Below are 56480 nucleotides of genomic sequence, written 5' to 3'. Positions count from 1 at the left end.
ATGCAGGCCGTGCTGGGCCGCGTCGCCGAACGTGTCGCCGCGCTGACCCTGTGCGAAGAACCCCCGTATCGCCCGAACGTGGTGGTACGCGGCATGTCCCGACTGCTGGTGGAGGTCCGATCCCGATGAGCATCCCAACCGCTGCCGATCCGGCCCTCGATCCGTTCGATCCCGGTATCCACGCCGACCCGTATCCGGCGTACCGGCGGCTGCGCGACGCGGGAGCCCTGCTGCCGTACGAATTCGGTGACGTGCCCGTCACACTCGTCACCCGCTACGAGGAATGCGCGGCCGTGCTCACCGGATCCGATTGGGGCCACGGCTATTCCGCCGGTATCAGCCCGTTCCGCGATGCCACCGCCGCCATTCCGGGCTCGTTCGTGCGGATGGATCCGCCCGATCACGGCCGCTACCGCAAGCTGGTCGCGAAGGCGTTCACCCCCAAGACGATCGCCGAACTGACCCCGCTCGCGGGCCGCGTCGTCGACGATCTGGTGTCGCGGGCGCTGGAGCGCGGCGGGCTCGACATCCTCGACGATCTCGCGGTGCCGCTGGCGGTGGCGATGATCCCGGTGCGCCTGCTCGGCGCGGATCCGAACCGCGGCGCGGACTTCCGCAGCTGGCAGCTGGCCATCGCCCGCGGCACCGACCCGGACTGGCTGCTGCCCGCCGGGGACGTGGCCGAGCGCGCCGAGGCGGCCGGCGCCTGCATGGCCTACTTCGGCGAACTGGTCGCCCGGAAACGGGCCGAGCCGACCGAGGACCTCCTCGGCCAGCTCATCGCCGCCGGCGCCGACGGCGACCGGCTCAGCGAGGCCGAGATCATCGGCCTGTCGCTGCTGCTGCTCGTGGCCGGGATGGAGACCTCGATCAACCTGATCGGCAACGGGATCCACGCGCTGCTGCGCAATCCGGATCAATGGGAACTGCTGCGCGAGCGCCCCGAGCTGATCGCCCCCGCGCTGGAGGAGATGCTGCGCTACGACGCGCCGACCCAGTTCACCATCCGGGTGGCGCTGGCCGATACCGAGCTGGGCGGCAAGCAGTTCCGCCGCGGCGACGGTGTCGTGGTGCTCACCGGCTCGGCCGGTCGCGACGAGCGGGTGTTCACCGACGCCGACACCTTCGATGTGACCCGGTACGCCGGAAACCGGCCCGCGCGTAAGCATCTCGGCTTCAGCCTCGGCATCCACTTCTGCGTCGGCGCACCGCTGGCGCGACTCGAGGCGGAGACCGCGATCCGCACCCTGCTGGACCGGGCCCCTCGGCCGGTGCTCGAGAGCGACACGGCCGCCTACCGTCCCAGCCTCATCCACCGCAGCCTCGCGGCACTGCCGGTGGCCCTGTGAGCGGCGACCGGCATGCGGTCGTGCTCGGCGCCGGTGTCGCCGGTCTGCTGGCGGCACGGGTTCTGTCCGAACGCTTCTCGCGGGTCACCATCCTGGAACGCGACACCCTCGACGGCGCGGAACCGCGCCGCGGGGTGCCGCAGGCGCGGCACATCCACGGCCTGCTCGACCGCGGCCGGACCGACATCGAGCAGCTGATACCCACGTTCACCGCCGACATGGCCGGCCGGGGCGCCACGATCTCGGAGGTACTCGTCGGAACCCGCTGGTACGCGGGCGGTTTGCGCGTGGCGCCGACCCCGACCGGGCTCACCTCGGTCCTCGCCACCCGCCCGTTGCTGGAATCGGTGCTGCGCGAACACGTCCTGGCCCGCCCCGGCGTGCGATTGCGGGAACGCACCGTCGCCCGCGGGCCGGTCGGCGACGCCCGGCGGGTGACCGCCGTCGACGTCGACGGCGAGAACCGCACGGTAACAGCGGATCTCGTGGTCGACGCGACCGGCCGCGCCTCCCGCGCCACGGAATGGCTGCTCGATCTCGGTGTGCGGCCACCGCACGAGGAGCGCCGCGAGGTCGACCTCGGGTACACCTCCCGGTTGTATCGGCACCGCCCCGGCCAGCTGGGCGGGCACGGCGCCGTGGTCGTCTCGACCGGTACGGACGGCCGTGGCGGCGGCGCGATCCGGGTCGAGGGCGACCGCTGGCAGGTCACCCTCGCCGGCATGCTCGGCGACCACCCGCCGACCGACCCACACGGTTTCGCGCGGTTCGCCGCGAGCCTGCCGACCCCCGACCTGTACGACATCGTCTCCGCCGGTGAACCCTTGGACGAACCGACGCCGTACCGCTTCCGCAGTGCGGTGCGCCGCCGATTCGATCGCCTCACCGCCCCGGCCGGGTTCCTGGTGCTCGGCGACGCCCTGTGCAGTTTCAATCCCCTGTACGCCCAGGGCATGACGGTCGCCGCCCAGCAGGCGCTGATCCTGCGCGACTGCCTGGACGCCGACGACGCCGCCCTGCCCTCCCGCTTCTACGCCGCGGCCACCGAATGCCTCACGCCCGCCTGGCAACTGGCCTCCGCCGCCGACCTCGCGCACCCCGGCATCACCGGAACCCGCACGCTCCGTTCCAGATTGACCAACGCCTATCTGGCCCGCACCCACCGCGCCGCGCATGTCGACCCGAGAGTGGCCCGCACCCTCCTGCGCGTGGTCAACCTCGTCGAACCGTCGGCGGCGCTGGCGCATCCGCGGACGGCGTATCGAATTGCGCAGCGCGGCGAACTGTTTCCGTCGCCGGCGTCGCGGCAACCGGCGCGGCGCTGACCGGCGAGCCGGGGATACCCGCGGAGCGTGTGGTCAGCGGAATTCGTCGCGATGGTCCTCGGCCCATCGCGCGAACGTCTGGGCGGGACGGCCGGTGAGGTCGGCGATGATCGTCGAGGTTCGCGCCGGTGCGGTCGTTCCGGCCTGCCAGGCGGCGAGGATCGCCTCGACTCCGCTGGGCGGCATGGTTTTCCCCAGTTCGATGCGCGCCCGGTCGGCTCCGATCACCTCGAGGTCGATCTCGCGGCCGATCGCCGCGCCGATGTGCCGGATCTGCTGCCGGACGGTTAGCGACTCGGGGCCGTAGACGTGGTGGATACGGTGGTGATGGCCCGGCTCGGTCAGTGCGGTCACCGCCAGGGCCGCGAGGTCCTTCTCGTGGATGGGCGCGGTCTGCGTGTCCGGGTACGGAACTCGGACGCGGCCCTCGTCGCGGATCGGCTGCCGCCACCACCACAGGGTGTTGGTCGCGAACATTCCGGGGCGGATGAATGTCCAAGCGAGGCCGGACTTCTCGATGGCGGTTTCGACGGCGAGGTGTTCCCGGGCGATCGGATTGTGCTCGGCGCCGGGTTTGCCGATAGCGGCCGACGACAGCAGTACCACGTGCCGCACGCCCGCGGATTCGGCCGCCGCCACGAATCCGTCGATGCCGGTGGGCTTGGCGTAGAGGAATACTCGCTCCGCGCCGTCGAGCGCCGCGGGCAGGGTTCCGGGCCGCTCCAGATCGGCGGCGACGATATCCGTACCCGGCGGAAATCCCGCCGGATCGGGTGTCCGGCTCGTCGCGCGAATCTTGGCGCCCCTCGCGCTCAGCCCCGCCGCGACATGGCGGCCGACATTTCCCCGGGCTCCGAAAACAACTGTGACCATGGCCGCAGCGTAAGGGTACGAGCTTTCTGCTGGTAAGTACCTACCCCGAGGTAAGCTCCGCACGTGGTGGTAGGTTCGCAGTCCGGCGATGCCGCGTGGCAGGGCATGAGTGACGCATTCAACAGCGCGTGCCCGGCCCGGGAAGTGCTGGAGCACATCACCGGTCGCTGGGGCATCCTGATCCTGGCCGCGCTGGGCGCGGGGCCGCTGCGATTCGCGGAACTGCGCGCGACGATCGGCGGGATCAGCGAGAAGATGCTGTCACAGACGCTGCGCACCCTGGTCCGGGACGGATTCGTCGCGCGCACGGTCGAACCCGCCACGCCGCCACGGGTCAGCTACGACCTCACCCCCCTCGGCCGGGGGCTGACCGAGTCGATGCGGCCGTTCCTGGACTGGATTCGGCAACACACCTCCCACGTGGTCACTTCTCAGCGGCGATACGACCGACAGCATCGCTGAGTGCGCGGCGGATGCCGTAACCATGTGCGCGCGGCGGTCGGTCGGCCGGGACGGCCGGAGAGATCGCCGTCGTCGCCGACCGCAGGCGTTGAGCCGGTTCCGTCCGGTGGGAGCGACACTGGATGCCGGCGAGGGCTAGACAGGAGTCGCAGGCATTGTGGTCGGCCGGAGATGGTCGACGGCTCAGTCGGGTGTGCGGATATCGGTGGCGGTGGAGGGTTGCGACCGTGGGGCGGCGGGTAGGAGTTCGGTGACGAGTTCCTCGACGAGAGTGCGGATCCGGTCGCGGATGGCCCGGACGGTGGTGATGTCCTGTCCGGCGGGGTCGTCGAGTGTCCAGTCGCGGTAGTCGATTCCGGGGAAATACGGGCAGGTGTCGCCGCAGCCCATGGTGATGACGACGGTGGAGGTGGAGACGGTCTCGCCGGTGAGGGTTTTCGGGGTCGCGGTGGTGATGTCGATGCCGACTTCGCGCATGGCTTCGACGGCGACGGGGTTGATCCGGTCGGCGGGTTCGGTGCCGGCGGAGCGGACCTCGACGCGGTCGCCGGCGATCGCGGTGAGGAAGCCTTGGGCCATCTGGGAGCGGCCGGCGTTGTGGACACAGACGAACAGCACGCTGGGGTTCGTGAGAGTCATTGCAGTGCAGAACCTTTCAGTCGACGATGGCCGGTCCGGAGACGGTGATCCCGTCGGGGGCGGCCGGGGGTGCGGGATAGCAGACGGCGGTGAGTGCGAGCCCGGCCAGGCCGCCGAGCAGTTGGGCGATGATGAACGCGGCTGCGGAGGCGGGGGCGATGCCGGCGAAGGTGTCGGTGAAGATCCGGCCGATGGTGACGGCGGGGTTGGCGAAGCTGGTGGAGCTGGTGAACCAGTAGGCGGCGCCGATCCAGGCCGGGACGGCGGCCGGTGCGAGGGTGGTGCGGCCGGTGCGCGACAACGCGCCGATGAGCGCGACAAGTCCTGCGGTGGCGACGATTTCGCTTAGCAGGTGCCCGCCCGTGACGCGATGGTGGGCCGAGATCTGCCCGGCGGGCTGATCGAACATGACGTTGGCGGTGACCGCGCCCAGGACCGCGCCGATCGTCTGCGCGCTGATGTAGGCGGCGGTGTCCGTGCCGGTGCGGCCGGTGCCACGGGTGGCCAGCCAGTCCGCCAGCGAGACAACAGGGTTGAAGTGGGCGCCGGAGACCGGCCCGAACAGCAGGATCACCACGGCCAGGCCGAGGACGGTGGCGGTGGAGTTCTCCAGCAGTTGCAGACCGGTCTGCCCGGGCGACAGTTGTTGTGCGGCGATGCCGGATCCGGCCACGACCGCGACCAGCACCGCGGTGCCGGTCGCTTCGGCGGCCAGGCGGCGCGCCAGGGCGGGGGTGACGGTCATGCCGGGGTCGTGGTGGCCTGCGCGGCGGTGGTGCAGCAGGCCGCGTCGCTGCCGCAGCAGGCCGGAACCGCTTCGGGGCCGGTCAGCGGGTTCGGGGTGGTGCCGAAGGTGCCGCTGTCGGCGAGGACGGTGTAGACCTCCCAGCGTTCGGTGTCCGGGCCGGTGACCCAGACCTTGTCCTGGGTGGCGAAACAGCAGGTGGTGGCCATTTCCTCCTCGGTGAACAGGGCGGCGTCGGACAGGCGGGCGATCTCGGCGTGGACCTGTTGCGAGGTGGCGACCTCGACGCCGAGGTGGTTGAGGGTGCCGCCGTGGCCGGGGTTCTCCAGCAGCACCAGCTTCAGCGGGGGTTCGGTGATCGCGAAGTTCGCGTAACCGGGCTTGCGCTTGGCTGGCAGCGTGCCGAACAGGGTGGTGTAGAAGGTGATCGCCCGGTCGAGGTCGTCGACGTTTAGGGCGAGCTGGACGCGGGACATGGCCGGACCTCCATGGTTGTGGACATATGTCGAAGAAGTCGACGGGCCGAGTCTGCTCACCTTTTCGACATATGTCAATACCGCGGGTAGGGTGGTAGCCATGCCCAAGGCGCTGCCCGTGATCGACATGTCCGCTCCCGTCTGTTGCGCGCCGGTCGCGGCGGCGCCGGTGAGCGACGAGGCGGCGCTCGAGGTGGCGCTGCGGTTGAAGGCGTTGGCGGATCCGGTGCGGGTGAAGCTGGTGTCGCTGCTGCTCACCAGTCCGTCGGGCGCGGAGAACAGCGGTGATCTCGCGGCGGCGGTCGGGGTGTCGGAATCGACTGTGTCCCATCACCTCACGCAGTTGCGCAAGGCCGGGCTGGTGGATTCCGAGCGGCACGGCATGAACATGCTCCACCGTGGTCGCCGGGACGCGCTCGCGGCGTTGTGCCGGGTCCTGGACCCCGACTGCTGCTGACGTCGGCGTCCTCCGCGGCCTGGCGCCGGGTCACTCGGCGGCTGCGGCGCGAATTCTGTTGTGCGCGTCGGTGATCGCGTTCGTGACGATCGTGTCCGCCGTGGTGCGCACGACCGCGGTTGTGCCGGTCCCGGCGAGGAGCGGGCAGATGATCGAGCAGTAGACGAGCTGATTGTGCAGGACACCGGTGAGGAGACCGCCGGGCGGCACCGGCGAGACATCCTGTGCGACGGTCGGTTCGGGCCGGGACGCGGGTACCGGGATCGCCGATGCGGTGGGTGTTGCGGCGATGCCCGCGACGGCGATCCCGGTCAGTGCGACGCCGGCGTGCAGGAAGTTCGGTATCCGCATGGTGGCCCCTCGTATCGGTGGTGAATACGCAGGTCACGAATTCCGGCGCCGGCTGGTTCGATCTCGGTCGGTGTGGGAGCGAACCGGATTCACGGTCCGCTCAGTGGGAATCGGGTTCAGGGCTCCGGGGTGGTGTCGGTCGGCGCGGCCTCGGGCACGGTGCCGGTCGGCTCGGCCTCGGTGGCGGTGCCGGTCGGCTCGGCCTCGGTGGCGGGCTCGGGCACCGGTGCCGGAGCCGGGTGGGCGGTGAGGAATTCGTCGACGATGCGGACATGGTCGCTGTGGGTGGTGCGGGCGGCGCCGACCAGCCGGCCGTACGCGACGGGGCCGATCAGCTGGGCGACGGCGGCGGGGACGTTGTCGCTGCCGAGTACCGCGCGGCCCTCCTCGGTCGCGAACAGTTCCTCGAACGGCTGACGGTAGTGGTAGTTCAGGCCCATGCGGAACATGGCGGCCTTGGTCATCTCCGCGGGGGCCTCGGCGGGGGCGCCGGCCGCGATCCAGGTCAGGGCCACCTTGCTCAGCGGCGCCGTCTGGATGACCGCCGCGTGCCGCTCGACCAGTTCGATGAGCTTGTCGCGCAACGACCCTTCGCCCGGTGCGGGCACAGCGGGCAGGAGCACGCGCTGCAGCGCGGCCGTTCCCGCCACGACGCCCTTGCCGAGATATTTGTACATCGTGTTCTTCGCGGCCGTTTTCTGCTGGCCGTACACGTAGACGGCGAGGGGCTTGAGGCCGCCCGACTTGATCAGTGTCACCAGCGCGCGCAACTGCTCCGCGCGCGTGGGTGGCTGCTGCGGGGTCTCCGCCTGCGGGGCGTCTTCGGTGATCCCAGTCGTCATCAGGGTCCTTCCTCCGGAAAGTCTGCTGTTGCCGCACCAGCGGGAACGCTGCTGTCGATCTTACGGGGCACGGCACATCATCCTTCCCGCTGCGCGGCGCGCTCCAGGCCGTCGAGGATCAATTCCAGGCCGAAGTCGAACTCGTCGGCGTAGTCGTAGCCCGGCAGCATCACCCGTTGCATCGCGAACTCGACCAGATACGGGTATTCGTCCGGCTGGAACTGGTCCATGAAACCGGTCATGGCCTCGTCCAGGTTGCGGGGCGTGAACGGCAGTGCGGCTTCCTCCAGCGCGAATCCGTAGATGTAGCAGTCCAGCAGGGAGTAGGCGTGGCCGGCCAGGACGAGCGGGAAACCGTTGCGGCGCAACACTCCGAGGACCGCGTCGTGATGGCGCAGGGTGGCCGGGCCCGGATGTGCGCGCGACTCCATGAACGGGGTGGCCCACGGGTGCCGGCGCAGCACGGCGCGGGCCGAGTGCGCTCGCCGCCGCAATGCGGACCGCCAATCGGTGTCCCGCGGCGGCAGTTCGATCTCGCCGAAGACGACATCGATGATGCCGTCGATGATGGCCTCCTTGTTCGCGACGTGGTGATACAGCGACATCGGTTTGACCCCGAGCCGCCCGGCGAGCGAGCGCATGGTCAGGCCCTCGATGCCGGCCTCGTCGGCGATGGCGATCGCCTCGCCGAGCACCCGATCCCGGGACAGCGGTGCGCGCTCGGCGTTGCTCATTCTGGCCTCTCGTCCGGAAATCGTCGTTGACATCTACCCGGGCCACTGTACCTTACTAAGTAAGGCGTACTTAGTAAGGCTGGAGGCCCGGAATGGGATCTACAGGACAATCGGAACGGAACGAGAAGATGCGGGCGATCGTGCAGAACGGCTACGGCTCGGCGGACGTACTGCGGATGACCGAGATCGACCGGCCCGCGATCGCGAGCGGCGAGGTGCTCGTGCGGGTCGCGGCCGCCGGAGTGGACCGGGGGGTCTGGCATCTGATGACCGGGAAGCCGTATGCGGCCAGGCTCGCCCTCGGGATGCCCCGGGATCGGGTCGCCGGGATGGATGTCGCGGGCACGGTCGCCGCCGTCGGTGCGGAGGTGACCAGGTTCGCCGTCGGTGACGAGGTGTTCGGTGTCGGCCGTGGGTCTTTCGCCGAGTACACGGCGGCGGCGGAGGGCAAACTCGCGCACAAGCCGGCGGGGCTGGGGTTCGCGCAGGCCGGGGTCGTCGCGGTCTCCGGGGTCACGGCCCTGCGGGCCGTGCGTACCGCCGGCCGGGCCGAGCCCGGGCAGCACGTGCTGGTGATCGGTGCGTCCGGCGGAGTGGGTTCGTACGCGGTGCAATTGGCGAAGGGCGCCGGCGCGCGGGTTACCGGCGTGTGCGGCACGGCCAAGGCCGACCTGGTCCGGTCGCTCGGGGCCGACGACGTGATCGACTATACGACAACCGATTTCGCCGACCGCGGAGTGCGTTACGACCTGATCGTGGACATCGGCGGGCTCAGCCGCTTCGCCCGGCTGCGCCGGGCGCTCACCCCGCGCGGGACGCTCGTCATCGTCGGTGGCGAGGGTGGCGGGCAGATCCTCGGTGCGGGCCGCACAGTCCACGCGCTCGCGCTGTCACCGTTCGTGCGGCAGCGGCTGACCGCGATCATCGCCGTGCCCGGCCGTGCCGATCTGGAAACGCTTCGCGGACTGCTGGATTCGGGGGAGCTCACCCCGGCGGTCGGCGCCACCTACCCGCTGGCGGAGGCCCCGGCTGCCGTGCGACTGCTCGAAAGCGGGCAGGCTCGCGGCAAGATCGCGCTCACCGTCGGCTGATTCGCCGATCCGGTCACATGGTCGCGTTCACGTCGCAGGTGCGGTCTCCGGCCGGAAGGACTCCGGCGCCGAGATAGGTGTTGACGGTGCCGTTGAGGCAGGCGCTCAGATCGGTGCGAAATGTCATGTGGATGCGGATGTTTCGCAGGGTGACCAGGCGGGATCCGGACAGGGCGCGATGGAGTGCCAGGGCGTGCGGATAGGGCGTGCGCGGATCGCCGGTCGACTGCACGAGCAGGACGGGAACCGAATTGCGCACGCGGGTGGGGGTTTCCACCGGACGGGGCCAGAAGGCGCAGGGCTGAATGTTGTTGGCCATCGCCCCGAAGATCGGCTGGGTGGTGCGGGCGGCTTCGATGTTGTGCCAGTACCACTCCGGCTCCGCCGGTGCGGGGGCGTCGGCGCAGGCGATCTGCGCCAGTGCCGAATTCTCGCCGGTACGCAACGCTTCCAGTACCGCGGCGAGCCGGGGTGTGCGGGCCGTCGCTGGCGGCCGGCCCGCATCGTCGGCGACCTCACGGACGAGGTCGGCCAGCGCCGCGTTCGATCGGAAGTTGCTCAGATAGTTGTGCAGGATGAACGGCAGCCAATGGTCGTCGATCAGGAAATCGTCGATGACGATCGGCTGCCGTCCGGCGGTGCGGAGCAGGTCCTCGACCGTGGTCCGCACCTGCGCCGGTGTCGCGCCGAAGTGGTAGACGTCGTCTCGCGAAGCCGCCCATCCGGCCCAGTCGTCCAGGGCCGCTTCGTCGGCCGGGCCCCAGTCCTGAACCATGGCCTCCCAGTACCGATCCGGGTCGATCGAGCTGTCGAACACCATCCGGTCGCTGCGCGCCGGAAACATCTGGGTGTAGACCGCTCCCAGATACGTGCCGTAGGAGACTCCGTAATAGTTGAGCGTCCGTTCCCCCAGCGCGCCGCGGACCACATCCATGTCGCGGGCGGTGTTGCGGGTGGTGAGCTGCCGGAGCACGGCCGGGTCGCCGGTGTTCAGGCAGGTGACGGCCATACCGGCCGACTCGACGGTGTCGTGCCGGAAACCCGACGGGCCGTGGCCGGACGACCGGATCATCTCGCCGACCGGCCAGCCGCACCGCCCGCCGCGGTCCGATCGCCCGACGCCGCGCGGGTCCATGCCGATCAGGTCGTAGCGGGCGAGCACCTCGGGGGTGAGCACATCACCGATCAGCCCGACGCTGTCCAGCCCCTCCGCACCGGGCCCACCCGGATTGGACACCAGCACGCCGCGCCGCTGCGCCGAATTGCCCGCTGTGATGCGGGAAATGGCCACCGTCATGGTGCGGTCGTGCGGCTTCGTGTAGTCCAGTGGCACCAGCACATCCGCGCATTCGGCGCCCGCGGCATCCAAATCGTCGATACCGCAGGGCTTCCACGCCAGCCGCTGGTGATGGAACCGCGCCAGCCCGCTCGGATCCGCGTCCGACCCCGCACCGGTCACCAGCACCGCCCCGGTGGCGACCACCACCGCCAGCCGAAAAAGGTTTACCAACAACGCCATTCGCCTCACCGGCATTTCGGACCTCCCACGTCCGTGCACGGTATCCGATCGCCGGTGCGGGGAACAGGGCCAGTCGCGCCGCCCGACCGGACGCAGATCTCGCCGTCCTCCGGCACATCGAGTTCGCGATAGATCTCGAGTGCCTGTTCGGAGTGCCGGCGTGCCTCCTGGGGCCGGCCGAGCGACCGCTGAGCTCTCGCGATGCCCGTGAGTGCGCGGGCCCGCTCATGGCGGTGCCCGATGGACCGTGCGACGATCACGGCGTCGGTGTGGCAGTTCAGTGCCTTGGTGTATTCGCCGATGGCGTGGAGCGTTTCGCCGAGGCCGTTGGCCGCCTCGGCTGCCAGCCCCAGATTCTCGGTGCGCTGCGCGAGCGCACCGGCTTCGCGGTGGCGGTCCGCCGCCTCCACATATCTGCCCTGGCGGGTGAGGATTTCACCGAGACGAGTCAGCGCGATCCCCTCGATCGCGTGATGACCGGCTCGGAGTGCCACGACGAGAGCCTGCCTGCAGTAGGTCGTGGCCTGTCCGTAGCGCCCCTGACGCATGCGGATATCGCCGAGGCCGACCAGCACCGCCGCATCGATGACGCGAAATCCGATGTCGCGCAGCAACTCCAGCGCTTCCGCCTGGAACGCCGCAGCCTCGGTGTAGCGGCCCGATCGCGTGTACACCGTGCCGAGGTTGTTCAGTGCCACCGCCTCACCGATCCGGAAGCCGACGTCCTTGCTGATCGCGGTCCGTATACTTCCCGCGCCCTGGTGCAGTCGCGAATCCGCCAGGCCGGCACTGCCCGATGCGGACAGCTGTTCGCGTGCTCGGCGACAGGCGCTCAATGCGGCACGGCTACAGTCCCGCGACTGTGCGTAATCACCTCTCCTGGCATGGATCGCCGCCATCGTGTTCAGCGCGTAGGTCTCACCGCGCGCATCGCCGCGCAGACGCGCGGCATCCAGCGCGGGACCGAGAATGCTCGAGACCTCGGCGTGTAGAGCCCCGTTGTACAGGTCGCGGTTCAGGGACTGCACATAATCGATCGCATAGCCGTGGTGCCCGTGCCGGGCGGCATGGATGGCCAAGCGCACGATATTGTCCTGCTCGGCTGCCAACCAGGACGCCGCCGACTCGGCATCGCGAAAATCCGGGGTGGGCGTACCGACCGAATCGGCCGACGGGCGAAAGTCCTCCGCGCCCACATGGATCGTGTCGACGGCGCTGGATATCGTGTGGCGGAAGTAGTCGAGCAATCGCTGCAACGACGATTGCCGGTCGGATTCCGGAATCCGCTCGGCCTGCTCACCGGCGTAGATGCGCAACAGATCGTGCATACCGTATCGATCGTGCGGTCCGCGCTGTTCCACCAGATGCGCACGGCGCAACGCCGATACGGCCCTTCGGGCACGCGGCAGGTCGAGATCGGCCATCGCGGCCGCGATGTACGGATCGAAATCGTGTCCCGGCCATGAACCGAGCAGCCGGAAGATCGCGATGGTATCGGTGTCGAGATGACCGAGTGACCACGAGAAGACCGACCGGACATCGGTTCTCGGATCGGCTCCGGCCTCGAGATGGTCGAGTGGGTTTCCCCGTGCGAACTCGGCGGCGACCGCGGTCAAGTCGGCGGCCGGCCGGCCCGCGAGGTGTTCGGCCAGGATTCGAAGCGTCAACGGCAGTCGGGCACAACGATCGATCAGCTCGAGGACGGCATCGCGTTCGGTATCGACCCGATCGTCGAGGAGCGCCCGTAGCAGTGACACCGCGTCCGCCACCGGCATCGCCTCGAGTTCGATCCGCTTCGCGCCGTGCCTGGCCACGAGACCGGCCAGCGATTCCCGGCTCGTCACGATCACCAGGCACGAGGCCGTACCGGGCAACAGCGGCCGGACATGCTCGACCGAGCGAGCGTTGTCCAGCAGGACGACCATGCGCCGATCGGTGAGCACGGTGCGATAGCGGGCGGCGCGTTCGGCCTCGTCGCTCGGGATCTCGTCGGGATGAACACCGAGACTGCGTAGCAGGACCGCGAGCGCCTCGGCCGGTGATATCCGGTCCTGCGGGTCGTAGCCCTGGAGATCGATGTATATCTGGCCGTCGGGGAAACGCCGGCTGTTGGCCTGTGCCCAATGAACGGCCAGCGCGGTCTTGCCGGCGCCCGCCGCTCCCACGATCGCCACCACCGTCGGGCCGGTGCCCGATCCGGTCGACCACGAGTCGAGTGTCCGCAACTGGATTTGCCTGCCGGTGAAGTCGGTGATGTCGGCGGGCAACTCGCGTGGCGTCACCACCGGGACCGTGTTGCGTACGGCCCACCGGTGTGCCGCCCGGCTCTCCGACGCCGCGAACCACGCCTCACCCCAAGCTCGTTGCTGATCGGCGGACGCACCGAGCGCGATGACGATCCGATCGAGAATGTCGGCCGACGGAAAGTGTCTGCCGCTCAGATAACTGGCCAGTGTCGACCGAGGAATGTCGGGGAGCTTTCTGCGCAGGTCGTCCACGCTCACCCGAATCCGCCCGGTTCCGTAGGCTGCCTTCATCCGGAGCAACTCCAGCTCACCGACCAGGCTCGCCGGATCGGTGACCCGACGCGGATCCGGGGCGCCGAGATCCTGCTGCCCGGCAGATCCCGGTTCGTGGTTCATGATTCGCGTCCCGCTCCTCCGGAAACCACAGCATTCGAGCGGGTACGACGACGCTTCGGACCGGCGAAGTGCGGTGGCGGATATCTCAGTTCAGGTTATCCGCCGCCGCGGGTCCACTCACAGCGCACGTGGTAGACCTCACGTTGTCGTCACGCCGGAATCGCACTGGCGCACACGGCGACTCGCACCGTGGTGCGAAACTGCCGTCACTCCTCCGGATCGAGGCCGGTGAAAGGTGCGACAGCAGTCACCCCGGCGACGGCGCCCGCCCCGCCGCCGGCCGCTGCCCCGGCGAAGCGGATCAGTGCCCGCCCGGGAAGCGCCGATCCGGCAGCGTGTTCCGTCCCCGCCTTCGAGACCAGGCGGCTTATTCCGGCGATCGCCCGGCCACCGAAGAAATCACCGGCCGCTCCGGCCGCCGCACCGGCCACCAACCCCAAACCCATCTCACGCCGATCGAAATCACCCCGCTCGCGATCGCCGTGGGCCATCTGCATCGCATCTGCTGCGACCGGAATGAGCGCGCCCTGTGCGGCACCGAGCGTCACGCCCCGGAACAGGATCGACTTCCCCAACCGGGCTGCGGCGGCACGAGCACCGTCGGTACCCAGCTTCTCGATCAGATCCCGCACCGCCGCCCGCACTGTCAACCGCGTCGCGGCGATCTGCGCGGCACCCTGCGCTTCGCCGACGCCGGGGCGCGAAGGCGTCCACGGCCAACTGGGCCACCAGGGCGACCATCGAACCGATGATCACGTACTTCGTGTACTCCGTGGCCAGGGCGTTCTCGAGCAGCTGCGCACCGAGGCCGGCACAGGCGTCGGCGGCCGCGCGCAGGTCGCCGTCCAGATCGATTCCGTGTGCCGCCAGGGCCGCGCCGGTCGCCCCCGAGATCGCCGCCAGTGCCCTCGCCGGTGCCGCGCCGGTCGATTCGGCCACCCGGGTGGTCGCCGTACCCAATTCGATCCACGCATGCCCGACCCGCCGCATCGCATCTTCGTCACCCTGTGGCCAGGGACCCGCCACCGCGGTGACCACCCAGGACGGAATTTCGGGCGGAATCGTCAGTGTCATGCGGCAATTCGCCGGCCGGAAGAGGTGATATCAGCTCACCCGTTTTTCTCCGGCCGATATCCGCCGGTATTCGCCACAGTGGAATCGGGCTGGAGTGATTGTGTGTACTGCAACCGGATCAGGCAAGCGGTGACGGCTGCCACGAAGGTCGAGGACCACGGTGATTCCTCTGGTGCGAGATAGCGGGACATTCATCACCACTCCCTTTCCCGATCGATTCGAAGCAGCATCGATTGCATACTCGGGTCCGAGTAGTGAACCGGATTATTGTGGTACGGCGTCGCCGATCCTGGACAGATCTGAACAAGGCTGGACAGCGGTCCGACGCATTCCTCGGTGGTATGCGCGGATCCTCGCGCGTGTGTCCCGGATCACGATTCAATTCGCTGAAATGCGAAGAATCGACCACCGCCCGATAATTCGGTGGTGCGAATGAAATTCGGGACGTTGCGGCCCACCGCGCGCAAGGTGTGGGTTTTTCTCCATGTCGGATTCTCGGTGGGCTGGCTCGGTGTCTCGATGACGATGCTCGTGCTGGCGAGTGTCGGGGCGCGGGCCCGTGACCCTGCCCTGCGGCACTACGCCTACGAGTTCATGCATGTGCTGGACATGGCCATCGTGATTCCGGTGGCGCTGTTGACGCTGATCACCGGGCTGGTGGTCTCACTCGGCACCAAATGGGGGCTGGTCCGGCACTGGTGGGTGCTGGCCAAGCTCGGCATCGCGCTCGCTATCCCGATCTATTCTATTGTGCAGCAACGCTTCTGGCTCGAAGAAGCGGTGCGGTCTAGCGTCGGCGGGCATGCGGCCGGACTGTCGCGCAACGACGTCGTACTGTGGGCGTGCGCGGTGATCTACACCCTGCTGCTGTGGGTCGCCACCGCAGTGTCGACCGTCAAGCCGTGGGGGCGGACCCGCTGGGCTCCGGCACCGCCGCCGCGCCGCGCCGCGGCCGTGCGCTGAGGCTCGTGCACCGGCATCCGCGGATCCGCGGCCGGGTTTCAGGTGGCGGTGCGGCCGCCGTCGACGGGGATGACGGCGCCCTGGATGAAGGCGGCGTGCTCGCCGGCGAGAAAGGCGATGGTTTCGGCGATTTCGGTGGCGTCGGCGACGCGGCGGGCCGGGGCCTGCGCCGCGAGCGCGGCCAGGCGATCGGGACCGTAGTGCGCGAGGGTGCCCTCGGTGCGGGTCGGGCCCGGGGCGACGGCGTTGACCCGGACACCGCGCGGACCGTATTCGGCGGCCCAGGATTTGGTGAGCAGTTCCAGCGCGGCCTTGCTGGACGCGTAGACCGCCGAACCGAAGGTGCCGAACGACGCGACCATCGAACTCACGTTGACGATGACCCCGCCACCGCGTTCGGCCATCCCGGGTGCGAGGGCGCCGACCAGGAAGAACGGGATCTTCACATTGATGGTGTAGCAGGCGTCGAAGTCCGCCTCGGCGATCGTGGCGGTGGCGCCGAACACCGCGATGGCGGCGTTGTTGACCAGAATGTCGACCGGGCCCGCGACTTCGGCTGCGGCGGTGGCGAGTACGCGTGCGTCGTCGGCGGTGGCCAGCGCGGCGGGCAGGAAATCCGCGATACCGCCCGCCGCGCGGATCCGAGCCGCGACCTGCGCGCCGCGGGCGATGTCGCGGCCGGTCACGACGACGTGCGCGCCGCGTTCAGCAAGCAGTACCGCTGTGGCACTACCGATTCCACTTGTCGCCCCGGTCACCAGAGCGACCTTCCCCCGTATCGGCACGGGCCCATCCTAGTGGTTCGGTCCCGGCCACGTCGGCGATCTCGGTGGTCGCCGGATCACCCTCGGGGTTCCGGGCCGAATGCGCTGTGCGCGAGCCCTTGCGGCTCAGTCGTGAGGCGGCGGGCCGGATTTCGGGCCGGGCCGGGCAGCGGAGGTTCCGCTGCTCGTCGAATCCGGTTGCGATGCTTCGCGATCCGAATGCGCGATCAGCCGTGTCGTGCGACGTCGGCGCACAGGATGCTGGGCCAGCGGGCGAGATCGGCCGGGGTGTGCGCCACTTCGAGGGTCGCGGCCGGCAGCAGGTCCACCAGGGTCTCGGCGGTCGACACCGGGTGGGACGGGTCGTCGATCCAGGCCAGGACCGTGGTCGGCACGTCGATCGCGGCGATCGCCTCGGGGGCGGGCAGGTCGCTCAGTGCCGCACCGCGGAACAGGGCGGGCAGCAGATGTTCGGCGACGTCGGGGCCGGTTTCCGGGGTTCCGGCGGTGGCCGGTGGGCGGGGCGCGGTGAGATCGGCCTTCAGGAAGGCGGCCAGTCCCTGTTCCTCGATCATCCGGGCGTTCGCGCGGTAGATGCCGGCCTTCGCGGCGCGGGTGTGCCAGGCGGTCGCGGGTACCAGCAGGGTGAGGCCGGCGAAGCGGCCGGGGTCGAGGACGGCCGCGTGCAGCAGGGTTCCGGTGCCCATCGAGGGACCGACGCCGTGCACCTGTTCGCCGGGGAACCAGTGGTCGAGCAGTTGCAGCAGGTCCTCGGCCAGAACCGGCCACCGATAGTCCTCGGGGACGGCGCGGCCGGTCGACTGTCCGTGGCCGCGCGCGTCGTAGCGCAGCAGCCGGGTGCCGCTGAGTCCGCGGCCCAGATCCAGGTCCATCAGGCGGTCACGGTGCCGGCTGGAGGTGAGGCCGTGGAGCTGGACGACGGGGTGGCCGCCCTCGTCGCTCAGTTCCACGTCGAGATCGGCGCCGGAGACGCGGAAGGTCGGCACGGTGGCTCCAGGGTGCTGGCAGGACGGCGGGCGCGGGGGAAGCCTAGGATACCGTCATGCGGCTGACCAACGTCGCGCACCTGCGCCTGCCGTTCGGCCGCCTGCTGGGCTTCGATGTCACGGCGGGCCCGCCGGGCCGATCGCTTCCCGTGTCCTTCGACCAGCGGCGTCATGTCGGCGCCGGTGATCGAGCGGGATCGTGGATGGCGTTGTCCTTCAAGCTTTCCGCGCCGGTGCCGCTCGACGAACTCGCGACCGCGTGGCTGGCGGTGATCGAACGGCACGGCACGCTGCGGACGGTCTTCGTGCCGGGCGAGGACGGTGAGCCCCGGCTGCACGAGGTCGATATCGTCCCCGGCGGCTGGGTCGAACACGAGATCGCCGCGGGCCAGGCGGTCAACGACGCGCTGCGCGGCGTGCTCGACCGCGCCTGCTCACCGTACGGTCGTCCGTCGCACCGGCTGTGTGTGCTCGAGACCGCGGTGGGGCCGACCGTGGTCATCGCCGCCGACCATTCGCACGTCGACATGTGGTCGATGCTGGTGATCGCGCGTGACCTGCTCGCCGCGCTGGCCGCGGTGCAGAAGGGCGGCAAACCGGCGTTGCCGCCCGCGCCCCCGTTCGCGGACCACACCCGCGCGCTGCGGGACCGGCAGGCGGCGCCCGAAGAGGTGCACCGCCGCTGGGCGGAGGTGCTGGCGGGCAGCGGCGATGTGATGCCGCGGTTCCCGTTGTCGCTGGGCGAGGCCACGTTGCAGGAGGAACGCGTGGAGGTGCGCGACGTCCTCGATGTCGACGACAGCGCGGCGTTCTCGGCGCAGGCCCGCGACGACGGCGTCTCGACCCTGGCCCTGGTGGTCGGGGCGATGACCGAGGTGACCCGCGAACTGGCCGGCACCGCGCTGCGAGCCGTGTTCCCGGTGCACAGCCGGTACGACCCCACCTGGCACGATTCGGTGGGGTGGTTCATCACCAATTCGGTGCTCGAGTCGGCCGACTCCGATCCCCGGGCCAGCGCCGAGGCGGTGAAGGAAGCCGTCCGGATGGGCTCCTGGCCGCTGGCGGACATCCTGCGCCCGTGGGGCGAAATGCCCGAGGCGCCGGGCATGTTCGCGATCTCGTGGCTGGACCTGCGCCGGCTGCCGGTACGGGTCGACGCGACCGGATTGGAGGCGCAGTACGTCGGCGCGACGATCCGGACCGACGGCGTGATGCTCTGGTTCATCCTCGACGAGGCCGGGCTGCACCTGCGCTGCCGGTACCCCGACACTCCCGAGGCGCGGCGGCATGTCGGCGCCTGGCTGGACACGCTGATCGCCCGGCTGCGGTCGCGCGCGCGGGCCTCGGTCGGCGGACTGCTCCGGCTCGGCGACCGGACCTATCGGGTGCAGCGCGCGGAGCGGGCCGACGTGCCGGCGCTGGTCGAACTGCTTTCCGACGACGAGATCGGCCGTGCCCGTGAAGGTTTCGACATCGCCTCCTACGAGGAGGCGTACGACGCCGTCACCCGGGACGCCTCGCACTATCTGGCCGTGGTCCGCGACGAGGGCGACCGGATCGTCGGCACCATGCAGCTCACCATCATTCCGGGACTGTCGCGCGGCGGCGCCACCCGCCTCCAGATCGAGGGCGTCCGGGTCGCCGCCGCGGAACGCTCGCGCGGCATCGGAACCGCGATGCTCGAATGGGCGCACGATCACGGCAGGCACCGCGGCGCGACCCTCGCGCAGGTCACCACGGACCGGGTCCGCGAACGGGCGCACGCCTTCTACGCGCGGCTGGGGTACGAGAACAGTCACGTCGGGCTGAAGCGGGCGCTCTGACGAATTCCGTTGCCCCGGACCATGTGCCGGCCGGCCGCGGCGGACGATCGAGGGCCGCGGGCGTTGTGGCACAGGCGGATCAGGCGCGCTGGCAGGTGGGGCAGAGGCCGTGGAGCGTGAGGCCCGCGGTGTCGGGCAGGGCGAATCGGCTGCCGCTGCGGGCCGCGGCCAGGGCGGCGCTGAGGTCCGCCGCCGGAACTTCGTCGATCGCACCGCATCCGGTGCACACCGCGTGATGATGGGGTGTGTCGGTGAGCCCGTAACTCGCGACCCGTTCGTCGACGACCAGCGCGTGCAGCACGGTGGCGTCGACCAGTGTCGAGACGGTGCGGTAGACGGTGGTCAGATCCACCTCGTGACCGGCCGCGCTCACTTCGTCCCGAATCTGGGCGACGGTCAGATGGCCGCGGTCGCGCGCTGATTCGAGCGCCGACAGCACCACCAGACGCGGTACGGTGCAACGCAATCCGTGACCACGCAGCAGTTGTCGCGCATACCGCTGTCCCGCCGGTTCGGGATGGAGATCGTGGTCGGCCCGTGCCATGGCCCCAGTCTGCCGCCGCATCCGGTGCGCACGCCACTTCGGGCTCGGCGGATCCCGGTGCCGGGCGGCTTCGCGGCGGGCGAGTGCTCGGCGCTTCTTGCGAATGAGTTGCAAGAAAGGGTGGTGTGGCTCTACCGTCGAAGCACCCGGTTTCGTGCAGAGGGGTTCGTCATGGCGTCACTTGCGCAGCAGCGCAAACCGTTTCGATCATTGTCCGATCGGCTGTCGCTCACCCGGACCGAATGGCTGCGGCTGGCCGCGGTGGCCGTGGGGATCATCGGGTTGCATGTGCTGGGCTGGGTGACGCTGGTCGCGTTCGTGGCCCCGCATCATGTCGGCCTCGGTGACCGGACCCTCGGCATCGGGGTCGGGCTGACCGCCTACACCCTGGGGTTGCGGCACGCCTTCGACGCCGACCACATCGCGGCGATCGACAACACCACCCGCAAATTGATGAACGACGGTCAGCGGCCGCTGTCGGTCGGATTCTTCTTCTCCCTGGGACATTCGACCGTCGTGTTCGCGCTGGCGTTGCTGCTGTCGCTGGGGGTGCGCGCGCTGGCCGGCCCGGTCGAGGACGATTCGTCGGCGTTGCATCGCTACACCGGGTTGATCGGCACGACCGTGTCGGGCACGTTCCTGTATGTCATCGCGATCCTGAACATCATCGTGCTCGTGAACGTGGTCCGGGTGTTCCGGCGGATGCGGACCGGCGGATACGACGAGGCCGAGCTGGAAAGGCAACTGGCCCAACGAGGTCTGTTCAATCGATTGCTGGCGCCGGTGCTGCGGGTGATCACCCGGCCCTGGCAGATGTATCCGGTCGGGGTGTTGTTCGGGCTCGGCTTCGACACCGCGACCGAGGTCGCGCTGCTGGTGCTCGCGGGTACGAGCGCCGCGGGGGGTCTGCCGTGGTACGCGATCCTGTGCCTGCCCGTCCTGTTCGCGGCCGGGATGAGCCTGCTGGACACGATCGATGGCAGTTTCATGAATTTCGCCTACGGCTGGGCGTTCGCGAAACCGGTGCGCAAGGTGTTCTACAACATCACGATCACCGCCCTGTCGGTGGCGGTCGCGCTGATCGTCGGCACGATCGAATTACTCGGACTGCTGGCGGACCGGTTCGGATGGTCCGGCGGGCTCTGGGATCGGCTCGCCGGACTGGACCTCAACCTCGTCGGTTATCTGATCGTCGGCTTGTTCGTCCTCACCTGGGTGATCGCACTGGCGACCTGGCGGTACGGGCGGATCGAGCAGCGCTGGACCGCCGCACCAGAGGCCGGCGAGTAGATCATCGCCCGGCGGCGGCGCTCATGGCCGGCGGTGGCCGCTCGTCGAGGCCGGTGTTCTCGTGGGCGATCAGGCCCATTCGAATTCGGAACAGCTGATCCGGGATTCGCACGTCCAGTCCGGTCAGCTGCTGGATCCTGGACAGGCGATAATCGAGCGTGTTCACGTGGATCGTGAGATCGGTTGCGGTCCTTCGCCTGTCGAGATTGTTGTGGACATGCCGGCGCAGCGTCTCCAGCAGATGGGGTACCGGGATGATGGGTGCGACGATCGCCGCGAGATGGTCCCGTTCGGTTCCGGGTTGGGAGAGCAGATGCTCGATCGCTAGGTCGTCGAGGCGGTACAGGCCCGGCGGCAGTCCGCGCCGCCGGGCGAGCGTGACCAGTTCGTGCGCGTGATCCGCGGTTCTGCGCAAGTCGGATTTCGCTCCCTGCAACACGACCAGGTGAACCTCTCGATCCAGGGTGCGGAAGAAGTCGTCCGCGGCGGCCGTGGTGTCGCCGGCGGGCAGCTGCGCGGTCGGAACGAGCAGGGTAGCGCCGCGCGGGCCCGCGACGACCAGCACATCGGGATATCTCACGGCGAGATCGTTGTGGCGGCCGGACCACCAGCGCCTGATCTCGGCGCGATCCTCCAATGGTTGCGTGAACGCCGCCGCGAATACCCAGTATTTCTCGGCGATCGTTATTCCGTTCGATCGGGCCAGGATCGTCGGATCCCGTCCCGAGAGAAGTGCCGCGGCCACCGCGTGCACCGCCCGATCCGGCCGGTCGCCCACGCGGGCGAGTTCCCGCAGATATGACCTGGATACGGCCGTGGTGGCCGACAGCAGTGCCTCGAAGAGGAATCGCATGATCTCGCGATCCGCTGGACTGCCGCTTTCCTGCGCCAATTCGTCGAGCAGAATTCGCATGCCCTTGTGCAGGCAACCGGTGAGGAAAGCGAGTGGGACGTCGTTGTGGGCGCACCGCGCGGCGTACTGCTCCAACTCGATCAGTATCTCGCCGCCGCCACGCCTGCCCATCAGCGCACTGGCGAGTTTCAGGCACGTATTCGTGGTGGAGACGATCTCGCCGTATCGGGCGCCCCGCGCGATCGTCTCGTCGACCATGAGCCGGTCCGCGATCGCGTAGGCCAGCGCGGTCAGGTTTTCGGCGATGAATGTACTGCGGTGGAGGGGGCGTGACGGATTGGTCGGCGTAATCAACCTCTGGACCTTTCCCTGGGTGGCTACGACACCTCGTGAACCATCGTCGAGTAACCAGGTTACACCCCGCGGGACCGTCGGCGGCCGCGCGAGCGCCGCCGAGGCCGACCTCACCGGTACGCGCGACAGGCCGCCCGGAGGTAGCCGGGCGGCCTGTCGGTCGCTGTGACCTTGTGCCTCAGAAGAATCGGACGGGTGGCACCCTCGGGTGGCCACCCCTCATGCGGCCGCTTCGGCGGCGGTTACGGGCGCGCGGTGGCCGAGCAGGCGCGGGGCCTGCCAGGCGAAGCCGACGCCGATGACCACCCACAGGATCAGCTGGGCGGCAAAGGAATACAGCCGGAAGTGGTACAGGTCGTCGGCCGGGAAACCCGGGTAGACGATCGTGCCCGACGGATCCTTCAGCGGTTGTGGTGTCTCGCTGTCGAAGTCGCCGAAAGCCGACTCGTTCGACGAGAGGTGCCCCAGCGAGGGGAGGAACAGCATGACCACTCCCGTCACCACGGCGTACGATACGGCCACGGCGAGGGAGGCGGTCCAATTGCCCAGCCGGGCAGCCAGTCTGCGGCCCAGGTAGGTGGCCGCCAGCAGCGCCACGACACTGATCACGATCATGGCCAGGTACAGCGCGGTGCGGGCCTCGATGGTGTCGGCATGCCCGATCGATGGCGGGTTGGCCGGATACTTCAGGAACGGCACGGCGTACAAGGCCAGGAACATTCCGCCGGACACCAGTAGTGCCAGATTGCGTGCGGTGATCTTGCCGGCCCGGCGGATGGCCAGGTAGTAGACCACGGCGAACAGGGCGCCCATCGCCGCGCCGAACAGGATCATGCCGAAGGGCAGGCCCAGGTTCTGTTGCTGGCCGCGGGTGAAGATCTCCGGTCCCATGTCTCCCATGGGTTTTCCGGCCACCTTGTCCAGGGTCATCTGGGCGTCGTCGCGGCCGGATTCGTAGTCGATGGCCCGATCGATGAGGGGCTCGACCATGATCCGGGCGAAGACGAACGCGAGTAATCCGCCGAGTGCGCCCAGCAGGACGCCTCGGCCGATGATGCTTTTCTCCATATCGGTTGCCCGTCTCCCGCGACTAGTGGCAGGGGAAACCGAGGAAGTGCCGGCCGTCGTGCACGAACTCGTGTACGTGCATATCGCTGCCGAAGATCGAGACGGCACCCTGATCGATGCCGACGAAATAGAGGACCAGCAGGGCCAGCAACGTGGTGCCGATCAGCCATACCGGTGTCGGGATGGAGAAGGATACGGCGCCGAGGCCGGAGCGGGGAGCGTAGGACGTAGCCACTGATGACTCCTTTGAGCGGGGGATTTCGCGTCCCCATGGGCGGTCGAACAGACGACGCGGCGGGTCTGACTCGCACCCGCCTGACCGGGATGCTCACAGTGGCGCGACCGCTCCGGGATTGCACCGGATTCCACACGTATCGTCCGAATCACGATACGAGTGATCGGCGGAAACGGTCAATCCCGGCACCCGGAGCCGTCCACCTGATGGGACGCACCGAACCGGACGCTCGTGGGTCCCACTCGGCAAGGGGATCCACGAGCGCGGTCGTCAGAACTGCCGCACGGCCGCCGCGGCCGCGACCAGATTGCGCAGTGACGCGCTCACCTCGGCGGTGCCGCGGGTCTTCAGACCGCAGTCCGGGTTGACCCACAAGCGCTGGGCCGGAACGGCTTTCAGGGCCTGCCGGAGCGAGGCGGTGATCTCGTCCACGCTCGGCACGCGCGGCGAGTGGATGTCGTAGACGCCCGGGCCGACCCCGAGATCGAATCCGATCGCGTTGAGGTCGTCGAGCACCTCCATGTGCGAGCGGGCCGCCTCGATCGAGGTGACGTCGGCGTCGAGTTCCGCGATGGCGCCGATGATCTCACCGAATTCCGAGTAGCACAGGTGGGTGTGCACCTGGGTGGCGTCCGCGACACCCGAGGTGGCCAGCCGGAACGCCGCGACCGCCCATGCCAGGTAGTCGGGTTGATCGGCGTGGCGCAGCGGCAGCAACTCCCGCAGCGCCGGCTCGTCCACCTGAATGATCGCCGTGCCGGACGCCTCGAGATCGACGGTCTCGTCCCGGATCGCCAGCGCGATCTGCCGCGCGGTGTCGGCCGGTGGCTGGTCGTCGCGGACGAAGGACCAGGCCAGGATCGTGACCGGGCCGGTCAGCATGCCCTTCACCGGTTTCGGTGTCAGCGACTGCGCGTACGAGATCCAGTCCACGGTCATCGGCGCGGGCCGGACGACGTCGCCGAACAGGATCGGCGGCCGCACGCAGCGCGAGCCGTAGGACTGCACCCAGCCCCAGGCCGTGGCGGCGAAGCCGTCCAGTTGCTCGGCGAAGTACTGCACCATGTCGTTGCGCTCCGGCTCGCCGTGCACGAGCACGTCGAGCCCGATCTCCTCTTGCAGCGCAACGACTTCCGCTATCTCGGCGCGCATCCGCCGGGCGTACTCGGCCGCGTCGATCTCGCCGCGCGCCCGTGCCGCGCGGGCCAGCCGGATCCGGCCGGTCTGCGGATAGGAGCCGATGGTGGTGGTCGGCAGCAGCGGCAGGCCCAGGCGGTCCTGCTGCAGGGTGCGCCGTTCCTCGGCGGGCGCCCGGCCGGTGTCGCCGGCGTCGAGGGCGGCGAGCCGGTCGCGCACGTCCGCGACGCGCAACCGGGCGTCGGCGTGGCGGTCGCGCACCGCGGTCCGCGCCACCTCGAGTTGCTGGGCGACACCGTCCTGCCCCTCGTGCAGGGCGGTGGCCAGCCACCGGACCTCGTCGATCTTCTCGTCACCGAAGGCCAGCCAGGACTTCAGCCGGTCCTCGAGTCCGGTCTCCGAGGTCAGACTGTAGGGCACGTGCAGCAGCGAGCACGAACTCGACACGGCGACTCGCACACCCGCGTCGCGCAGCTCGGTGAGCCGGGCCAGCGCCGGATCGGGATCGATGCGCCACACGTTGCGGCCGTCGACGATGCCCGCGACCAGCAGGGTGCCGGTCAGCGATCGCGCGGCCCGCAGGTCGGCATCGCCGCCGGCCACGAAGTCGACCGCGACGGCTTCGACGCCGGTCCCCGCCAGCAGCGGCAGCGTGGCGCCGAGCCGGCCGAAGTAGGTGGCGACAAGGATCGACGGCCGCGCGGTCGTAGCCGCCAGGATGCGGTACACCGTCTCCACGGCGGCCAGTTCGGCCGGGGACAGATCGGTGACCAGCGACGGTTCGTCCAGCTGCACCCACTGCGCGCCGGCCTCGGCCAGCTGCGCCAGCAACTGCCCGTACAGCGGGATCAGGTCGCCCACCCGGTCCAGCGGGTCGCTGTCGTCGGTGGTTTTGGCGAGTTTCAGGAATGTGACCGGGCCGACGATGACCGGCCGGGCGGGCACCCCGAGGTCGAGCGCCTCACGCAGTTCGGCCAGTGGCTTCTCCGGGTGCAGTGCGAAGCGGGTGCCGGCGGCGATCTCCGGCACGATGTAGTGGTAGTTGGTGTCGAACCATTTTGTCATCTCCAGTGGCGCAACGGTTTCGGTGCCGCGCGCCGCCGCGAAGTAGCGGTCCAGCCGGTCGTCGATGTCCAGTACCCGCTGCGGCAGGGCGCCGAGCAGCACCGCGGTGTCCAGCATGTGGTCGTAGTAGGAGAAGGTGCCCACCGGCACCGAATCCAGGCCCGCGTCGCGCATCGACGTCAGCTGCGCGGTCCGCAGCGCGGCGGAGACCCGGTGCAACTCGGCCGCGTCCACGCGGCCGGCCCAGTACGATTCGACGGCCCGCTTGAGCTCGCGGCGAGGACCGATGCGCGGCGCCCCGAGCACCGTCGCGGTGAAAGTTGTCTCAGCGTTCGGCACTGTTGTGCTCCATCGTCAGCAGGGAAGACCGCCACCCATCGAGCGCACACTGGAACCGCGCCGCGGCGCTGCCACGGCTTTTCCTACCGGCCGTCGCTTCCCGGGCTGTGCGCCCAGTGCTCATGACGGCTGTCGTTCCCGTTCACCGCTGCGGGACAGTCCCGGATTCTCACCGGGTTCCCTCTCACCTCCGCGGGACACGAATTCGTCACCGGAGGCTTCGACGCCGCGCGGTGGGTTCGGGGCTCCTCAGCTCCACCACGGGCGAACCAGCTGCACCGACCAGCATACGAGACGCGACCGCAGCCCGGCGCAGGGGACGATCGGCCTGGGAAGCGGCGCACAGCCGGATGGCCGTATCCGACCTGCCCGTCGTCCGGTGGGCGCGGCGTGAGTTTTCTACAGCTTTCGGATTCCGTCGAGTACGGCTCGCAGTGTGGTCAGGTCGTGGGTGCCGGCGCCGGGGCGGTCGGGCGCCCGGAAGTTCAGGTGACCGTCGCCGATCAGATCAGCCACGAGAATCTTGGTCACCGCCAACGGAAGTCGCAGTATCGCCGACACCTCGGCCACGGATTGCGGTGTCGTGCACAGGCGGAGTATCTCCGGGTATTCCGGTTCCGGCCGTCGTAGCGGCGTCGGCGACGACTTCGTCATCACCACTGTCAGCATGTCCAATTCGCGGCCGGCGCCGAGCGTGCGGCCGCGGGTGACGGTGTACGGGCGGACCAGGGGACCGGCCTGGTCGTCGAACCACGGTTCACCGAAGCGGGGCATGGTCTGTGGCCGTCATCGTGGCCGCCGGCCGGCCTGCTGTGCGAGGGAGGGGAATTCGCCGCTGGCGGGCGGGTCGGGAATCCGGGTGAACCGGTCCGGCAGATGGTCGACGTGGCTGTCGGCGGCGGCGAGAAGTGACGCCGGGATCAGCACGATGGCCCGGACTCCGCCGTAGTCGGATTCGGCCAGCCGGACGGAGATGCCGTGCCGGCCGGCCAGCTGGGCGACCACGAACAACCCGAGCCGGGAATCCTCCGACAGCGTTCCCACGCCGAAATCCGGTGGATCGCTGAGCATCACGTTCGCGCGGTCCATGTCCGCGGGTTGCATGCCCATGCCCTGATCGGAGATCTCGACCACGATTCCCCTGCCGACGACCGTGCCGGTGACGGCGACGCGTGATTCCGGCGGGGAGAAGGCCGTGGCGTTGTCGACGAGTTCCGCCAGGAGGTGGATGAGGTCGGCCACCACGGCGCCGATCACGTGCGATTCCGGCATCTTGGCGGCCTGGACCCGGGCGTAGTCCAGGGTTTCGCCGATCGCGCTGCGCACCAGCTCCACCAGCGGTACCGGTCGCCGCCACTGCCGTCCGGGCTGCCCGCCGCCGAGGATGATCAGGTTCTCGGCGTTGCGCCGTTCGCGGGTCGCCAGGTGGTCCATCCGGAACAGGGTGTCCAGCATGGCCGGATCCTCCTGCCGGGACTCGGCTTCGTCGAGGATCTCGAGGAGCCGGTGCACCACGATCTGGCTGCGGTGCGCGATGTTCAGAAACACCGCGCGCACGCCTTCGCGGGTACGGGTCTCGGTGACCGCCGCATCGATCGCGGCATTGTGCGCCTGAGTGAACGCGCGCGCGACCTGCCCGACCTCGTCGGTGCCGAAATCCAGTGTCGCGGACAGCGTCGCGGTGTTCAGTTGCTCGCCGGCGGCGAGTCGCCGGGTGACGTTGGGCAGTTGCTCCTCCGCCAACGCCAGCGTCTGGGTCCGGAGCAGTTGCAGCCGTCCGATGAGCCGGTTCGCCAGCAACAGCGCGATCACGAAGGCCAGTACCGCGATCGCCAACGCGCCGCCGCCGGCCAGTGCCGCGTTGTTCGAGGTCCGGTTCACCGCCTCCAGCGCGGCCCGGTTGCTCTGTACGCTGCCCGCCTTCCACACCTCGAGCATCCGCTTGCCGATGTCGGCGCCCGCCGCGTGCCAATCCGCCACGGAGATCGGGGGAGGCGGTACCACACCGGATTTCGACGTCCGGAGGTGAAGTGCGTAGTCCTCCATGGTCGCGAGTTGCTGCCAGGCGGGCGAAGCGATGATCGTCTTGACGACGCCGGCGTCGGGTTGCGCCATTTGGCTTGCGAGACGCGGCAATTCGGTGCGGTAGAAGCCGATCTGGTCGCGGTAGTCGGCCAGTAGTGCGGGAGAGAGGGTTTCGCCGTTCAGGACGACACCGGTCAGCGCGATACTGCGCGACAGGCTCTCGACCGCCATGAGGACTCGCAGGCTGGTCACCATCTGGAGGCTGGTCGCGGTGTCGGGCGCGTCCTTCACCACCGCCTCGCTACTGGTGATGATGCCGTCGAGAACCTGGTTGAAGATGCCGTACACATTGTCGATCGGCAGCGCGCCGGCGTCGATGGCGCCGCGGAGTTGCGGCAGCGAATCGGTCAGCTGATTGAAACCGTCGGAGGCGTAGTTGTGCTTGCCGTACGCATTGGCGTTCGCCATCTGCTGGACCGGCGCCACCGCGCGCAGCGCCTGATCCACGTTCGTCCGGGCCTGCGCGAGGGCGACCGGATCCGGTAATCCGGTTTCGTGCCACAGGGATTGCATGCGTTCCTGCTCGAAGGAGTCCACGAGCGGAGCGCCCATTCCGGTGGTGCTCGACAGCACCGTCAGCCAGTCGTGCGCGTTCCGGCTCTCCACGTACAGGTATCCGGCCGTGCCGGCGCCGATGCCGAGCAGCGCCACGCTGGGCACGAACGCGATGACGAGTATGCGGGTACGGACACCTATGCGCGCCTTGAACATCGGCATACAGTAGCCCTCGCGGTATGCCTTTGCGATGATACCGACGAGTAGGTTGGCGAGATCACTGACCGTACGGTATGCGGATATCGCATCCAGCCATGCGGAAGACGCATATCGGGGTGGGTCGCGCGCTCCCGGGGCGACAATCAGGCGGATCGCCGACCGTTCCGGTGGTGTGGCCGTGCGCGGAACTCGGTGGCGGACCGGATATTTCAGACGGGATACCAGGTGCAACGAGTCAGATTGTCCAGCGTTCGTACTCGCATCCTCGCGATCGCGTTCGCTCCCAGCCTCGCGCTCTTCGGTATCGGCGCCGGTTACACCGTCTATCTGAGCGGCGAGGCCGGGCATGCCGAGGATTATTCGCGGAGCATGGCGGACAGCCTCTCCTACAGCGAGAACCTGATCGGGACGGTCGAGCAGGAACGCCTGTTGTCCATGTGGCAGTTGTCCGGGCAGGACGGGAATCCGAAAGCGCTGGCCGAGACCCGAGCGCGCTTGGACAAAGCGTTGGCGGCCTTCGATACCGGCAGTGGCAAGAGTATGCAGAAGATCGGTGGTGAGCTCCAGGCGAAGCAGGCCGAGGCGTTCAACAACCTCATCCATACCCAGCTACCGGCGCTGCGGCTCGGGATCGATGCCGGCGCCGTGCAGATCTCCGACGTGTACGCGTTCTATACGGGCCTGCTCGCCGGTATCGACAACGGCGGCAGCAAGGTCGTGGGGCAGAACGCCCCGACCATCGCCACCGCGCTCAACGACATGATCTCCCTCAAGCTGGTCCAGACGATCGAGGCGAACTCCCGCGGGAGCGCCCTGGCCGTGGTGGCGGCCGGCGGCAGCCTGCCGCCGGCGCTGATCGACGAGTTCCGCAACGCCATCGGCCTTTACCACGCGCTGCTGAAGCAGTTGGTCAACGACCTCGACGGGCCCGACGCGAAGCTGGTGCAGGACCTGCTCGACAGCCCCGTGCTGGCGCAGGTGAGCACGATGGAGGAAGCCCTGCTGCACCCGGCTCCGGCGAAAGCCGGTGCCCCGGAGGCGCTTCCGATGCGCATCGAGGACTGGCGGGTCGCGGCGAACACCGTGAGCGAGAAACTGTTCGCGCTGAAATTGCAGCATGATTCGCGCTCCAGCCTGTCGGCCGCGGATTTGGCGCATGAGCGGTCGCGGGCGGTGTTGGTCAGTGGTGGTAGTGCGATCGCGTTGGCGGTGGTGGCGTTCGCGATTGCGGTGTTGCTGGCGAATCGGATTATTCGGCGGTTGCGGCGGTTGCGTTCGGAGACTTTGGCTTTGGCGGAGGTGAAGTTGCCGGAGACGATGCGCAAGATCGATGCGGGTGAGCAGGTGGATCCGGCGGCGGAGGCGGCGGCGCTGGATTTCGGTGACGACGAGATCGGTGAGGTGGCGCAGGCGTTCAATCGTGCGCATACCGCGGCGGTGTCGGCGGCTATCACGGAGGCGCGGACTCGGGAGGGTGTGCGGTCGGTGTTCTTGAATATCGCGCATCGGAGTCAGATCGTGGTGGCGCGGCAGTTGGAGTTGCTGGATCAGGCGGAGTCGAAGCAGGAGGATCCGGCGTTGCTGGACACCTTCTTCCGTCTGGATCATTTGGCTACTCGGGAGCGCCGGAACGCGGAGAATCTGATCATTCTCGGTGGTGGTAAGCCGGGGCGGCAGTGGCGGCGTCCGGTGCCGTTGATGGAGTTGGTGCGGTCCGCGGTGGCGGAGACTCTGGATTATGCGCGGGTGAACACGCATCGGTTGCCGCGGGTGTTCGTGCTGGGCAATGTGGTCGCGGACCTGATGCATCTGCTGGCGGAGTTGGTGGACAACGCGACGGCGTTCTCGCCACCGCAGTCGCGGGTGGATGTGACGGGTAACAGTGTGGGTAAGGGTGTGGTCGTCGAGGTCAGTGATCAGGGGATGGGGATGCCGCCTGATGAGCTGGAGCGGGTCAACGAGATGTTGCGTAACCCACCGGATTTCGGTCTGGCCACGCTGTCGGCGGATTCTCGTCTGGGTTTGTTCGTGGTGGCGCAGTTGGCGACCCGGCACGGGATCTCGGTGCGGCTGACCGATTCCGATTACGGGGGTATCCGGGCGATTGTGCTGATTCCGGTGGAGTTGATCACCACGGATGCTCCGGTGGTTGATCATCTGCGTGATCGGGTTCCGGTGCGGCCGTCGCCGGCGCCGGCGGCGGTGACCGGCTCGTACCCACTGCCGTCCCTCGAAACATCGAGTGCCGCAGAGGAATTCGTGCCTCCGGGTCGAAGGCTCTCCGATCCCACCACGGCGCCGTTCGAGGAGCCGGGTGCGGACTCGGCCGCCGCCGCGCCGGGCATCGGATCGTACCGTGGCGCGCCGATGGGACCGCGCGGCAACGCCTATCGTCGGAGGTCGTTCGATTCGGCGATGGACGAACACAGCTCGCAGGCCCCCGAACCGGCCGATACCGGATCGTTCCGTGCGGCACAGCAATTCGAGCCCGACGACCGATTTCGGCGTTCGGCGACAGAGTCCTTCCCCGCCGCCGCCGGGCGGCCGTCGTTGCCGCGCCGTCGCCGTCAGGCCAATCTGGCGCCCGAATTGATGAACGACCCCACCGCAGCGGCCGAGGATCCGGCCGCCCTGTCGGCGCGTTCCGCCGACCAGGCGAGGGATCTGATGTCCGCCATCGAGCGCGGAACCCGGCGGGGCCGGCAGCCGGGCTCGCAGGCCTACCCGGCGGCCTCCGACCCGCCGCCGCCGAACGGGCAGGGTGGTGAGGATGACTTCTTCCACCGGCGGTGAGACGCACCCCGATCGGTTGCGGTTCGACGAAAACGTGCCGCCGGCAACGCCTTACGCGGTGATCCGGGGGCACACCGTCGCCACCGGGCCCGGACTGGACATGCTGACATTCGTGGTGACGGTGGAGTCCGGGCCCCGGTTGCGCCACTCCGGACCGGAGTACGCGGACATCCTCCGGCTGTGCCGCGTTCCGCAGTCGGTGGCCGAGGTGTCGGCGCGACTGCGACTTCCGCTGGCGCTCACCAAGTTCCTGGTCGGCGATCTCATCGGCGACGGTTACCTCGATTGCCGCGCCCCCGCGCACACCGAGGTGGGGCCGGTGGATCTGCGGATGTTGCGAGCGGTTCTCGGCGGCATCCGCCGACTGTGATCGCCGTATCCGGTTGCCGGGATTCACACGCGCAGAACGTCTTCGCCGAGTGAGTAGGCCGACGGCCAGCGGCCGTCCCGGACCGCGCTGTGCACGGCCCGGGTCAGCAATTGTGCGACATGGTGTGCGGCAGGCCGGTTTTCGCCGGTCGGCGATGTCATCAGGACGAGGCGCCGGGTGATCGCCGGATCGCGCAGCGGGGCAGCGCTGAGGCGCCCGGTCGCGAGATCGTCCGCGACCGCGATCAGTGGCAGTATCGTCCACCCCACACCGGCTGTCACCAGCTGTCGCAGGACGTGGTTCGAGCTGGTGGCGGCCACGATTCGCGGGCGACTGCCGGCCAGGCCGGCCCGGTCGAGCGAGGACCGCAGGGCGGTGCCGCGCGGCAGCAGCACGAGTGGATTGCCGGCGACCTCGCGCAATGAGACCGGCGATCGGGGGAGCAGCCCGGCATGTGCGGGGGCGACGGCCCACAGTGGTTCGGAGACCAGCGGATCGACCCGTAGCGCGGCGCTCCCGGACATCTCGGTGGTGAGGCAGACGTCCAGATGACCGCTCTCGGCATTGCGGTGCAGCCATCGGGCATCACCGGTGATCATCCGCAGGTCCACCGCGGGTCCGTGCCGGTGGAGGGCCGTAATCACGGTGACGCCGACGACTTCGGCCACGCTGTCGAGCAGCCCGACGGTGACGATCTCGGTCGGCTTGCCGGGCAGCGGGGTGATTTCCAGCCGGGCGCGGCCGAGTTCGTCCAGGGCGCGCCGGCTGCGGTCCACCATGATCGCCCCGGCCTGGGTCAGGACCATGCCACCGGAGGTGCGGTCGAACAGCGCGACGCCGAGTTCCTGCTCGAGGGCCTGGATCTGCCGGGTCACCGAGGACTGGGTCAGGTGCAGGGATTCGGCGGCGCGAGTGACGCTGCCCGCCTCGGCGACCGCGAGAAACGCGGTGAGTTGTTTGGTGTCCATGCCGACCAGTCGTGCTCCTCCGGACCGGCGTCCGTATCCGGGTGGGCCGCGACCTCCGATCCGGACAAATTTGTCCGGATGCACTATAGCTCGTCGTCGGGCGCTCTGCCAGAGCGTCAGAACCCGCCGAGACCTGCCCGCAGCAGACGCCACAATCGCTGCGCCACGCCCGCCCGGTCCGGCGTATCGCTCAGGGACAGATAGGCGGCCATCATGTCCAACCCCAATTGCAGGTCTTCGACGGCGATGTCGGCCCGGATCGCGCCGGTTGCCTTGGCCTGCACCAGTTTCGAATCGAGCACCACCGTCATGCGATCCACCATCGCCGCGAAGCGCACATCCGGGGCAGTCGGTTGCATGATCACGAAAAAGGCCTTGGACGAGACCAATTGGTCGATCATGGTCTGGATCAGGTCGTCGAAGGTGGTGTCCGGCCGGGCTACCAGTTCCTCCAGAGACCGGAGATTCTCCTCGAATACGGCCATGCCCAGGCTCTGCCGGTCCGGGAAATGCCGATAGAGGACGGCCTGCCCGACCCCGGCCCGCCGGGCCACCCAGCTGATCGGCGCGTGGACGCCGAACTCGGCGAAGACCTCGCGAGCCGCCGTGATGAGTGCGGCGCGATTGCCCGCCGCGCCGCCCGGCCCGCGATTCGGCTTCCCAGCCTTCTGCCCCGGTTGTGCCATGGCGGCCACGGTATCAAGTGAGCAACTGTCCGATTTGGGAGAATCGGGACACGTCGCCGCGAGGTGCCGATTCGGTGCCGTGTCCTCCGTACCCTGGCGGTGTGGAACCGGTCGGGAATCTCGTCAGCAGCGCCTTGGTCTTCGGGTTCGGCATCGCGATGCTGCTCATCGCGTTCGGCATCGTGCGGGAGACTCTGGAACGCATATCGCTTCGGCTGCAAGGACACCGGGCGACCGGCGTCGTCGTGTCGGTCGCCGAGGAGAAGGACTCCGACGGCCACCCCGAATACCGCCCCACCGTCGACTTCGTCGCCCGGACCGGCGAACGCAAGGTCGCCCCGCTGGCCTATCCGGTGCGTACCCGGCCTCGGACCGGCGGCCGCATCGCGGTGCTGTACCGGCCCGGCGACCTCGGTCACGTCGTCCCCACCGGCATCGGACGCGGAATCCTGCACATGATCTTCTTCCCGATTCTCGTGGTGTCGGGCCTGGCGGCCATGGGCATTTCCGTCATCATGCTGCTCGGTCTCGACAATGTGCCGCTCTGGCACGGCCACGTCCTCCACACCGGCCGGACGGAGTGACCGAAGGGGCCCCGAGCGCGGTCGCTATCCGCGGGACAGCAGCGCGAGCAGCAGTTCCGCGCGGACGCGGGCGAGACCGAGATCGCACGCGATGATGGATTGGATCGTCGCGACGCGGTTTCGCATCGTGTGGCGGTGCACTCCGAGTTCGGCTGCCGCGGACTCCCACTGCCCGTTGGCTTCCAGGAAAGCGCGCAGCGATCGGAGCAGGTCTGTTCCGTGGCTGTCGTCGTGCTCGACCAATGGTTCCAGCACCGCTGTGGCGATGGTGTCGAGGACGTCCCGGCTGGCTTCGGTACTCAGCAGCGTCGTGCCCGTCATGCTGCCGAACTCGAGTGGCGCGTCACCGGGGCCGGCGGCCGCGGCGGCCAGCGTGGCGGCTTCGACGGCGCCGGGCAACCGGGCGAGGGTCTGCGCGCCGCTGAGGCCGATCCGTACCGACGGCCGGATCGGCGCGCTGATCCGGTCCGACAAACGATGCGCGAACTGTACGGCGGCCCGCGCCGGTAGCACCGCTGTCGTGCGCCGCCCCACGGTCGAGGTGAACTGGGGGCAGTCGGCGTCGTCGAACGCGTCCCGTATCTCTTGTTGCAGCGCAGTCATTTCCGCGTCCGTCGTGCAGGTCACGACCATCGCGCGGATCCGGCCGTCGGCGTCGGCCGCGGCGGCGAGGTGGGTTCGGTCGGTCGAACCCGGTCCGGCGCTCAATGCCAGGCCGAGGGCCTGGCTGTTGAGGGCACGCTGAATGGACTCGAGCCGGGCGGTTTTCGCGAAGTCCAGGGCGAGCAGTGAACCGGCATGTCCGAGGAGGATGCGGCCGACACTGCTCAGCGGTGTCGCGGTGACGGCGACGAGTCGGCCGTAGCGTTTGCGCTCGACGGCGATCTGCTGCCAGGTCACCGTCTCGCCCAGCGGATCGGTCGACACACCGCTGTCGGCGGAATCGACCTCGGCGGGGAGTTCGACGGTGGATTCGGGGCGGCCGGTGGCGGAGTGGGCGTGCACGATCGCACCGGTCCGATCGAGCATGATGATTCGGCCGTCGAGCGCGGCGGCCAGCTCGCGGACAACCGCCGGTGCGCCTTCCGTGACGACAGCCCGGGTCATGCGAGGCTGGGCATCGGAGGCACGCAGCGCTTCCTCGTATCGCAGTTCCGCCGATCGTTGCGAGACGCGCCGGATGATCGCGGCGAACGGTGTGGGTAACGGGACCTCGACCAGTGGGAAGCCGATCCGGTCGGCGATTCGGATCAGGTCCGCGGGTATCTCCGGATGGGACAGCCCGATGCCGAACCCGAGTCCGGCCACACCGCAGGCTTGCAGTCCATGAAGGTAAGCGGTGCGGTCCCGGCGTGAGTTCGGTAGCCGCAGGCCGGTCGTGAGCACCAGCTCGCCGCCCGACAGCCAGGGGAACGGGTCGCGGAGTTCGGTGGTCAGGACCAGCTCGATCGCACGATCCACGCCTTCCGCACCGCTTCTGAGCCGCAACGCCAGTTCGGATTGCGCCAGCACCCAGCGCAGTGGCACCGCGGCGCTCCCGGTCGGCGCTGGACGAAATGGCGATTTCATGTCGCCGAATTGTACAGAACGGCGCTGTTCCCGGGCCGTTCGGCGGGACAGACTGTGGTGTATCGAACTCGAGAGGAGCCAACGATGATCGACTCGGCCTCGCGGCTGCCGCAGCAGCGTTCCCTGGTCACCGCCCTGCCGGGACCGCGGTCGCGGGCGTTGACCGCCCGCCGGACAGCCGTGGTGGCCGCGGGCGTCGGCTCGTCGGTGCCGGTGTACGCCGCGGATGCCGACGGCGGGGTCATCGTCGATGTCGACGGCAATTCGCTGATCGACCTCGGTTCGGGCATCGCGGTGACGGGGGTCGGCGCCTCCCACCCGGCGGTGTCCGCCGCGATCGGCGCACAGGCCGCACGGTTCACCCACACCTGCTTCATGGTGACGCCCTATGAAGGGTATATCGCTGTCGCGGAACAGCTTTCGGCATTGACACCCGGTGGCCACGACAAGCGCACCGCCCTGTTCAACTCCGGTGCCGAGGCCGTGGAGAACGCCGTCAAGGTGGCTCGGCTGGCGACCGGTCGCAGCGCGGTCGTGGCATTCGACCACGCGTATCACGGCCGGACCAATCTCACGATGGCGCTCACGGCCAAATCTCTGCCGTACAAGGCGCATTTCGGGCCCTTCGCACCCGAGATCTATCGGATGCCGATGTCCTATCCGTATCGGGATCCCGCCGGAATGTCCGGCGAGCAGGCCGCGGCGCGGGCCGTCGAGCAGATCGAACGCCGGATCGGCGCCGATTCCGTGGCGGCGGTGGTCATCGAGCCGATCCAGGGGGAGGGTGGCTTCATCGTTCCCGCGCCGGGATTCCTTCCGGCGCTTGCCGACTGGGCCTCGGCACACGGGGTGGTATTCATCGCCGACGAGGTGCAGACCGGATTCGCCCGCACCGGCGACTGGTTCGCCAGCGCACACGAGGGTGTCGTCCCCGACATCGTCGCCATGGCCAAGGGGATCGCGGGCGGAATGCCGTTGGCCGCCATCACCGGCCGCGCGGAACTGCTCGACGCGGTGCACGCCGGCGGGCTCGGCGGCACCTACGGCGGTAATCCGGTCGCGTGCGCCGCGGCGCTGAGCACGCTGGAGGTGATGCGGACCGAGGATCTGTGCGCACGGGCGCGCCGGATCGAGGAGATCGCGCTGGCGCGGCTGTCGGCATGGGCCGGCGAGCTGGACGTGGTCGGCGATGTCCGCGGCCGTGGCGCGATGCTGGCCGTCGAGCTGGTTCGCCCCGGCAGCACCACACCGCATCCGGAATTGACGAAAGCGGTTGCCGCCGAGGCGCTTTCGCATGGCGTCCTCGTGCTGACCTGTGGCAGCTACGGCAATGTGATCCGCCTGCTCCCGCCGCTGGTGATCGGCGACGAATTGCTGGCCGACGGCCTGGATGTGCTCGAGCACGCTCTGCGAACCCACGGTCGCTGAGCTCTCGCGGTGTGAAGGAGAACGAGATGTCCGACCTGACCGTCCTGTCGACCGATGTGCCCACGGGACTGTGGCTGGCGGGTGAACAGGTACCCGCGCGCGCGGCCTTCGCTGTCCACAATCCGGCGACGGGCGAGGTGCTGGCCGACGTCGCGGACGCCGGTCCCGCCGACGGCCTTCGCGCGCTGGACGCGGCGGTGCGGACGCAGCCGGGCTGGGCGGCCACGCCCGCGCGCGATCGTGCTGAAATCCTGCGCAGGGCATGGGAATTGATCATCGCGGCGCGGGACGATTTCGCGTTGTTGATGACCCTCGAGATGGGCAAGCCGCTGGCCGAGTCCCACAGTGAGGTCACCTACGGCGCGGAGTTCCTGCGGTGGTTCGCCGAGGAGGCCGTCCGGGTGGACGGCCGCTATCTGCGTTCGCCCTCGGGACAGGGCCGGATTCTGGTCACGAAACAACCGGTCGGGCCCACCCTGGCGATCACGCCGTGGAACTTCCCGCTCGCCATGGGCACTCGCAAGGTGGCGCCCGCGCTGGCCGCCGGCTGCACGATCGTGGTCAAGCCCGCACCGGAGACGCCGCTGACGATGCTGCTGCTCGGCCGGGTGCTGGCCGACGCGGGCCTGCCGGCGGGTGTGCTGTCGGTCCTGCCGACCTCGGACGCGGCGGGATTGACCGAACCGCTCCTGAGCGATCGCCGGCTGCGGAAGCTCACGTTCACCGGATCGACGAAGGTCGGAAAACTGTTGCAGGCCAAGGCTGCCGAGGGCGTACTGCGCACCTCGCTGGAACTCGGTGGCAACGCGCCGTTCGTCGTATTCGACGACGCCGACATCGATGCCGCCGTCGCCGGCGCGATGCTCGCGAAGATGCGCAATATCGGCGAGGCCTGCACGGCCGCCAACCGCTTCCATGTCGACAACAGCATTCGCGCGGAATTCACCGCGCGACTGACGGATGCGATGAAAGCGCTGACGGTGGGGCCGGGGGACGAACCCGGGGTGCAGGTCGGTCCGCTGATCAGCGAGAAGCAGCGCGCCACGGTCGCGGAATTGGTCGACGACGCTGTCGGCAAGGGTGCGGTCGTGACCACCGGTGGCGCGCGAACCGGCGACCTCGGCTACTACTACGAGCCGACCGTGCTCGCCGATGTGCCCGCGGATGCTCGTATCCTCCGCGAGGAGATCTTCGGTCCGGTGGCGGCGATCATCGGATTCGACGGGGAACAGGAAGGGATCGCCGCGGCCAACGACACCGAATACGGTTTGGCGGCTTATGTTTACACCAACGGCCTGGAGCGGGCGTTGCGGGTGGCGGAGCAACTGGAGTCGGGGATGGTCGGTGTCAACCGTGGCGTGATCTCCGATGTCGCAGCACCTTTCGGCGGTGTCAAGGAATCGGGGCTGGGCCGGGAAGGCGGACTCGAAGGTATCGAGGAGTACCTGGAGACCAAGTACATCGCCCTGCCGTGAACCGGGCATCGACCGACTGTCGAAAACGCCCGGCGGACAGCCCGATCGGCCGGTGGCGAGAGCGGTCGTCCCGATCCGGATCGTGTGGCGCGGATTCTCGTCGTGAGAAGCGATTCGGTCGTCGCCGACGGATTCGTCCTGGTCGGATCGGCGCGGTGAGATGTGCGCCGGTGCCGGCGAGAACAGGGTCTCGCAGATTCGGCGAACGGTGTTGACCCTGGTGAGGGGGCCGCGCCAGGGTTGGCCCATGACGGTTGTCGACGACGCGCTGGACCTGTTCAGCGCCGATGGTGTGCAGGATCCGTACCCGGTCTACGAGCGGTTGCGGGCCGCCGGGCCGGTGTCGCGTCTGGGCGGTTCGTCGTTTCACGCGGTGTGCGGCTGGGACGCTGTGGTGGAAGCGGTCGGGCGAACCGCGGATTTCTCCTCGAATCTCACGGCGGCCATGGTGTTCCACGACGGCACGCTGTCGGAGCAGCCGATGATCCCGCTCGGCGCGGCCGCTCAGGTACTGGCGACCGCGGACGATCCGGCGCATCTGGCGCACCGCAAGATCCTGCTGCCGCACCTGTCCGCTCGCCGCACCGGCGAACTGCGCGACTTCGCCGCCGCTACCGCGGAGCGGTTGTGGGATCAGGGGATTCGGGACGGACGGATCGAGTGGATGAGCGCGGTCGCCGACCGGTTGCCGATGATGGTGGTGGCCGAACTGCTCGGCGTGCCCACCGGTGACGTCGATCGGCTGATCCGCTGGGGATATGCCAGCGCCGGGGTGCTCAACGCCATCGTCACCCCGGACGAGCTCGCCGCGTCCGGTACCGCGGCGCTGGAACTGAGCGGTTACGTCGCCGGGCAACTGGACGAGTCCACCGCGGACGCCGGGCTGCTCGCCGATCTGGCGGCGCGATGCGCCGGTGGTGAGTTGGACCGGCTCACCGCACTGGCCATGATGGTCACCTTGTTCAGTGCGGCCGGGGAATCCACCGCGTCACTGCTCGGCAGCGCGGTCCGAATTCTCACCCAGTTGCCCGACATCCAGCGGCAGGTGCGCGATGATCGGAGCCTGCTGGGCCCGTTCGTCGAGGAGACGCTGCGCTTCGAGCCGCCCTTCCGCGGCCACTACCGGCATGTCCTGGCCGACACCACGCTCGCGGGCACCGCGCTGTCCGCGGGGTCGCACCTGCTGCTGTTGTGGGGCGCCGCCAATCGCGACCCGGCCGAATTCGCCGCGCCGCACGAGTTTCGCCTCGATCGACCGGCGGCCAGGAATCATCTCGCGTTCGGCCGCGGCACGCATTTCTGCGTCGGCGCCTCGCTGGCGCGGATGGAAGCCCTGGCCGTACTCGACATGCTCTTGGACCGGACGACCTGGATCGAGGCCACGGCCGTCGGGCCGTGGTTGCCCAGCATCCTGGTTCGACGGGTGCGGTACCTGCAGCTGAGCGTCGGCTAATCCGCGGAATCCGGTGGGCGGGCGAAGACCGGCCCGAGGAACTCCCGCACCATCCGATACTCGAGTTCGGGGTCGGGCACCGGCCAGCACCACAGCGCCAGCACCGCGCGCACCAGCCACTGGGCCGCGGCCGGATCCGGCCGGTCGGCGCCGATCATCTCGGCCGCCAACCCTTCCACCATCGGCGACCCGGTCAACCATCCGCTGTGCCCGTTCTGCAACCCGTTCATCATGATCGGACCGAGCGGATCGGAGCGGATCCGCCGCAGCGCCTCCACCACCGCGGTGACCACCCGTTCGCGGCCGTCGAGGCCACGGATGCTGTCGCGGACGACATCGACCACGCGCGCCGCGAACATAGCGAGCACGGCCTCGCGGATCACGGCTTTACCGCCCGCATGCCGGTAGATCGTGGCCGGTGAGCAGTGGATCTTCGCCGCCAGGGCGTCGATGGTGAACCGGTGGTACCCGTCCCGGGCGATCAATTCCGCTGCGGCCGTGTAGATCCGCTCGGATGCCTCGGCACGGCGATTCCGTCCGATCAGCCAGTCGGTCGAGGTCGTCACAGCACCTCCTCCTGACAGAGGATGCACTGTCCTCCGCACTGTGAGAGATCCTATCGAATTCTTCGCAGAGCGGAAGCCGCTACCGGTTCGGGTTCGGGTTCGGACAACTCCTGGTAACACAACGCCCGCGAGATCCGACGGAAGGGCAAGTCGGGTCACAACGTCCGGAAGGAAGGCTCACAGATGTCGGCAAGGATGTTCTCGGCTGTGGTGGTCGTGGGGGCCGCGGTCGCCGTGTACGCGTCGTCGGCCGCTGCGGCTCCTACCAGCACGACGGAACCGGTCCCGGGTGTCACCCTCGGCGGTGGTGTGGGCGTCGGCGGGCTCGACGCGGGTGGCGGGGTCAGCGTGGGCGGCAACGGCGTGACGATCGGCGGCAACAGTTCCTTGGGTGGCGGCGCTGCTCCGACGGGCGGCGCCTCGGCCGGGGGCGGTGCGGGAGTCGGTGGGAGCGTGGGTGTGCCGGGCCAGGCCGTGCCGGATGCGCAGGGCGGGAGCGGGATCGGCATCACCGCGGGTGGATCCGCGCAGACGGGTGGCGGTGCAGTGGTCGGCGGCACCGGTGGCGGTGGCGCGCAGACCGGGGCCGGTGGATCGGCCCAGGGCGGTGGTGGCACGGATCTCGGCGCGGGCGGCGGTATCGGCCTGGGTGCCGGTGGATCGGCGCAGACCGGTGGTAGCGCGGGAGTGGGTGTCGGCGTGGGTGGCTCGGCGCAGACCGGTGGCAGCGCCGGTGTGGGTGTCGGCGTGGGCGGGTCGGCGCAGACCGGTGGCAGTGCGGGAGCGGGTGTCGGTGTCGGCGGGTCGGCGCAGGCCGGCGGTTTGGGCGGTGTCGACCTGGTTGTCGCGGGGGCGGGGGCGGCCGGTGCGGACACCGTGTACGGCATGGCGATCGCACCGGACGCGACCACCGGCATCGCGGGCGGCCCGGCGGTCACCGACCTGGTCCCGCCGGGCGGATACGTGATTCCCAAGGGCGCGCCCGACACCGGTGCGGGCGGGATGGCCGCCGAGGTCGGTCGCAGGTGAGCAGTACGAACAGGATTGCGAGGACCACGATGAAGTCCGGTCGGACACGTATCGGCGCCTGCGCCGCCGCCGTGGCGGTGGCCACGGCTCTGATCGCGGGCTGCGGATCAGCGGACCACAGCCGGGCCGCGGCCGCGAATACCGCCGCCGCGTCCGGCGTGCGGACCGCACCGTCGATCAGCCGCTCCACCCCGGTGTCGTTCAAGATCTCCTCGATCGATGCCGGGGGATCGCTGATCGCGTTGGGGCTCAACACGGATGGCTCGGTGCAGGTGCCCGCGGACTATCGGCAGGCCGGCTGGTACCAGAAGGGCCCGGCGCCGGGTGAGCAGGGCTCGGCCGTCATCCTCGGCCACGTCGACTCGTACCAGGGCGCCGGCGTGTTCTTCACCCTCAAGAAGGTCGCGCCGGGCGACATGATCGACGTGACCCGCGCGGACGGGAAGACCGCGCACTTCAAGGTCACCGACGTGCGCATGTACGACAAGACCCAGTTCCCCGACCAGGTCGTCTTCGGCCCCCGCGGCGGCGCCACTCTCCAAATCGTCACCTGCGGAGGACAATTCGACCAGGCCGCGAAGAGTTACCTGTCCAACGTGGTCGTCTTCTCGTCTCTGGACTCGGTGACGTAGGGGCGCGCTACCCGGCGAGGGCCGCGAGGCGCTGCCGCGCTGCCGTCATCGTGTGCCGCTCGTCCGCGTACAGCAGGCCGTAGGTGAAGCCGTTCTCGCCCGCGGAGGTACCCGCCGAGGTGGCGGTCCGCCACAGGAATCCGGTCGAGACGTACGCGTCGTTGTAGTCGCCCAGTACGCGCTGAATGTCCTTGTAGTATCGGATGTCCGACCGCGCGCGCCCGGATTTCCCTGCGGTCCGGAGCAATTCGGCGGCATAGCGTGCGCGTTTCGCGGCCTTGCGGGCACGATGCATCGACTCGTCCCGCTGGTCGCGCATCGCGGTGCGGAGCCGGCGATCGGCCTTGGCCGCGGCCCGGTGCGCCCGGTCGGTGAGATCACGCCGACGGATCCGTTTCCGGAACGGCGGCTGGGACTTCCACTGCTGCAGCGTCGCGAGCAGCCGCAGGTAGCGCGGCGAGTTCATGGCCTCGGCGAGGGCGCTGCGGCTGGCCAGCCGGCGCGCCAGCAGGGTCGATCGGATCCGCTCGGCGACGGGTCCGAGGACGAGTTCGGGTGGGAGGGTGGCGATTCGGTCCGCGTACCGCCGGCTCTGGACGTGGCAATCCCGGACATCCCCGAGAAGAGCTGCGTACCAGCGAAGTTCGTTGTCGATCTCGGTGGCGGCGGCACGATCCAGCAGCGCGCCGAACACCCGCAGCGTGCTGCGCAGCCGCCGGGTCGCGACCCGGGTGTCGTGAATCGGCTCCTCGCCTCGGCGCAGCCGCACATCGCCGGCGAAGATCCGGTCGATCTGCGCCGAGAGGTAGTCGTACAGCGCGCATTCGGCCGCGGAGCCACCGGCGAACGCCGGCACCGGCCGCGCCGGCAGCGCGCGCGACAACTTGGAGGGATAGGCCGCCGGGTGCGCCCCGGCCGCGGCGAGCCGCGCCCCGAACGACGCCGGGACCCGATCGGTGTGCGGGCCGAGTTCGATCTCGATCTCGCGCCAGCCGATCGCCCGGGCCGGCCGGTCGGCCGAGGTGGTGTCCACGACATCGTCGTCGACCTCGACGATCAGCTGGCCGTCCGCGTCGAGCACGCGGTGCCGGCGGCGCATCGTGTGAATCCGGGCGATCGGCCGCAGCGGCTTGCCCAAAGCGGCGCCGTTGACGATCTCGGCGAGTTCCGGCGGCAGATCCCGTGACAACGGCGCGGTCACCTCCACCCGGCCGTCGGCAGCTGGAACCTTCAACTGCCAGCCGGACTCGTCGTCGCCTTCGCGCCGGCGCAGGGTCAGATCGTGCGCGAGCAGATCATGCTCGGCGGTATCGAAATACGTGCTGGTCAACTCGACCGGCGTCTCCTCGACGCGGCTGGCATCAAGCAGATCGTCCAGCCGTGGCAGGGCGAAATCCCGGTCGACCTCCCATTTGCTCTCACGCTCCAGTACATCCCGCATGAGTGATCGCCTACCCCGGACATGCCCGGTCAAACAGGCGAGCCGATCGGCCCGGCTCGCCCGATCGTTGATCTCGGCGTGGAGTCTGATCTACTGTCCACCTCGCGTTGATCGCGCACTCCGGGGTGTTGTGGTCGGTCGCCGCCGAACGGAGTTTATTGTGCACAAGCTGATGGTTTTGTATCCCGAGCCCGCCGATCGCGACCATTTCCGCGACTACTACGTGAACAACCACCTCCCGCTGGTCACGCGCATGCCCGGCCTGCTCGCGTGGCGCTACAGCTTCGACGTGGCAGCGACGCAGGGGCAGACGCCGTACTTCGCGGTCTTCGAGGCCGAGTTCGCTGACGCTGCGGCAATGACCGCGTCGCGGGAGTCTCCGGAGGGCCGGCAGGTCGCGGCCGATGTCGCCAACTACGCCACCGGTGGCGCGGTCGTCATCCACTATCCGGTGCAGAACGGCACCCCGCGTGGGCGAGTCGACACGCGAAGCGGGAAGAACGGCGTCTGATCGTGGCAGAGGACCTCATTGTGACTCGGGCGCTGGTGATTCCCGCACCCGAGTTGCGTGAGCGGTTCTCCCGGTCGTCCGGTCCCGGCGGGCAGCACGTCAACACCACCGACAGCCGGGTAGAGCTGTCGTTCGACCTCGCCAACTCGCCTTCGGTGCCCGAATGGCTGCGCACCCGGATGCTCGAGCGCCTGGGTGCCCGCCTGGTCAACGGGGTGCTCACGATCACCGCATCCGAGCAACGCGCACAATTGCAGAACCGCGCCGCCGCCCGGGAACGCCTGGCCTCGTTACTGCGCGACGCCGCTGCCGCCCCGCCACCGGTTCGCCGTGCCACCAAGCCCTCGCGCGGAGCAAAGGAACGACGCATCTCGGCGAAGAAGCGGCGCGGCATCACCAAACGCAACCGCCGCGCATCCCCCGACGACTAGGCAGCTCCGGATCCGGTCAGCAGCCGAGAACCCCGGGCGGGAGTGGCAGGATGTCGCACCAGCAGGGGCGTTGGGGGGCGGTACCGCCGGGACCGGCGACGACCCACCCGCTCTCGGCGGTGACGGGACGAGGGTCCAGCGGGCGGGTGGCCGGGCCGACGGCCACCGTGCCGTCCAGGTTGAATTTGCTGCCGTGACAAGGGCAGTCGATGGTGCCACCACCGACGGCGTTCACCGCGCAGCCGAGATGCGTACAGGTGGTGGAGAATCCGAGGTAGTTACCGGGATCTGGTTGCGTCACAACAATATTGCCGAGGATGAGGCCGGAGCCGACCGGAATGTCGGACGTGCGGGCGAGTGCGTTGTCCGGTGCGCCGGGCTCGGGTGGCGGCGCTGCGGCGGGCTGCTCCGGTTCGGCGGGCTGGTCGACCGCCACCGCCGGTGCGGGTGCCCCGGCGACGATCAGCCCGTCCCGCACGCTGATCGGCCGCGCCACCAAGGGGCGGGTGGCCGGGCCGGTGGCGACGCTGCCGTCCAGGTTGAACCGGCTGCCGTGGCAGGGGCAGTTGACGGTCCCGCCCGCGATCGCGTTCACCGCGCAACCCTGATGTGTGCAGGTCGCCGAGAAGGCCCGGAAATCCCCCGGACCGGGTTGGGTGATCACCGTATCGCCGGCGATGAGCCCGGCACCCACGGGAATCTCGGCGATGCGGGCCAGTACTGTGCCGGTCGGTGGCGGAGCCGCCTCTTCCGTCACGGTGGCCGGGGCGGGCGCATCGGTGGTCGGCGGGACCGTGGTGGTGCCGGTTGTGGTGGTGGTCGATTGTGTTGCCGTGGTGATGCTTTCGCGGTTTCCGGTGGAGCAGGCGGTGGCGACCACCACAACTCCTGCGCCGAAAACGACGGTTCGGCGACTGACGTGTTCGATGCTCATGGGCGATCAGATCCTGTCCCGGGCTGCTACTTTCGTAGGTCACGAGAAAGCTTCGCGTCCGGTTCAGCGAGCCGTCCATGTGCGGGGCCGCAGTACCCTGATCGCCGGTCCGCGGCCGCTGGGATCGGCGGCGTCAGGTGTGTGCGCTGTCCGGATCGGACAGTCGGGCAGTGGCCCGGGTCGTCACCTTGCCGTCGTTTCCCTCGTCGCGCAGTGCGACGAGGCCGAGATCGTGGTGGACGGTGGCGGTGGCGACGACGGGCCCGATCCGGGCCGCCCGGAGGTAGTGCAAGCCGAGCCCGGACAGCGTCCGGCCCGGTGCCAGCGACAGCACGGCCTCCTCCGCGACGAGGGCGAGCAGGCCGCCGCTGATGGTGTTCGAGAAGTTCAGTCCGTCAGCGCTTCTCGGCAAGGATGCGGTGCCGGGCGCTCGGCGTACGCAGTCCGCGCGCTGCGCCAGCGGCATTGTCAACCGTTCGGCCGCCGGTGGCACGCCGATGCTGAGCCGGTCCGGCATGTGTACCGCCGGATTCGGGGAAGCCGTGAACGTCGCCGTACCGATACCGAAAAGTTCTGCTTCGCCGAGGAATTCGACCGTGGCGACGAATATCGATCGGCCCGCTCTCGCCACCCGGCCGATCACCTCGACCGTGCCCGCCGACGGCGCCGGGCGGAACAATTGAACGTCGAGGTCCACGGTGACGGGGACGCGGGGGCGTACCGCCAGCGAGGCGAGCAGCCCGGTGACCGAATCGGCCCAGGCCGCGAGGATCGATGTCCGGAGCCGGACGGTGCCGGGAACATGCATGTACGGCGTGACGACCGCGGACCCGTGCAGCTCCTCGCCTGCCATGGTGGTCGCGAAGCCGAGTTCGCGGAAGATGTGCCGTCGATGACCGGTGGCCTGGCCGACCGCGCCCTCAGGTCCCGTGTGCGATGGCTCGGCAACCGGTCGAGTCACGATGGCACCTCTCTCGAGAGTTCTGTCGCGTACGGTATTCCACGCCTGAGCGCATGCCGCTCCTTCCACGGGATCTGTCACGGGCGTGCTCACCAGGGAGTGAGGACGAGTTTCCCTCGGACCCGGCCGGATTCGCTGAGTTCGTGGGCTTTCCCGGCCTGCGCGAGTGGGATCGCCTGATCGATGTGCACTCGCACCCGACCGGCGCCGACGAGTTCCCCGATCTCCGCCAGCTGCGCCGGGGACGGAGCTCCGGTGACCAGTGCGACGCGAGGGTCCTCCCCGGCATCGGACTGTTGCGCGGTGACATAGCGGCCGTCGGGCCGCAGTACCCGTAATGACCGGGACCCGTAGTCGCCGCCGACGAGATCCAGTACCACATCGACATCGCGCACGGCGGTGGTGAAATCCGTTGCCGTGTAATCGATCACCTCGTCGGCGCCGAGATCGCGCAGGAATTCGTGATTGGCCGCCCGCGCGGTACAGATCACCCGCGCGCCGCGCAGTACGGCGAGCTGCACCGCCAGGTGCCCGACTCCTCCGGCTGCCGCGTGGATCAGGACCCGTTCCCCGGCAACCACTTTCGCGAGATCGAGGGCCTGCCGGGCGGTCAGGGCGGCGGTGGGCAGCGCGGCGGCAGTGTGGTGATCGACGTTCGCCGGTCGCGGCGCGAGGCTGCCGGCGCGAGCCAGGACGTATTCGGAGTAGGTCCCGGTGCGGCTGTGCACCATCCCGAAAACCTCGTCACCGGAACGGAATTCGGTTACGCCGTCACCGACGTCGACCACGGTGCCGGACAGGTCGAAGCCCAGGGTGAACGGTGGCTCGCCGAGGAACGTCACCGCCCCCGACCGCAGTTTGCAGTCCACCGGGTTCACCGACGTCGCGCCCAACCGCACCACGACATGCCCGGCCCGGGGCTCGGGGCGGGGCACCTCGATGGTCTCGAGCACTTCCGGGCCTCCCAGCGCACGCTGGCTGACTGCTCTCACTTCGGATCCTTCTGTTCGGTGGTCAGCGGTTCGACGGTGTCGAGGTATTGCTCGATCAGCGCGAGCATCTCGGCGTGACCGGTGACGGTGCCGAAGCTCTCCTCGAGCTGGATCATGCGCGGGACGGCCGACATCAGGAATACGACCGCCGCGGCGGGAACCTCCGGGCCGGTCAATCGGTACCGCTCCAGCGCTGGTTCCAGCGCTGCGACCAACGCCTGCCGCAGGCGCTCCCCGCCACGGCCGATCACCGGGCCGATCGCCTTGCGATGATTGGCCAGCGCCATGAATTCCAGCAGCATCGCGGCACCGGCCCGGTCGTTCGCGTACGCCCAGATCGCCCGCAACGGCTGCTCGGAGGCCGCCGCACGATCGAGCCGTGCGGTCAGGTCGTCGGTGCCGTTTTCGAGGATCGCGATGAACAGGTCGTCGAGGACCGGGAAGTAGTACTGCACCAGACCCGGCGTCACCCCGGCGTCGATGGCTACGGCACGAAAGGTGACCGCCGCGTACCCCTGTCGCAGCATCAGGCCGGCGGCGGACTGCACGATATCGGTGCGGGCCTGCGAACTACGCGACCCGACGCCACGGCCTTCGGCCATCGGCCACCTCTCTGCTGCCGTCTGGAAACTGCACTCTCTGCGACGAAATATATCCTTCTTGTACGGAAGATCAATAATGGGGGAGGGCTCGGCGATCCGCCGGGCCCCGTCGGGGACCGTGAATCACCCGATGCCGGCCGGAGCGTTCGGTGACCGGCCGGATCAGTTCCTGGTCGTCACAGATGCGCTGGAGCTCGACCAGTGTTTCCTCCAGGCCGGGTCCCAGCACCGGTCCCGTGCTATCCGACCCGGTAGGCCAGGCCGATCGACCGGTCGGATTCAGACGACGGCGCCACCGTTGACGGCGACGACCTGACCGGTGATGTAACTCGCGGCGTCCGAGCACAGGAACGCGCACACCGCGGCGATCTCGTCGCCGGTGCCCACCCGCCCCGCCGGGATGATCCGTGACATCATCTCCGCTCCCGGAACATGTTTCGCCTCCTGCGCCGCCCGCAACATCGGAGTGTCGGCGGTGAACGGCGGCAACGTGTTCGCGGTGATGCCCTTGCGGGCGTATTCCAGCGCAACGGTTTTCGTCATCGCGATGACGCCGCCCTTGGACGCCGAATAGTGGCCCTGGCGCAGGGCGCCGACCTGCCCGGCCGCCGAGGAGATCGTCACGATCCGGCCCCACCGGCGCTCGACCATGTCCGGCAGCGCGGCTTGCACGGACAGGAAGGTCCCGGTCAGGTTCACCGCGAGGTAGCGTTCCCACTCGGCGAGGGTGATCTTCTCGAACGGCGTGAAACCGCCGATACCGGCGCTGGTCACGAGGACACCGAGGGGGCCGAGTTCGGCACGCACTTTCGCGAACGAGTCGGCGATGGCCGACTGGTCCGACACGTCGACCGCCGCGGACACCGCTTCCGCTCCCGCACTGCGCAATTCGCCGGCCACCTGCTCGGCGGCATCACCGTCGAGGTCGAGGACGCCCACCCGGTGATCGCGGGCGAGGTGCTCGCAGATCGAGCGGCCCAGACCGGATCCGCCGCCGGTGACGATCGCGACGCGCTTGGATTCGTCCATAGTGTCCGTGCACTCCCATGCTTCATAGAACCGGACCGGCCTTTGTCGCCGCAGCCCGCTGCGGCGACAAAGGCGTTGTGCCCCAGTTGAATCGGGCTTCCGAGCCGGCCTCACTGAATCACCTGCCGAGCTATACCCATGTATAGCCCTTACGTTTGTATAGCGCAAGGGGCGATGCGACGACACTGACCTCCCGGCCTCCTGCGGGCGGCCGAGAGGTGGTGTCAGCGTACGGTCGCGGGCATCGAATCCCAGCCGCGCACTGTCGATGTGCGGGAGCGGCGGGCGTTGCCGAGGTCGATGTCCCAGTGCGGGAAACGATTCAGTACCTCGTCCAGTGCGATGCGGCCCTCGAGCCGGGCCAGGGGTGAGCCGAGGCAGAAATGCGCGCCGCGGCCGAAACTGAGATGGCTGCCGGCGCGGCGATGGATGTCGAAGCGATCCGGGTCGTCGAATTTGCGTTCGTCCCGGTTCGCCGACGCCAGCATGAGCAGCAGGGCACTGCCCGTGGGGATCGTCTGCCCGTGGAAGTCGACGTTCTCGGTGACGTAGCGGGCGACGTGCGGGCCCGGTGGCTCGTACCGCAGCAGTTCCTCGATCGCGCCCGGGATCAGCGATCGGTCCGCGGTGATCTCGGTGCGCTGGTCCGGGTGTTCGGCGAGGACCTTGCCCATCCAGCCGAACAGCCGCCCGGTGGTCTCGACGCCGGCGCCGGCGATGACCGCGAGGAAGATCAGCAGTTCGCCGGTGGTGAGCCGCCGCGTGGTCCCGGTCTCGTCGGCGAATTCGACGTGCAGCAGTTCGGTGATCAGGTCGTCGGAGGGGTTGTTCACCCGCCATGCGACGTAGTCCTTGAACAGGTCACCGTCGAAGTAGTGGTCTTTGCGGACCGGCAACGGCTCGCCGGGTGTGTTGCGCAGTACGCGGTGCGCGTGCGCGCGGACCGTCGGCTGGTCGGCGTCCGGGATCCCGACCAGCATGCCGATGGTCCGCATCGGCAACTCCGCGCCGAGGTCGAGCACGAAATCGAAATCGGCCCCGTCGGCCAGCGGGTCCAGGCACGCGGCGCAGAAGGCGCGCACCTTGTGCTCGAGGGCTTTCATCTGTTTCGGGAGGAACGCACGCCCGACCAGGGCTCGGTGGATGGTGTGCAGCGGCGGATCCTCGTTGATGAACACTCCCGGCGGCATTACCGGGTCGGCTTTCACCACTTCGAGGATGTCGCCCTTGGCGGAACTGAAGGTGCGGGGGTCGCGCAGGACCGCGTCGACGTCCTCCCATCTGCTCAATCCCCAGAAATCGTGCCGGTCGTTGTAGTAGACCGGCGACTGGTCGCGCAGCCGGCGGTAGACCGGATACGGATCCAGGTCGATGCCGACATCCCAGGGGTCGTAATACACATCGCTCACGGTCTCTCCTCACTCGGTGCTATACAAACATATAGCAAGCCTGTACGTTCGTATAGTCTCGCTCTCCGGGTTGTCCGGGGAGCCGGAACTTCATGAAGGAGCAGGCACGGTGAACGATCGGTTTTCCCTGGCGGGGCGCGTCGCCCTGATCACCGGTGGCGGTACCGGCATCGGCCGCGGTAGCGCGCTGGTCCTCGCCGAGCACGGCGCCGACGTCGTCCTCACCGGCCGCCGTCGCGAGCCGCTGGAGTCGACCGCGAAAGAGATTGCGGCACTGGGCCGCCGGTCGCTGGCGATCCCCGCGGACGTCACCGATCCTCAGGCGTGCCGGGGCCTGGTCGACCGCGTGACAGAAGAGTTCGGGCGTCTGGACATTCTGGTGAACTGCGCCGGTGGTGCCGAGACCAAACCGGTGAAGGCCTGGGCCGACGATGAGTTCGACCAGGTGATCGCATTGAATTTCGGTGCGGTCTGGCATCTTTCGCGTGCGGCGTCGGTACCGATGCTGGCCCAGCGCAAGGGGGCGATCGTCAATATCTCCTCACGTGCGAGCCTGCTCGCGATGCCGCAGGCCGCCCCCTACGGCGCGGCGAAGGCGGCGGTGAACAATCTGACCGGTTCGATGGCCGCCGCCTGGACGCGTAAAGGCATCCGGGTCAATGGCATCGCCGTCGGCGCCGTGCGCGCCGCGACCCTGCTCGACGACCTCGCCCGCTACGACATCGACCCCGACACCCTCGGCGCCACCAACGCTTCCGGCCGCCTGGGCGAGCCCGACGAGATCGGGTACGGCGTCCTGTTTTTCGCCTCCGACGCGTCGAGTTTCTGCTCCGGCCAGACCCTGTCCATCCACGGCGGACCCGGACCGGCCGGCGTGTGACAAGTTCCCGCGCGGCGGCGATGAGTTTCCGGTCAGTCGTCGACGCGCCGCGACCGGCTCCGGCGGCGTTCGGACGGTCCGGAGGAGTCGATGCTGTTCAGATAGTGCTCGAACGCGTCCACCAACTCTTGATGCGCGGTGCGCACCCCGATCCCTTCCTCCAGGGTGAGGAATTTCGGGATGCCGGTGATCAGCAGCAGCAGGCCGCCCGGGGTCAGCTGGCTGCCGAGAATTCCGCCGTCGACCGCGCGCGAGGCCAGCGCCTCGAGTTGCAGCCGCCGGACCTGCTCGGTGACGTCGGCGATCTCGGCGCGCACCGATTTGCGATGATTGCCCAGCGCCATGAACTCGGTGGTCAGCGCGCTGGCCGACTCGTCCCAGGCGTACTCCCACAGCACCCGCAGCAGCCGATCCGGTGGTCCTTTCAGCGCCTCGGTCAGATGCGCGATGTTGCGTTCGGAATAGCGGCGGATCGCCGCCAGGAAGATCCCGTCCAGAGTCCGGAAATAATATTGGACCAGGCCCGCGGTGACGCCGGCTTTCGCCGCGATCGCCCGGAAGGTCACCGCCGCATACCCTTCGTCGAGCATCAGCCGCTCGACGCAGTCCAGCAGGAGATCCCGCGTCTTCGACGTCTCGGCGCCCATCCGCCGCGGCGACTCGGTCATACCCGCCTCTCTGCGTCCCCATCCACAACTACGTATTGTCACACCATCCCGGGGCTATACGATCGTATAGTATCCGACCTGCCGGACTCTCGACGTCCTACGGCACCGCGCAACCCTACGGAGAATTCATGACCACCGACACCGACATGGCCGCACTGCAGCGCGACGTCCAGTACCTGATGGACCGCACCCGGATCCTCGACTGCATCGCCAGCCACGCCCGCGGGTGCGACCGGCACGACGCCGACCTGATCACCGCCGCCTACCACGACGACGGCATCGACGAACACGGCGCCGCGATCAACCCCGGACCACGTTATGCCGCCTGGGCCAACGACACCCACGCCGCGACCTCACAGGTGCACACCCACAACATCACCACCCACACCTGCGAGATCGACGGCGACACCGCGCACGCCGAAAGCTACGTGCTGGTGGTCCTGCTCGGCCGCGACGGCCGCAGCGCACAGGTGATCACCGGCCGCTACATCGACCGCCTCGAACGCCGCGACGGCCACTGGCGCATCGCGGTACGGCGGTCGACGGTCGAGGCCATGTTCGCCGCCGACGCCTCCGTGCTGCAGTCGTCGTTCTTCAAGAAGGCCGGCTATTCGGTGGGCACCCGCGACCGCGACGACCTGTCCTACCAGCGGCCGCTGACAATGGAGACCCCCGCGCCAGCGCACTGGTGACCACGACGAGCCCTTTCTCGTGGGGGTAGCCCACGCGAGAGATTCGCCGCGCATCGGGGTATCGCACTGTCAAGAACTATGTTCTTATACATAGAACCAGTAACTGATCCAGGGAGAACCCGTCGGCGGTATCGAGATGCCTGCTCGGATCGGCATCGATGACGAACGGTGCATCGACTCGCGTCGGCCGGTACCGCGGCGGGTCCTCCCTCGTCACCACATGCGAAGAAGCTGCATCGATGCGGCTATCCCCTCTACCCGCAGAGGAATGGGACGACAACACGCGCGCCGCGTTCCGGGGGTTGCTTCCTCGCGATCGGCGCAATCCCGAAGGCGCCGGTACGGCGATGTCGACGTTGGCCCGGCACCCGGACCTCGCCGCGGCCTATATGCCGCTGGGCGTCCACCTGAATTTTCGATCCACACTGTCGGACCGGGTCCGGGAACTGATCATTCTCCGGGTCGCGCATCGCCGCCGCAGCGACTACATCTGGTCCCATCATCAGCGCAGCGCCACCGCGGTCGGGTTGTCCGACACGGAGATCGAGGCGATCCGCGGCGGATGCCTGCCCGATCTGTTCGACCAGGCGGTGCTCGATGCCGTCGACGAACTCGACGATTCCGCCGGGCTCACCGATCACACGTGGGCGGCGCTCAGCAACTACCTCGATGAACAACAGCGAATGGACCTCGTCTTCACCGCCGGCGGATACACCCTGCTGGCCGTGGCCTACAACACCTTCGGAATCGAGCCGGAAGTCGAGGCGCCCCGGTGACCGTCGGCGACCACATCCGCGGCATCGAGACCTGAACGAGCGTCTTTGTGCCCTGCGCATCGAGACCAGCCGTCCGGACGTCGGTCTGTCCGTCGAATCCGGTGGGAAGAACTCCCGCATCGACGCCGGCGCCGGCTCCGGATGCGCCGTGAGCGCGCTGCAATTCGGTCACCCGCGCGGTCAGTGCCAGGTGCAACCGGCGCTGCCGGGCCCGGTCCCGCTCGGTCTCCGGGGCGGTACTCACCGCCGAGATGATCGAGCGTGGTCGTGGTCCGGGAATGGGCGGCACCCCGGCGGAGTCCGCCGGGGTGCTCGTGTTCGGTGGTTTTGTCAGACGCGGTTGGCCATCCATCCGAAGACGAATGCCTCGTTCTGCTCCCGGTTCTCGGCGAGCTCGATGTAGCGGGCGCCCTGCAAGCTGTTGAGCGATTTCAGCAGGACCGCTTCGCCGGGCTGTTTCCGTTTCATCATGAAGGTCTGGAGCGCGGAGACCGTTTTCGGGCCGATCGCCCCGTCGATCCTTGTGTCCGGGTAGTCCGCCTGCTGCCGGTTGAATACGTTCAACGTCCGCTGCAGGAACTTGGCGGCTGTGCCGTTGCCCATGTTGACGGCGGTGTCGAACAGCTCGATCGCCACCGATGTCGATATCTTGGCGATCTCGTCCAGGCGCAGCGGGTTCCAGTAGCGGCGCTGGTAGATGTCCTTGGCGGTCTCCAGCGGCAGGTCCGCCATCGCGCCGGTGTACCCGTTCTCCTGGGCCACCGCCTCGGTGATCCCGTAGTTGGTCGCGCCGCCGCGGCCGGCGGAGTGGTTGGAGTAGCCACCCTCGTGGGCCACCGTGTTCTCGAATGCCTCGTCGAACGCCGTCATCGCCGTACTCCTCTCGACAAGCTCGTGAGTAGTGCTGGACCGTTCAGGACACTGCCGGGTGCAGATCGGGCAGGGAACCGAGCCCACGTGGCCGCCTCGAGGACCGGCGATCCGTCGCAGGACATCTCTGCCCGCCGCGGACGATACCGGGCCGAGCACTTCCGGAGAGGGACCCGCGAGACCAGCGCCTCAGTGTGGACGGCGTTGCCACGTGGGACCTCGGCCGTCGGGTGGCGTCGGGCTTTCGCGGATCAGTCCTCGGATCGCCGAATGCTTTCGCCGGGTTGTAGGGCTGGCGGGTGCAGGCAGTGGTGGAGCTGGCCGAGCACCTTGTTGAACAGGTGGCGGACCGCGGTCGCGAGTTGACGTCACTCCGATAGCGCATCGAGATCGGGATGCAGAGGGGCGGAACGCTCGCCGATCACAATCGGGGCCTGCCCCCGGTCTTCGACCGAGAACAGGCCCCAGTGTTCAGTTCAAGAACATCGGTCGAATCCATCTGCGCGGCCATTCATTACACCACCGCCGGGATGGGTTTCCAGTGTCAGTCGGCACCGCACTGGCACGAACCGCCTTGCTGGCAACCGCATGAGCAACCCGGTCCGCACTGGCATTCGCCGCGGTGGGAGGACAGGACACGATGCTTGCGTGGGGTGTGAATCATGTCAATCCTTTCTCTGCAATGGGTCCCGACCAGCGCGGCCGGGACCCAATCCTCCCACATATGCGTGATATCTAATGCGAATAGCGCAGGTTGGACGGGTCGGCCTCATCCCGCTGGTAAGACCTGCACCTAAAACGGGGATAGCCTCTGCGGTGGCTTCGCAAAAGTCCGATAATCGGCAGAAGTGACTACCCCAACGGATTTCGGCGTTCCGGGCCGGAGGCGGGTGTGGCAGGATTTCGGCCGACGCCGCCGGGGACGCCACGTCGGCCCGGTCCGGAGGTTGCTGGGCGGATACCAGACGCCGCGCCGCACCGGGACTCCGAGAGCGCGAATGTTCACCGGAAGGTTCTCGTCCTCAACGATATCCGGCGTGATGCGGCGCACCGGGCGTAACTCCGCGCCGTCGGGGACCAGATCGGCCACCATAGCCAGGCAGTCCTGCTCGCCGTAGCCGGTCACACCGCTGTACGAGCCGGTTCGCGGTCTCGACCGAATTCGGTCCAGAACCGCCGCACCACGGGCATATTCGTCCTCTTCGTGATCACCGAACGCTTGCACGGTAGCAACGTCCGTTCGACGCCCACCACTCGATTATCGGTATGAGCGGATGCCTTGAGGCGCAACAAAGTTCGCGCGATCAGCGGTATTGCGGATCCCGGCCGACCGGCGAGCCGGCGGGCTGTTCGTGGTGCGAGGTCGGGGCGGTCGAGCACATCGCCGTTCGCACGCCCACCACTCGTTTGCATCGGTTCTCGTTTATCGGTGAAGAACCGGAAGCAGGAGGCGGATCAGTTCCGGTGGGCCGAGTCTCGGTTCAACGCTGACCGTTGATGATGTCGTCGGCGTTCCGGTACGCCCACGTGGCAAGGGGAACCAGCAACGCACTGACTTCATAGCCACGGCCGGTCAGGCTGTAATCCACCCGAGGCGGGATCGTCGCCTGAGCACTGCGGTTGACCAACCCATCACGCTCGAGGGTCTTCAAGGTCTGCGCCAGCATCTTCTCGCTGACCCCATCGGCCCGCCGACGAAGATCACCCCAGCGTTGCTCACCCTCGGACAGAGCGATCAGGACCAGCACACCCCATTTACTGGTCACATGTTCGAGCACCATCCGACTGGGACAACCCGCCGGAAAGATGTCGGGCAAACCCGCGGGAACACCCGCCACCTCATTACTTACCTTCATGCCCGTACATTACTTCAAAGTGCGTACTATCCCCTAGGAATTAACTATCCGGGGA

Annotated in this window: 55 protein-coding genes, 1 pseudogene and 1 riboswitch (1 of these 57 only partly in view); of the genes and pseudogenes, 22 read left to right on the top strand and 34 right to left on the bottom strand. The window is 68.7% G+C overall.

All coding sequences use genetic code 11. The features are described 5' to 3' along the window. The 3 genes in view from NRB56_RS14685 to NRB56_RS14675 are tightly spaced (each overlapping or abutting the next) and all read left to right on the top strand, a layout consistent with a single transcriptional unit that may run on beyond the window. Positions 1–129, top strand: the end of a protein-coding gene (locus tag NRB56_RS14685) for a cytochrome P450 (RefSeq protein WP_319943012.1). It extends 1113 nt beyond the left edge of the window; the window shows 129 of its 1242 coding nt (coding positions 1114–1242); its start codon lies off the left edge, out of view; the stop codon is at positions 127–129. After that, the gene (locus tag NRB56_RS38985; protein WP_153342453.1) at positions 126–1349 is read left to right on the top strand and encodes a cytochrome P450; all 1224 of its coding nucleotides are present in this window, start codon (positions 126–128) and stop codon (positions 1347–1349) included. Before NRB56_RS14685 ends, NRB56_RS38985 begins: the two co-directional genes overlap by 4 nt. Continuing rightward, positions 1346–2674: an NAD(P)/FAD-dependent oxidoreductase gene (locus tag NRB56_RS14675; protein WP_319943011.1), complete on the top strand. Its 1329-nt coding sequence runs from the start codon at positions 1346–1348 to the stop codon at positions 2672–2674. The genes NRB56_RS38985 and NRB56_RS14675 overlap by 4 nt, the downstream gene beginning before the upstream one ends. Before the next feature lie 33 nt (positions 2675–2707). On the opposite strand, the gene NRB56_RS14670 is transcribed toward NRB56_RS14675, so the two are convergent. Continuing rightward, complete coding sequence (locus NRB56_RS14670; RefSeq protein ID WP_153342450.1) at positions 2708–3547, bottom strand: SDR family oxidoreductase; 840 nt, start codon at positions 3545–3547, stop codon at positions 2708–2710. 63 nt (positions 3548–3610) lie between these two features. Here NRB56_RS14670 and NRB56_RS14665 point away from each other — a divergent pair, with 63 nt between their 5' ends. Beyond that, on the top strand, positions 3611–4009 hold the full coding sequence (locus NRB56_RS14665; protein ID WP_319943010.1) for a winged helix-turn-helix transcriptional regulator: 399 nt from the start codon (positions 3611–3613) through the stop codon (positions 4007–4009). A 183-nt stretch (positions 4010–4192) separates the two neighbouring features. Here the strand turns inward: NRB56_RS14665 and NRB56_RS14660 are convergent, their stop codons facing one another. From NRB56_RS14660 to NRB56_RS14650, 3 genes are read right to left on the bottom strand one after another with little or no spacing between them, the layout of a single operon-like run. Continuing rightward, on the bottom strand, positions 4193–4648 hold the full coding sequence (locus NRB56_RS14660) for an arsenate reductase ArsC (RefSeq protein WP_153342448.1): 456 nt from the start codon (positions 4646–4648) through the stop codon (positions 4193–4195). A 16-nt stretch (positions 4649–4664) separates the two neighbouring features. After that, positions 4665–5393, bottom strand: a complete 729-nt coding sequence (locus tag NRB56_RS14655) for an aquaporin (RefSeq protein ID WP_153342446.1) — start codon at positions 5391–5393, stop codon at positions 4665–4667. Beyond that, complete coding sequence (locus NRB56_RS14650) at positions 5390–5869, bottom strand: ArsI/CadI family heavy metal resistance metalloenzyme (RefSeq protein WP_153342444.1); 480 nt, start codon at positions 5867–5869, stop codon at positions 5390–5392. The genes NRB56_RS14655 and NRB56_RS14650 overlap by 4 nt, the downstream gene beginning before the upstream one ends. A gap of 100 nt (positions 5870–5969) precedes the next feature. Between NRB56_RS14650 and NRB56_RS14645 the strand changes: the two genes are divergently transcribed. Beyond that, entirely contained in the window at positions 5970–6326 is a 357-nt protein-coding gene (locus NRB56_RS14645; protein WP_153342442.1) for an Rv2640c family ArsR-like transcriptional regulator, read from the top strand. Positions 6327–6356: 30 nt separating this feature from the next. Here NRB56_RS14645 and NRB56_RS14640 read toward each other — a convergent pair whose 3' ends face one another. From NRB56_RS14640 to NRB56_RS14630, 3 genes are all read right to left on the bottom strand, one after another. Further along, positions 6357–6677: a hypothetical protein gene (locus NRB56_RS14640; protein WP_153342440.1), complete on the bottom strand. Its 321-nt coding sequence runs from the start codon at positions 6675–6677 to the stop codon at positions 6357–6359. A 116-nt stretch (positions 6678–6793) separates the two neighbouring features. Beyond that, on the bottom strand, positions 6794–7519 hold the full coding sequence (locus NRB56_RS14635; RefSeq protein WP_153342438.1) for a hypothetical protein: 726 nt from the start codon (positions 7517–7519) through the stop codon (positions 6794–6796). A gap of 77 nt (positions 7520–7596) precedes the next feature. Beyond that, positions 7597–8253 (bottom strand): TetR/AcrR family transcriptional regulator C-terminal domain-containing protein, encoded by a 657-nt coding sequence (locus NRB56_RS14630; protein ID WP_153342436.1) that lies wholly within the window; start codon positions 8251–8253, stop codon positions 7597–7599. Between the two features lie 92 nt (positions 8254–8345). Here NRB56_RS14630 and NRB56_RS14625 point away from each other — a divergent pair, with 92 nt between their 5' ends. Continuing rightward, complete coding sequence (locus tag NRB56_RS14625; protein WP_227837737.1) at positions 8346–9344, top strand: NAD(P)-dependent alcohol dehydrogenase; 999 nt, start codon at positions 8346–8348, stop codon at positions 9342–9344. Positions 9345–9357: 13 nt separating this feature from the next. Here NRB56_RS14625 and NRB56_RS14620 read toward each other — a convergent pair whose 3' ends face one another. From NRB56_RS14620 to NRB56_RS40620, 4 genes and pseudogenes are all read right to left on the bottom strand, one after another. Further along, positions 9358–10863 (bottom strand): alpha/beta fold hydrolase, encoded by a 1506-nt coding sequence (locus NRB56_RS14620; protein ID WP_153342434.1) that lies wholly within the window; start codon positions 10861–10863, stop codon positions 9358–9360. Positions 10864–10868: 5 nt separating this feature from the next. Beyond that, a complete protein-coding gene (locus tag NRB56_RS14615) occupies positions 10869–13505 on the bottom strand; it encodes an ATP-binding protein (RefSeq protein ID WP_153342432.1) in 2637 nt (878 codons plus the stop codon). Between the two features lie 206 nt (positions 13506–13711). Beyond that, positions 13712–14137: a hypothetical protein gene (locus NRB56_RS14610; protein WP_153342430.1), complete on the bottom strand. Its 426-nt coding sequence runs from the start codon at positions 14135–14137 to the stop codon at positions 13712–13714. Between the two features lie 94 nt (positions 14138–14231). Beyond that, a pseudogene (locus NRB56_RS40620) lies at positions 14232–14579 on the bottom strand (WXG100-like domain-containing protein); the annotation flags it as partial. A 426-nt stretch (positions 14580–15005) separates the two neighbouring features. Here NRB56_RS40620 and NRB56_RS14605 point away from each other — a divergent pair. Beyond that, positions 15006–15542, top strand: coding sequence for a hypothetical protein (locus NRB56_RS14605; protein ID WP_153342428.1), 537 nt, complete (start codon positions 15006–15008; stop codon positions 15540–15542). 38 nt (positions 15543–15580) lie between these two features. Here the strand turns inward: NRB56_RS14605 and NRB56_RS14600 are convergent, their stop codons facing one another. Both NRB56_RS14600 and NRB56_RS14595 read right to left on the bottom strand, forming a co-directional pair. Next, on the bottom strand, positions 15581–16327 hold the full coding sequence (locus NRB56_RS14600) for an SDR family NAD(P)-dependent oxidoreductase (protein ID WP_319943009.1): 747 nt from the start codon (positions 16325–16327) through the stop codon (positions 15581–15583). A 206-nt stretch (positions 16328–16533) separates the two neighbouring features. Beyond that, positions 16534–17313 carry an alpha/beta fold hydrolase gene (locus NRB56_RS14595; RefSeq protein ID WP_319943008.1) on the bottom strand — a complete coding sequence of 260 codons (780 nt, stop codon included), beginning with the start codon at positions 17311–17313 and terminating at the stop codon, positions 16534–16536. 56 nt (positions 17314–17369) lie between these two features. Between NRB56_RS14595 and NRB56_RS14590 the strand changes: the two genes are divergently transcribed. Continuing rightward, the gene (locus NRB56_RS14590) at positions 17370–19136 is read left to right on the top strand and encodes a GNAT family N-acetyltransferase (protein ID WP_153342426.1); all 1767 of its coding nucleotides are present in this window, start codon (positions 17370–17372) and stop codon (positions 19134–19136) included. A gap of 79 nt (positions 19137–19215) precedes the next feature. On the opposite strand, the gene NRB56_RS14585 is transcribed toward NRB56_RS14590, so the two are convergent. Further along, positions 19216–19680, bottom strand: a complete 465-nt coding sequence (locus tag NRB56_RS14585) for a Fur family transcriptional regulator (protein WP_153342424.1) — start codon at positions 19678–19680, stop codon at positions 19216–19218. A 171-nt stretch (positions 19681–19851) separates the two neighbouring features. Here NRB56_RS14585 and nicT point away from each other — a divergent pair, with 171 nt between their 5' ends. Next, positions 19852–20970 carry a Nickel transporter NicT gene (gene nicT, locus NRB56_RS14580; RefSeq protein WP_153342422.1) on the top strand — a complete coding sequence of 373 codons (1119 nt, stop codon included), beginning with the start codon at positions 19852–19854 and terminating at the stop codon, positions 20968–20970. 1 nt (position 20971) lies between these two features. Here nicT and NRB56_RS14575 read toward each other — a convergent pair whose 3' ends face one another. The 6 genes from NRB56_RS14575 to NRB56_RS14550 all read right to left on the bottom strand — a co-directional run bounded on the left by NRB56_RS14575 (position 20972) and on the right by NRB56_RS14550 (position 28817). Further along, a complete protein-coding gene (locus NRB56_RS14575) occupies positions 20972–22177 on the bottom strand; it encodes a PucR family transcriptional regulator (RefSeq protein WP_153342420.1) in 1206 nt (401 codons plus the stop codon). A gap of 219 nt (positions 22178–22396) precedes the next feature. After that, positions 22397–23245: a CbtA family protein gene (locus NRB56_RS14570; protein ID WP_153342418.1), complete on the bottom strand. Its 849-nt coding sequence runs from the start codon at positions 23243–23245 to the stop codon at positions 22397–22399. A gap of 22 nt (positions 23246–23267) precedes the next feature. Then, positions 23268–23429: a CbtB domain-containing protein gene (locus NRB56_RS14565; protein ID WP_319943084.1), complete on the bottom strand. Its 162-nt coding sequence runs from the start codon at positions 23427–23429 to the stop codon at positions 23268–23270. A 321-nt stretch (positions 23430–23750) separates the two neighbouring features. Then, on the bottom strand, positions 23751–26021 hold the full coding sequence (metE, locus tag NRB56_RS14560) for a 5-methyltetrahydropteroyltriglutamate--homocysteine S-methyltransferase (protein WP_319943007.1): 2271 nt from the start codon (positions 26019–26021) through the stop codon (positions 23751–23753). A 64-nt stretch (positions 26022–26085) separates the two neighbouring features. Further along, positions 26086–26203, bottom strand: a riboswitch (cobalamin riboswitch). Between the two features lie 217 nt (positions 26204–26420). Then, entirely contained in the window at positions 26421–26795 is a 375-nt protein-coding gene (locus NRB56_RS14555) for a DUF742 domain-containing protein (protein ID WP_153342416.1), read from the bottom strand. 12 nt (positions 26796–26807) lie between these two features. Then, positions 26808–28817: a sensor histidine kinase gene (locus tag NRB56_RS14550; protein ID WP_227837735.1), complete on the bottom strand. Its 2010-nt coding sequence runs from the start codon at positions 28815–28817 to the stop codon at positions 26808–26810. A gap of 228 nt (positions 28818–29045) precedes the next feature. On the opposite strand from NRB56_RS14550, the gene NRB56_RS14545 reads away from it, so the two are divergent. After that, positions 29046–31613, top strand: coding sequence for a sensor histidine kinase (locus NRB56_RS14545; protein ID WP_319943006.1), 2568 nt, complete (start codon positions 29046–29048; stop codon positions 31611–31613). Then, complete coding sequence (locus tag NRB56_RS14540; RefSeq protein ID WP_153342412.1) at positions 31591–31983, top strand: DUF742 domain-containing protein; 393 nt, start codon at positions 31591–31593, stop codon at positions 31981–31983. Before NRB56_RS14545 ends, NRB56_RS14540 begins: the two co-directional genes overlap by 23 nt. A gap of 23 nt (positions 31984–32006) precedes the next feature. Here the strand turns inward: NRB56_RS14540 and NRB56_RS14535 are convergent, their stop codons facing one another. Both NRB56_RS14535 and NRB56_RS14530 read right to left on the bottom strand, forming a co-directional pair. Next, positions 32007–32951, bottom strand: a complete 945-nt coding sequence (locus NRB56_RS14535; RefSeq protein WP_153342410.1) for a LysR family transcriptional regulator — start codon at positions 32949–32951, stop codon at positions 32007–32009. Positions 32952–33067: 116 nt separating this feature from the next. Then, a complete protein-coding gene (locus NRB56_RS14530; RefSeq protein ID WP_153342408.1) occupies positions 33068–33637 on the bottom strand; it encodes a TetR/AcrR family transcriptional regulator in 570 nt (189 codons plus the stop codon). 101 nt (positions 33638–33738) lie between these two features. Between NRB56_RS14530 and NRB56_RS14525 the strand changes: the two genes are divergently transcribed. Continuing rightward, positions 33739–34221 (top strand): DUF3592 domain-containing protein, encoded by a 483-nt coding sequence (locus NRB56_RS14525; RefSeq protein ID WP_153342406.1) that lies wholly within the window; start codon positions 33739–33741, stop codon positions 34219–34221. Positions 34222–34245: 24 nt separating this feature from the next. Here NRB56_RS14525 and NRB56_RS14520 read toward each other — a convergent pair whose 3' ends face one another. Next, positions 34246–35742, bottom strand: a complete 1497-nt coding sequence (locus tag NRB56_RS14520; protein ID WP_194290879.1) for a PucR family transcriptional regulator — start codon at positions 35740–35742, stop codon at positions 34246–34248. Positions 35743–35874: 132 nt separating this feature from the next. Between NRB56_RS14520 and gabT the strand changes: the two genes are divergently transcribed. The 3 genes from gabT (at position 35875) to NRB56_RS14505 (ending at position 40146) form a co-directional block, all read left to right on the top strand. After that, a complete protein-coding gene (gene gabT, locus NRB56_RS14515) occupies positions 35875–37218 on the top strand; it encodes a 4-aminobutyrate--2-oxoglutarate transaminase (protein WP_153342402.1) in 1344 nt (447 codons plus the stop codon). Between the two features lie 26 nt (positions 37219–37244). Further along, positions 37245–38693: an NAD-dependent succinate-semialdehyde dehydrogenase gene (locus NRB56_RS14510; protein WP_153342400.1), complete on the top strand. Its 1449-nt coding sequence runs from the start codon at positions 37245–37247 to the stop codon at positions 38691–38693. A gap of 247 nt (positions 38694–38940) precedes the next feature. Next, positions 38941–40146 carry a cytochrome P450 gene (locus NRB56_RS14505; RefSeq protein WP_153342398.1) on the top strand — a complete coding sequence of 402 codons (1206 nt, stop codon included), beginning with the start codon at positions 38941–38943 and terminating at the stop codon, positions 40144–40146. On the opposite strand, the gene NRB56_RS14500 is transcribed toward NRB56_RS14505, so the two are convergent. After that, complete coding sequence (locus NRB56_RS14500) at positions 40143–40712, bottom strand: TetR/AcrR family transcriptional regulator (RefSeq protein WP_319943005.1); 570 nt, start codon at positions 40710–40712, stop codon at positions 40143–40145. The two genes, NRB56_RS14505 and NRB56_RS14500, sit on opposite strands and share 4 nt — an antisense overlap. Positions 40713–40895: 183 nt before the next feature. On the opposite strand from NRB56_RS14500, the gene NRB56_RS39705 reads away from it, so the two are divergent. Beyond that, a complete protein-coding gene (locus tag NRB56_RS39705; protein ID WP_153342396.1) occupies positions 40896–41741 on the top strand; it encodes a hypothetical protein in 846 nt (281 codons plus the stop codon). Positions 41742–41770: 29 nt separating this feature from the next. Beyond that, the gene (locus tag NRB56_RS14490) at positions 41771–42373 is read left to right on the top strand and encodes a class F sortase (RefSeq protein ID WP_227837731.1); all 603 of its coding nucleotides are present in this window, start codon (positions 41771–41773) and stop codon (positions 42371–42373) included. 7 nt (positions 42374–42380) lie between these two features. Here the strand turns inward: NRB56_RS14490 and NRB56_RS14485 are convergent, their stop codons facing one another. Beyond that, the gene (locus tag NRB56_RS14485; protein ID WP_153342394.1) at positions 42381–43814 is read right to left on the bottom strand and encodes a CYTH and CHAD domain-containing protein; all 1434 of its coding nucleotides are present in this window, start codon (positions 43812–43814) and stop codon (positions 42381–42383) included. Between the two features lie 172 nt (positions 43815–43986). Between NRB56_RS14485 and NRB56_RS14480 the strand changes: the two genes are divergently transcribed. Both NRB56_RS14480 and arfB read left to right on the top strand, forming a co-directional pair. Continuing rightward, the gene (locus NRB56_RS14480; protein ID WP_153342392.1) at positions 43987–44325 is read left to right on the top strand and encodes an EthD family reductase; all 339 of its coding nucleotides are present in this window, start codon (positions 43987–43989) and stop codon (positions 44323–44325) included. 17 nt (positions 44326–44342) lie between these two features. Then, positions 44343–44756 carry an alternative ribosome rescue aminoacyl-tRNA hydrolase ArfB gene (arfB, locus tag NRB56_RS14475; RefSeq protein WP_319943083.1) on the top strand — a complete coding sequence of 138 codons (414 nt, stop codon included), beginning with the start codon at positions 44343–44345 and terminating at the stop codon, positions 44754–44756. 16 nt (positions 44757–44772) lie between these two features. On the opposite strand, the gene NRB56_RS38970 is transcribed toward arfB, so the two are convergent. From NRB56_RS38970 to NRB56_RS14440, 6 genes are all read right to left on the bottom strand, one after another. Next, positions 44773–45690, bottom strand: a complete 918-nt coding sequence (locus NRB56_RS38970; protein ID WP_227837729.1) for a QcrA and Rieske domain-containing protein — start codon at positions 45688–45690, stop codon at positions 44773–44775. A gap of 133 nt (positions 45691–45823) precedes the next feature. After that, entirely contained in the window at positions 45824–46651 is an 828-nt protein-coding gene (locus tag NRB56_RS14465; RefSeq protein ID WP_319943003.1) for a PaaI family thioesterase, read from the bottom strand. Between the two features lie 89 nt (positions 46652–46740). Beyond that, positions 46741–47643 (bottom strand): NADP-dependent oxidoreductase, encoded by a 903-nt coding sequence (locus NRB56_RS14460; protein ID WP_319943002.1) that lies wholly within the window; start codon positions 47641–47643, stop codon positions 46741–46743. Further along, positions 47640–48245, bottom strand: coding sequence for a TetR/AcrR family transcriptional regulator (locus NRB56_RS14455; protein ID WP_153342389.1), 606 nt, complete (start codon positions 48243–48245; stop codon positions 47640–47642). The genes NRB56_RS14460 and NRB56_RS14455 overlap by 4 nt, the downstream gene beginning before the upstream one ends. A 279-nt stretch (positions 48246–48524) precedes the next feature. Next, positions 48525–49274, bottom strand: coding sequence for an SDR family NAD(P)-dependent oxidoreductase (locus NRB56_RS14445; protein ID WP_153342385.1), 750 nt, complete (start codon positions 49272–49274; stop codon positions 48525–48527). 224 nt (positions 49275–49498) lie between these two features. Continuing rightward, positions 49499–50683, bottom strand: a complete 1185-nt coding sequence (locus NRB56_RS14440; protein WP_319943001.1) for a cytochrome P450 — start codon at positions 50681–50683, stop codon at positions 49499–49501. Between the two features lie 109 nt (positions 50684–50792). Here NRB56_RS14440 and NRB56_RS14435 point away from each other — a divergent pair, with 109 nt between their 5' ends. Further along, positions 50793–51563, top strand: coding sequence for an SDR family NAD(P)-dependent oxidoreductase (locus NRB56_RS14435; protein ID WP_319943082.1), 771 nt, complete (start codon positions 50793–50795; stop codon positions 51561–51563). 32 nt (positions 51564–51595) lie between these two features. Here the strand turns inward: NRB56_RS14435 and NRB56_RS14430 are convergent, their stop codons facing one another. Continuing rightward, positions 51596–52231, bottom strand: a complete 636-nt coding sequence (locus tag NRB56_RS14430; RefSeq protein ID WP_153342381.1) for a TetR/AcrR family transcriptional regulator — start codon at positions 52229–52231, stop codon at positions 51596–51598. Positions 52232–52359: 128 nt separating this feature from the next. On the opposite strand from NRB56_RS14430, the gene NRB56_RS14425 reads away from it, so the two are divergent. Both NRB56_RS14425 and NRB56_RS14420 read left to right on the top strand, forming a co-directional pair. Then, positions 52360–52923, top strand: a complete 564-nt coding sequence (locus NRB56_RS14425) for a nuclear transport factor 2 family protein (RefSeq protein WP_153342379.1) — start codon at positions 52360–52362, stop codon at positions 52921–52923. A 239-nt stretch (positions 52924–53162) separates the two neighbouring features. After that, complete coding sequence (locus NRB56_RS14420) at positions 53163–53699, top strand: carboxymuconolactone decarboxylase family protein (protein ID WP_153342377.1); 537 nt, start codon at positions 53163–53165, stop codon at positions 53697–53699. Between the two features lie 330 nt (positions 53700–54029). Here the strand turns inward: NRB56_RS14420 and NRB56_RS14415 are convergent, their stop codons facing one another. Next, on the bottom strand, positions 54030–54569 hold the full coding sequence (locus tag NRB56_RS14415; protein WP_153342375.1) for a glycoside hydrolase family 108 protein: 540 nt from the start codon (positions 54567–54569) through the stop codon (positions 54030–54032). Between the two features lie 1481 nt (positions 54570–56050). Beyond that, positions 56051–56425, bottom strand: a complete 375-nt coding sequence (locus tag NRB56_RS14410) for a winged helix-turn-helix transcriptional regulator (RefSeq protein ID WP_153342373.1) — start codon at positions 56423–56425, stop codon at positions 56051–56053. Positions 56426–56480 lie beyond the last annotated feature (55 nt).

The sequence above is a fragment of the Nocardia aurantia genome, assembly GCF_009604425.1.
Lineage (GTDB): Bacteria > Actinomycetota > Actinomycetes > Mycobacteriales > Mycobacteriaceae > Nocardia > Nocardia aurantia.
The sequence above is the reverse complement of the archived record's forward strand: the minus strand, read 5'-3'. Positions and strand labels throughout refer to the sequence as shown.

Coding starts and splice junctions, on each gene's coding strand:
- NRB56_RS38985 (WP_153342453.1), top strand. CDS start 126: ATGAGCATCCCAACCGCTGCCGATCCGGCCCTCGATCCGTTCGATCCC.
- NRB56_RS14670 (WP_153342450.1), bottom strand. CDS start 3,547: ATGGTCACAGTTGTTTTCGGAGCCCGGGGAAATGTCGGCCGCCATGTC.
- NRB56_RS14660 (WP_153342448.1), bottom strand. CDS start 4,648: ATGACTCTCACGAACCCCAGCGTGCTGTTCGTCTGTGTCCACAACGCC.
- NRB56_RS14655 (WP_153342446.1), bottom strand. CDS start 5,393: ATGACCGTCACCCCCGCCCTGGCGCGCCGCCTGGCCGCCGAAGCGACC.
- NRB56_RS14650 (WP_153342444.1), bottom strand. CDS start 5,869: ATGTCCCGCGTCCAGCTCGCCCTAAACGTCGACGACCTCGACCGGGCG.
- NRB56_RS14645 (WP_153342442.1), top strand. CDS start 5,970: ATGCCCAAGGCGCTGCCCGTGATCGACATGTCCGCTCCCGTCTGTTGC.
- NRB56_RS14640 (WP_153342440.1), bottom strand. CDS start 6,677: ATGCGGATACCGAACTTCCTGCACGCCGGCGTCGCACTGACCGGGATC.
- NRB56_RS14635 (WP_153342438.1), bottom strand. CDS start 7,519: ATGACGACTGGGATCACCGAAGACGCCCCGCAGGCGGAGACCCCGCAG.
- NRB56_RS14630 (WP_153342436.1), bottom strand. CDS start 8,253: ATGAGCAACGCCGAGCGCGCACCGCTGTCCCGGGATCGGGTGCTCGGC.
- NRB56_RS14625 (WP_227837737.1), top strand. CDS start 8,346: ATGGGATCTACAGGACAATCGGAACGGAACGAGAAGATGCGGGCGATC.
- NRB56_RS14620 (WP_153342434.1), bottom strand. CDS start 10,863: ATGGCGTTGTTGGTAAACCTTTTTCGGCTGGCGGTGGTGGTCGCCACC.
- NRB56_RS14615 (WP_153342432.1), bottom strand. CDS start 13,505: ATGAACCACGAACCGGGATCTGCCGGGCAGCAGGATCTCGGCGCCCCG.
- NRB56_RS14590 (WP_153342426.1), top strand. CDS start 17,370: ATGCGGCTGACCAACGTCGCGCACCTGCGCCTGCCGTTCGGCCGCCTG.
- NRB56_RS14585 (WP_153342424.1), bottom strand. CDS start 19,680: ATGGCACGGGCCGACCACGATCTCCATCCCGAACCGGCGGGACAGCGG.
- nicT (WP_153342422.1), top strand. CDS start 19,852: ATGGCGTCACTTGCGCAGCAGCGCAAACCGTTTCGATCATTGTCCGAT.
- NRB56_RS14570 (WP_153342418.1), bottom strand. CDS start 23,245: ATGGAGAAAAGCATCATCGGCCGAGGCGTCCTGCTGGGCGCACTCGGC.
- NRB56_RS14555 (WP_153342416.1), bottom strand. CDS start 26,795: ATGCCCCGCTTCGGTGAACCGTGGTTCGACGACCAGGCCGGTCCCCTG.
- NRB56_RS14550 (WP_227837735.1), bottom strand. CDS start 28,817: ATGTTCAAGGCGCGCATAGGTGTCCGTACCCGCATACTCGTCATCGCG.
- NRB56_RS14540 (WP_153342412.1), top strand. CDS start 31,591: ATGACTTCTTCCACCGGCGGTGAGACGCACCCCGATCGGTTGCGGTTC.
- NRB56_RS14535 (WP_153342410.1), bottom strand. CDS start 32,951: ATGGACACCAAACAACTCACCGCGTTTCTCGCGGTCGCCGAGGCGGGC.
- NRB56_RS14530 (WP_153342408.1), bottom strand. CDS start 33,637: ATGGCACAACCGGGGCAGAAGGCTGGGAAGCCGAATCGCGGGCCGGGC.
- gabT (WP_153342402.1), top strand. CDS start 35,875: ATGATCGACTCGGCCTCGCGGCTGCCGCAGCAGCGTTCCCTGGTCACC.
- NRB56_RS14510 (WP_153342400.1), top strand. CDS start 37,245: ATGTCCGACCTGACCGTCCTGTCGACCGATGTGCCCACGGGACTGTGG.
- NRB56_RS14505 (WP_153342398.1), top strand. CDS start 38,941: ATGACGGTTGTCGACGACGCGCTGGACCTGTTCAGCGCCGATGGTGTG.
- NRB56_RS39705 (WP_153342396.1), top strand. CDS start 40,896: ATGTCGGCAAGGATGTTCTCGGCTGTGGTGGTCGTGGGGGCCGCGGTC.
- NRB56_RS14490 (WP_227837731.1), top strand. CDS start 41,771: ATGAAGTCCGGTCGGACACGTATCGGCGCCTGCGCCGCCGCCGTGGCG.
- NRB56_RS14485 (WP_153342394.1), bottom strand. CDS start 43,814: ATGCGGGATGTACTGGAGCGTGAGAGCAAATGGGAGGTCGACCGGGAT.
- NRB56_RS14480 (WP_153342392.1), top strand. CDS start 43,987: ATGGTTTTGTATCCCGAGCCCGCCGATCGCGACCATTTCCGCGACTAC.
- NRB56_RS38970 (WP_227837729.1), bottom strand. CDS start 45,690: ATGAGCATCGAACACGTCAGTCGCCGAACCGTCGTTTTCGGCGCAGGA.
- NRB56_RS14455 (WP_153342389.1), bottom strand. CDS start 48,245: ATGGCCGAAGGCCGTGGCGTCGGGTCGCGTAGTTCGCAGGCCCGCACC.
- NRB56_RS14445 (WP_153342385.1), bottom strand. CDS start 49,274: ATGGACGAATCCAAGCGCGTCGCGATCGTCACCGGCGGCGGATCCGGT.
- NRB56_RS14430 (WP_153342381.1), bottom strand. CDS start 52,231: ATGACCGAGTCGCCGCGGCGGATGGGCGCCGAGACGTCGAAGACGCGG.
- NRB56_RS14425 (WP_153342379.1), top strand. CDS start 52,360: ATGACCACCGACACCGACATGGCCGCACTGCAGCGCGACGTCCAGTAC.
- NRB56_RS14420 (WP_153342377.1), top strand. CDS start 53,163: ATGCGGCTATCCCCTCTACCCGCAGAGGAATGGGACGACAACACGCGC.
- NRB56_RS14415 (WP_153342375.1), bottom strand. CDS start 54,569: ATGACGGCGTTCGACGAGGCATTCGAGAACACGGTGGCCCACGAGGGT.
- NRB56_RS14410 (WP_153342373.1), bottom strand. CDS start 56,425: ATGAAGGTAAGTAATGAGGTGGCGGGTGTTCCCGCGGGTTTGCCCGAC.